Raw genomic sequence first — 51,088 nt, 5'->3', positions numbered from 1 at the left:
ACGGCCAAGGAAGACCTGGCCATCTTCATGAACGCCGCGTCCGGCCAGTTCTTTGCCGGCGAAAGCGGCACCGAGCTGCTGTTCCGGATGATCCGCACCGCCTGCGTCAACGCCCCCAAGGGCGCCAGGGTGATCGGCTCCTCGATTGAGCACCCGGCCACCCGCAGCGCCGCCCGCCGCTGGGCCGGGATTGCCGGACTGGACTATGTGAACGTCGCCCACAGCAACGAAACCGGCCTGGTCACGGCGGCAGACTACGCCGCGCTGATGACCCCGGATGTGGCGGTGGCCACCATCCTGCATGCCTCGCCGGTCACCGGCATGGGCATGGATGTGGCGGCGATTTCCAAGGCGATCCGCGCGGTGGCGCCGGACTGCCTGATCATCGTCGACGGCATCCAGCACGCCGCCCACGGCCAGCTGGATCTGGCGGCCTACGATGTCGACGGCTATGCGGTCTCGCCCTACAAGGTGTTCTCGCGCCACGGCTACGGCATCGCCTGGATCTCGGACCGCCTCAGCGCCTTGCCGCATGACATGCTGATCGGGGCGCCCGCCACCGGCTGGGAGTTCGGCACCCGCGACACCGGCTCTTACGCCACCCTGTCGGATGTGGTCGGCTACTTCGAATGGCTCGGCGGCGAGGTCTCCTCCGAGACCTCCAGGCGCGGCAGGATCGAAGCCGCAGGCCGCGCCATCCACGCCTATGAGACCCATCTGACCAATACCGCGATCAACGGCACCGGCAACCTGCCGGGGCTGCGCGACATGGCGCATGTCACCATCCTGGCCGGTGCAGACAACCCGGCCCGCGAAGGCCTGGTCTCCATCGTGGTGGACGGCATCGCCTCGGAAGAGGCGGTGGCGGCCCTCAACGCCCAGGGCATCCGCACCCATACCCGCAAGGCCGACCATTACTCCGGCAACGTGCTGGACCCGCTGGGCCTGCCCGATTGCATCCGGATCTCCTTCTGCCACTACAACACCGAGGCCGAAATCGCCAGGATGCTCGCGGCAGTGAAAGAACTCGCCCCCAGCGCATAAGCCGCAGCAAACCGCAGCCAATCCCCGCCCCGAAAACCTCCCCGCAAAAAAGACAGCCCCATTTTGGGGCCGTCCGCTTGACCAGGGTCAAACCAGGCCAAGATCCGAATCCTTGCCACCGCGGATCACGAAATGGGCAAAGGGGCGGTCTTTCAGAAAGCGGGTGCCTTCCAGCTGCACCATGACCGAGGCGGCGCCCAGGAGAAGGCCGGTGTTGGACCCGCGCCCGCCGGCAATCATCGCCATGAAGGCATTAGCCGTGACAAAGGTGCCGAACTGGGGCGGGTCGATATAGCTGAAGTAGAAGCTGTGCAGGCTTCCTGCGGCTCCGATGATCGCACCGCCGGCAGCAAAAGCCCGGACGCGGAAGCCGAGCGTGGTTTTGCACAGGGTGGCGGTGACCAGATCATCTTCGCGAAGGGCCCGCAGGACCCGGCCAAAGGGGGAGATCGTCAGCATCTGGGCAAAAGCGAAACAGGCCGCCAGGACCGCAAGGGAGAGGCCCAGGAACAGCAGTTCATACTGCAGGCCGGACGCCAGCTCCGACAGCGGCCACGGAATGCCCGGCAGGCCGTTGGCGCCGCCCGTCAGCCAGGTTTCGTTCAGCAGGAACAGCCGGACAGCCTCGGCAAAGGCGAGGGTGGCAATTGCCAGGTAATCCTCCCGCAGCCGGGCTGAGACCAGGGCCACAAGGATGCTGAGCGCCACCGTGGCCAGTATTGCAAGCGCGGCACCGATCAGCGCAGGTACTCCGGCCAGGGCACTGAGGCCCGAGACATAGGCAGCCACGGCAAAGAACCCGAAGATGCCAAAGTTCACCATCCCCGCCTGGCCCCATTGCAGCTTCAGCGCTAGGCCGATCAGGGCCGATATGATTACGAAGATAAGGATTGCCGTCAGGTAGCCGATCATCTGGTGATCCTCGCTTTGCCAAGAAGTCCGTGCTGGCGCTGCAGCAGCACCAGCGCAATGATGAGGAAGGAGACCGCCTGCCGGTAGGTGGTGGGCAGCACCAGAGTGGCAAGTTCTTCGGCCTCCCCAATCAGCAGCGCACCGATGACGGCGCCCAGCGGGTTGCCGATGCCGCCGAGGATCACGGCTGCAAAGACCGGCAGCACGTAGTACCAGCCCATCAGCGGATCGATCACCCTATCCATGCCAATCAGCACGCCGGCAAAGGCGGTCAGAACGCCCGCGATGGCCCAGACCATGGCGATCACATAGTTGCGGCTGATGCCGCGCACATCGCCAGGTCCGGATTGTCCGCCACCGCCCGCATGGCAGGGCCCAGGGGCGTGCGCATCAGGATGAACCAGACCGCCGCCATCGCCAGCAGTGACACCGCCACGACGGCGATCTGCTCGTTGTTGACCCGCAGCCCCATCCAGCGGTGCGGCCGGGCGACGGCTATGTCAAAGCCGCGGATGTCCGAGCCCCACAGGAAACGCACCTGGTTTTCCAGAACGAAGTAGACGCCCATGGAGGCTACCAGCAGCGTCACATGGTCCGCGCTGCGCAAGGGCTTGTAGACCAGCCGGTCTGTGACCAGTGCCGCTGCCGCCAGCCTTGCGGCGCCCAGGACCGCCGCCAGCAGGATCGGCACGCCAGCATCCACGTTAAATACAACGCGATATAGGCGCCGGCCGTAGTCATCGAACCAATTGCGAAATTGGGAAAGTTCAGAACGCCGTAACTCAGCGGCAGCGCAATCGCAGGCAGGGCCACCAGCAGACCCGAGACAACGCCATTCAACAGGATTTGGAGCATCAGCCGCTCTCCTTTGCACCGGCATCCGAGGTGCCCATGTAGAGCGCGTGAATGTCGGGATGGTTCACGAAGTCCTCGGCAGGCATCTGCGCCCGCACCGTGCCCGCGACCAGCACGATGGCGGTTTCTGAGATCACCATCGCCTCCTTGACGTTCTGCTCGGTCATCAGGATCGAGACACCAGCCTGGTTCACGGCCTTTACCGCCTCGAACATCTCGGCAACGTATTTGGGCGACAATCCGGCGCTTGGCTCATCCAGCAGTAAGAGGTTCGGGTCCGGCATCAAGGCGCAGCCGAAGGCTAGCATCTGCCGCTGCCCGCCCGACAGGTTACCCGCCAGATCCGCCTCGCGGTGAGCGAGGTCCGGGAAGATGGCAAAGACCCGGTCGCGGGCCGTGGGCAAGCCCTTGGAGCCGCTGCCGATGAATTCATAGGCCAGCGTCATGTTCTCGCCGATCGACATGTTGCGGAACACATTGTGCTCCTGCGGGACATACCCCAGCCCCGCCCGCGCCTTGGAAGGCGCGTTCAGCCGGGCCACGTCTTTGCCTGCTAGGGTGATTGTGCCGTCGCGCGGTGCCAGCAGGCCGACCAGCGACTTGATCAGAGTGGATTTGCCCGCGCCGTTGGGGCCGACGATGGTCGAAACGGCGCCCTCGGAGACCGAGAAATCCGCACCCTTGATGATATCACCGCCGCAGTGGCCGGCACGCAGGTTCTCAACTGCCAAAAGGGCATTGCCCATCACACCATGCTCCCCAGATAGGCTTCCAGAACACGGGGATCGGTGGTGACCTCCTCGAATATGCCGCGCATCATTTTGCGGCCTTAGATCATCACATAGATGCTGTCGCACAGCGCCTCGATCATCTCCATGTCATGCTCGACAATGGCAAAGGTGACCCCTTCCTCCTTCAGGCTGAGATTGAAGTCGCACAGCACCCCCTCCATCGTCGGCGCCACGCGTGCGGCGGGCTCATCCAGCAGGATCACTTTGGGCGACAGCATCATTGCACGCAGCACTTCCAGCAGCTTTTTCTGCCCGCCGGACAGGCTGCTGGCCGCGTGGTCTGCCAGCCGCCACAGGTCGACCTGTAGCAGCAGGGTGCGGGCCCGCTCGATGGCGGCATCCTCCTCGGCGCGGAAAACAGCGCTGATGCCAGGCCTTCGCCACGCTGGCCGGGCCGCGCCAGAAGCAGATTTTCCAGGATGGTCAGGGCGCCGAGGTCGCGGGAGATCTGGAAAGTCCGCACCAGGCATATTTTGTTGAAAAACTCTGACTTGATCCAAGGGCAACGGGCTGATTCAATTCTCCTATTGAGGGAGGTGACCGACCATGATGGGCCGGAGGCAGGAAGCTCAAGCTGCGCTGTTCTGCGAGTTCCCGCTGGAAGATCATGTTCCTCTAGATCACTTGCTGAGGTCGGTTGATCGGTTCGTCGATTTGGACAGTATCCGGGCTCATCTGGCGGAATTCTACAGCCATACAGGCTGTCCTTCTGTCGATCTAGAGCTGCTGATCCGGATGCTTCTGGTTGGCTATTGCTTCGGCATCCGATCCGAGCGGCGGCTCTGCGAAGAAGTGCATCTGAACCTGGCATACCGCTGGTTTTGCCGTCTCGATCTGATTGACCGCGTGCCGGACCATTCCACCTTTTCCAAGAACCGGCACGGCCGCTTCCGGGAGAGTGAACTGCTGCGGCATTTGTTCGAAACAACCGTTGCGCGCGGCATCGCAGAAGGCCTGGCAAGCGGGCAGCGCATGGCAATTGATGCCAGCCTTATCGAGGCGGATGCCCACAAGCAGAATTCGACACCCAAGGAAGAATGGGACGCCTCCGGCATCGACCCGGCCGATGCCCCTCGCGCCGTTCGCGAGTATCTCGACACGCTGGATGAAGCTGCATTCGGTGCCGCCAGCGAGGTGCAACCGAAGTTCACCTCCCATTCTGATCCGGCCAGCCGATGGACGGCGGCACGTAAAGGCCCTGCTTTCTTCAGCTATTCCGACAACTATCTGATCAACACCGATCATAGGGTTATCGTCGATGTGGAGGCGACGCGATCAATCCGGCAGGCTGAGATTGGATCGACGAAAACCATGCTGAAGCGGGTGAAGGCCAAGTTCGATCTGCACCCTGAACGCCTGATCGCTGACACGGCCTATGGCACCGGGCCAATGTTGGGCTGGCTGGTTGACCGCGGGATCGCACCGCACATTCCTGTCTTTGATAAATCCGGGCGCAACGACGGCACCTTGACCCGCGCCGACTTCGAATGGGATGCCGAGAATGACCAATACATCTGCCCGGAGGGACATGCTCTCAAGCAGTTCCGCCGCAATTATTCGGGCCCGAACCGAGGTCCGTCCGGCAAAGGCACAGCCCGTTATCGCGCATTGAAAGAGATCTGTCAGGCCTGCCCATCCAAGCCCAAGTGCTGCCCGAACGCCGCCGCGCGCAAGATCACCCGCGAAGAACATGAAGATGCCCGGCAGGTCGTCCGGGAAACCGCCAAAACCAAGCAATACGAAGTCTCGATGAAGCTCCGGAAAAAAGTCGAGATGCTCTTCGCCCGCCTCAAACGCATACTTGGTCTTGGGCGGCTCCGATTACGCGGTCCATGCGGCGCAAATGACGAATTCCTCCTCGCCGCCACCGCCCAGAACCTCCGCAAATTGGCCAAGATCTTTCCCGCACCGCAGCAAACGCGCGAAGCCTGATCACAAAGGCGCTCGCCTCGCATCCAACGCCAAACATTCTGCGTGAGCAACACGTTGTTTTTCAACAGAATTAGCCTTGCTCCGCCAGCCGCTGCGGCGGCAGTCCGGTGATGTCGCGGCCGTCCAGAATAACCCTGCCCGCATCCGGGCGGATTGCGCCGCCCACTGTGTTGAACAGTGTTGTCTTGCCTGCGCCATTGGGGCCGACGATGCCAGGTCACCTGGCCCTGGGGAATATCGATTTGCCCGATGTCCAGAGTGTGAAACGCCCCGAAAGTTTCTGCCAGGACTGAAATCCTCAGCACTTCTGCTCCTCCGCGTTCCAGATTTTCCGTGCCGGCCCGTTGGTCGCATAGGGCAGCCAATAGTCCGAAAGCTGTTTCGGGGTATGCCGGATCCGGTGTGTCAGCAGCGCCTGAGCGCAGCGCGCCAGATCGGCGGCATAAGCCGGCTCGCCCGCCAGATTGCGGTGGCAGTGCGGATCGGATTTGAGATCGTACAAAAGCGCAGGCTGAGCCGGAAAATGGATGTAGAGCCAGTCCTGCGTCATAAGCGCTGTGAAACAGCAGTCATCTGGCTGCTAAGGCAGATAGGGCGCCATTTCCGGGGTGAGCCGCAGTTCACGGAAGTCGGTTTCCCACACTGTAAGCCGACGCCAGTCCGCTGGCGCTTCCCCGGATAGGAAGCCGCGCAGCGAGTGGCCGTCGCACTCCGGCTGAGGCTGGCCGAGCGCTTCTGCAATAGTGGGAGGGATGTCGATTGACTCGGTGAAATCTTCGACGCTGGGGCCATGCTGGGCCGGGAAACGCGGATCACGGATCATCAGGGGGATATGAAACAGTCCCGGAAAGGGGCCGCGGCGGCCGTAAATCCAATTGCCGCCCAGCTGGTCCGCATGGTCCGAGGTAAAAGTCACCAGTGTATCGTTCCATTGGCCGGCTGCTTTGAGATCTGCTACCAGGGCTCCGAAACGGGCATCCACTTCGGCTATGTTGCCATAATAGGATGCCCGCATGTTGCGCTCGTCGGCGGCTGTCACGTCTTCGGGTGCGAGGTCAGCCCGGAAGTAACGCCGGGTGCCATAGGCCTTGAGCGAGGCCGCAAGGAAAGGGTGACTGGACGCGGTATCGTCCGGAGTGCCTGCGCGGGGCGGCAAAGACAGCCGGGCTGGGTCAAACATCCGGTTATAGGGTTCCGGCGCAACCATCGGTGGATGCGGGCGCAGGCAGTTCAGGCTCAAGAACCAGGGTTTGCCTTTCCGGGCGCGGATGTATTCCGCCGCGGCGCCGGACAGGAACGCCGTATCGCTCAGGCCAGCCGGATACTGGCATGGGGCCTGCGGCCGGCTGCGGTCGTAGCCGCCTGCGGGAAGGAAAATGCTTTCGGGATCTTCGCCTTGGGGTATTTCCAACCCGTGCTCTGCGAGCCAGGCCCGCCAGGCTGCAAAGCTGTCATGGTAAAAGAAACCCGTCTTGGTCTCGAAACCGGGGCAGACCCAGGGCTGCAGCTGTCCGGTCTGGTCCGGGTCGTTCGGCGTGTCGGTATAGCCAAAGACCGTGGGCTCGCGCCCCGATACCGCAACCAGATGGGCCAGATCGGGTACGCTTGCGGGCAAGGGGGGCTCAATGCTGACCTGGTGGTGGTTCATCAGATAGCGGCCGGTCAGCAGCGATGCCCGCGACGGCCCGCAGGGCGCAGCCTGCGCATGGTGCCGCTGGAACGACACCGCCTCGGCGGCGAATGCGTCCAGATGCGGTGTCTTCACATCCGGATGCCCCCAGCAGGCAATAAATTCCCCGCGCCACTGGTCGGAAATGACCAGCAGCACATTCCTGACCGTCTTCATGATGTTTCCTGGTTAGTCCGCCGTTTCCGCCATCGCCCGGATGGCATGCCTGAAGGCATTCTTGAGCGACGCCATCATTTCATCCTCGAAGTGCGGGCTGTGATAGACCAGAGATTGCACCTTCAATCCACGCAAGGCGCAGAGCACAAGGTTGATGCTGTCGCGGATGGAGGTCTCGTCCCAGCCCTGTGCAGTAAAGGTGCCGTGCAGAATCTCGTAGTAGCTGTTGAAGAGCGCGCGAAGATCTTCTGCAACCGGCTCGGCCAGTTCCGGATCGCTGCGCGCGGCCAGCGTCAGTTCCAGCGAGGGCAGGACCACGTCATCGGCGAACATGTTCTCCCATGCGCCGTCAACAAAGGCGTCCACGTCAAAGGCGCCGTCCTTCAGTCCGCCGACCAGCCCGCGCAGCCGCTCGGGCACTTCCCGCCAAAGATCAATGGCGGCGTCCAGAAGCCATGCATTGCGGGTCGGGTAGTGATGCAGCATCGCCCCGCGCGAAACGCCGGCCTGGCGGCAGATTTCCGGCGTGCCCGCATTGCGGAAGCCTTCTTCCATCAGCGTGAGCAGTGTGGCCCGGCGCAGCCTGGCCCGCATCTCCTCGCTTTTCTGCTGCTGTGTGCGTTTCACCACTTGGTCCATCCGAATCTTTCCCTGACCCGAGCTGCGAAAGCATTTGTTGGGTTTCACCAGAAATTCTTGCAGGCGGCGCAGGCCTTGCACTGCGCATAGTGGCTGAAGCCAATTCCTGGGAGAGCGATCTATGTCAAAACGGAACCTCATCGGCGGCCATTGGGTCAGCGCGGCAGCGTTTTCCGAGAACCGCAATCCGGCTCGCCCTGAAGAAGTGATCGGCCTGTTTGCCCGGGGCAGTGCTGAGGATGCGGAGCAGGCCGTTGCCGCGGCCGCCGAGGCGTTCCCGAGATGGGCCGCAGCCTCTCCTCAGTTCCGGGCCGATACGCTGGACCGGGCAGGCAGTCTCATTCTGGCGCGCAAGGGCGAACTGGGCCGGGTGCTTGCCCGGGAGGAAGGCAAAACGCTGGCCGAGGCAACCGGTGAGGCGGTCCGGGCAGGGCAGCTGTTTAAGTTCTACGCTGGCGAAGCCCTGCGGCTGGCCGGCGAGGCAATTGACTCGATCCGGTCCGGTGTTGATGTGGAAGTCCGCCGTGAACCGCTTGGGGTGATTGGGCTGATCACCCCGTGGAATTTCCCGATTGCGATCCCGGCCTGGAAGGCGGCCCCGGCGCTGGCCTTTGGCAACACAGTCGTGATGAAACCAGCCGACCTGACCCCGGCCTCGGCGCATCTGCTTGCGGAAATCCTGCAGGAGGCCGGCTGCCCGCCAGGTGTGTTCAATCTGGTGATGGGGCCGGGTTCGGTCATCGGCGCCGCTTTGGTTGAGCATCCGGATGTAGCGGCGATTTCCTTTACCGGCTCGGAAAGCGTTGGGCAGGGCATTGCTGAGGGCTGCGCCCGGAGCCGCAAGAAGCTGCAGATGGAGATGGGCGGCAAGAACCCGATGGTGGTGATGGCTGATGCCGATCTCGACGTGGCGGTGCCCGCTTGTATCAACGGGGCTTTCTTCTCGACCGGGCAGCGCTGCACTGCGTCGTCGCGGCTGATTGTCGAGGAGAGCATTCACGACGCCTTTGCGGACAGGATGCATCAGGCGATGAGTGAACTGGTGCTGGGCGATCCGCTGGAGGCGGCAACGCAAATCGGTCCAGTCGCCTCGGAAAGCCAGCTGTGCGGCAACCTGGGGTATGTGGAGCTGGCCCGGCAGGAAGGTGCCGAAGTGCTCGGCGGCGGGCAACTTGACCGGCTGGGGTACTTTCAGGCTCCGGCGCTGTTCCTCAATGCCTCCAACGAGATGCGGGTCAGCCGGGAGGAGATTTTCGGACCCTGTGCCAGCGTAATCAAGGCGCAGGATTTCGAACATGCGGTGGCGCTGGCCAATGACACGGAGTTCGGCCTGAGCTCCGGCATCTGCACCACTTCGCTGCGCTACGCGCGCGAGTTCAAGCGGCGTTCTGAGGCGGGCATGGTGATGGTCAACCTGCCGACCGCTGGGGTGGATTACCACGTGCCCTTTGGCGGCCGCAAAGGCTCTTCGGTGGGCTCCCGCGAACAGGGGCGTTACGCGGCGGAGTTCTACACGTCGGTCAAGACCGCCTATACGTTTGCGGTCTGAGCCATGGCGCTGACAGAGGAACTTGCCGCGCTGCTGGGGCCCAAGGGCTGGCTGACCGAAGGGCTGGAGGCCTGGCAAACGGATTGGCTGAAGATGCAGTCCCATGCGCCCCTGGGGGTGGCGCGGCCTGAGAACACCGAACAGGTTGCAGAGGTGATGCGGCTGGCTCATGCGGCCGGTGTGCCGGTGACACCGCAGGGCGGCAACACCAGCCTCTGCGCCGGGGCGGTGCCGGGGGTGCCAGGGCATATCATCCTGTCGCTTTCGCGGATGAACCGGATCGGCTCCGTGGACCCCTTGGCCTTTACCGTCACGGTGGAGGCCGGCGCGGTGCTAGCTGCGGTGCATGAGGCCGTTGCGGCGCGTGACTTGATTTTCCCGATGCATCTCGGTGCCGAAGGCAGCGCCCAGATCGGCGGGCTGATCGCCACAAATGCCGGCGGCAGCCATGCGCTGCGCTATGGCATGATGCAGGATTTGGTGCTGGGGCTGGAGGTGGTGCTGCCCGATGGCGGTGTCTGGAACGGGCTGCGGCCGCTGATCAAGGATAACGCCGGGTACCAGCTGCGGCGCCTGTTTTGCGGCTCGGAGGGCACTTTGGGCGTGGTCACCCGCGCTGCGCTGCGGCTGTTTCCGGCACCGGTGTCGCGGGCGACCGCGCTACTGGCGGTGGCGGATTTCGAAACCTTGGTTCGGCTGGGTGCGCAGTTGCGCCAGGAACTGGGCGAGTTCATGTCTGCGCTGGAGTTCTTCAGCGGCACCGGGCTGGAGCTGGCTCTGCGCAATGTTCCTGGGTTGGAGTATCCGCTGGACACCCGCGGCGGTGCCTATGTCCTGGTCGAGCTTTCCACGGCGGCGCGCTGTGTGGACTTAGGCGCAATGCTGGAAATTGCGCTGGGCGAGGCCTTTGAAGCCGGGCTGATCCAGGATGGAGCCGTGGCGGCCAATGATGCGCAGCGCGCGGCAATGTGGCGGCTGCGCGAGGAGATGCCGGAAGGGCAGCGGCTTGAAGGCGCGCAGCTCAAGCATGACATCGCGGTGCCGGTGGCTGAGCTGGGTGAATTCATCAAACGCATGGCGCCGCAGCTGGACGCGATTCTTCCTGGTGTGCGGATTAACCCGTTCGGCCATCTGGGCGACGGCAACATCCACTATAACCTGAGCCCGCCGGAAGGCGCGGCGGGTTTCGGTGAAGCCAAAGCAGCTCTTTCGCAATTGATTTATAAGGAGGCCGAGGCCGTCGGCGGAAGTTTTGCGGCTGAACACGGGCTTGGCCGGTCAAAAGTTTTCTTTGCGGATCAACTGAGAAGCCCCGAGGAACGCAATCTGATGCGGTGTCTCAAACAAGCGGCCGATCCGCAAGGGCTGCTCAATCCCGGCGTGCTGACCGGGCCTCGGAACCCGCAAGAATAACTTACCAAAGCGCGGGATTTCTTGCTGTTTTGGTCGGCCTTGCGCCGGCCAGACTTTTGCCAGGCCGGGGCAGGGGCATCTGCCAGCCCGGCAAGGGGACCCCTAGGGAGGAAAGTACATGTCCTTTATGACCAATGTGAAAACGATTGCCGCCGCCGCTGCGCTGGCTGTAGCCGGGCTGGCGCAGCCGGCGGCAGCGCAGGAGAAGGAAAGCCTGTGGTCCGACGCGCTGGAGCGCGGCACCCTGCGGGTGGGCGTGGCCGAAGCGCCGCCGCATCTGGTGCGCGATCCGAAGACTGGCGAATGGTCCGGTTTCTTCCTGGACGTGATGGAAGGCTACGGCGATGCTATCGGCGTCGAAATCGAAGTGGTTGAGACCACCTGGGGCAACATGGTTGCCGGCCTGCAGGCCGGCAAGTGGGACATTTCCTCGGCGCTGAACCGCAACCCGCAGCGCGCCATGGCGATCAACTTCTCGCAGCCGATCTGGAACTACGAAATCGGTCTGCTGCATGACACCCGCAACCCCAAGATCAGCGCCGACATGACCTCGCTGGCGGATTTCGACAAGGAAGGCATCACCATCGCGGTGATGCAGGGCGCCGCGGGCGACCTGTCGATCACACCGCAGGTGAAACACGCCAAGATCATCCGCCTGGATGGCGCCAATGAAGGCCGTCTGGCGATCATCTCCAAGCGCGCGGATGTGTTTGCCACCGACAGCGACATTCACCGCGTCACCATTCTGCAGAACCCTGAGTGGGCGGCGCAGATACTGCCGCAGCCGGCCATCGCCAAGCAGGGCGTGGCCTATGGCCTGCGCAAGAACGTGGCGCTGGACGATATCCAGGTGCTCGACATCTACCTGGAAGAGCAGATCGCAACCGGCGCCACCCAGCGGCTCTATGACGCCAATATCGCACGCCTGACTGCCGAGTAATACCGGTTTTCCGTGCCGCCCCGGCTGGGCCTGGGGCGGCATTTGCAAGCCGGGACGAACAGGGGAGGGCAGCATGGCCTTTGTGGAGATTGACGGGCTGGTCAAACGCTATGGATCGCTTTCGATCTTTGAAGGCTTTGACCTGCATATGGAAAACGCCGACCGGCTGGTGCTGATCGGCCCCTCCGGCTGCGGCAAGTCCACGCTTCTGCGCTGCATGATGGGGCTGGAGGATATCGCGGGCGGAACCATCCGTCTGGGCGGAGATGACTACATCCAAGGTGCCACAGACGGCCGGATGACGCTGGACAGGCGGGTGCAGAAGGAAGTGGGGATGGTGTTCCAGCACTACACGCTGTTCCCGCATCTGTCGGTGCTTGGAAACCTCTGCCTGGCGCCGGTGCGGTCGCGCGGTGTGAAGAAATCCGAAGCGCGGGACAAGGCGATGGGCCTGCTGGAACGTTTCGGTCTGGCGGAGCGGGCCAATTTCTACCCCAGCCAGCTCTCCGGCGGCCAGAAGCAGCGGGTCGCCATTGCCCGTGCCCTGATGCTGGACCCCAAACTGATGCTGTTTGACGAGGTGACCTCGGCGCTGGACCCGGAACTGGTGGTCGAGGTGGAGAACACCATGATGGAGCTGGCCGAGGGTGGCATGCCGATGATGATTGTCACCCACGACATGCATTTTGCCCGCAGCATCGCCACCAAAGTGGTGTTCCAGGAGCGCGGCAAAGTGATTGAGGCCGCCGCGCCGGACGACCTTTTCGGCAACCCCCAGCAGGAGCGCACCCGGGATTTCCTGCGCAACGTGCTGCATATCGAGGGGTGAGGGGATGAACTACGAATTTGACTGGTTCTATGTGAAGAAGGGTTTCCCGCAGCTGATCGAAGGCCTGTGGCTGACACTGGAACTGACGCTCTGGGCCAATGTGATCGGGCTTGTTCTGGGCTTCCTCGTTGCCATCGGCATGCTCTCGAAAATCAAAGCCATCGTATGGCCGCTGACCGCCTATATCGAGTTCTTCCGCTGCACCCCGGCGCTGATCCAGCTGGTCTGGTTCTTTTTCTGCATCCCGATTCTGTTCAATGTGTGGTGGAGTGCCGAATTCATGGGCATCTTGGCGCTGGGGCTGAATCTGGCGGCCTTCAACGCCGAAGCCTACCGCGCTGCGATCCAGGCGATCCCGCACGCACATACCGACGCCAGCACAGCCCTGGGGCTGAATGTGTTCCAGCGGATCATCCATGTGATCCTGCCGCAAGCGCTGATCCTGTCGCTGCCGGTCTTGATCACCAATGGCATCGGCATCTTTCAGCAGTCGGCGCTGGTGGCGCTGATTTCGGTCGAGGATCTGATGTACCAGGGCCGCTACATCTCGACCCAGACTTTCCGCCCGATCGAGACCCTCACCACCGTGGCGCTGATCTATTTCGCGGTGTCCTTCCCGGTGTCGCAGGCCGTCACCCTGATCGAGCGGCGCACCAAGCGCCTGCTGGCGAACTGAGGAGGCTCTGATGGACTTCGATTTTTCCTTTCTGGCGGAATACTCCGGCGTCCTTTGGCGCGGGTTGCTGACCACCTTGCAATTTGTCGGCATTGCCGTGGTGCTGGGGCTGGTCTGGGGCTTTGTTCTCAGCCTGGGGCGCACCTCGTCAAACAAGGGGCTCTACTGGCTCGCCACTCTCTACGTGGAGTTCTTCCGCGGCACGCCCGTACTGGTGCAGCTGTTCTGGATCTTCTTCTGCCTGCCGCTGTTCCTCGGCGTTGAGCTCAGCGGCTTCATCTCGGCGGTGATTGCCCTGTCGCTCTACAGCGGCGCGATCACCTCCGAGAGCTTCCGGGCGGCGCTCAAATCCATCGATGCCAGCCAATTCGATGCCTGCATAGCACTTGGCCTGCCGCAGGGCGTGCAAACGGTGTTTGTGATCCTGCCGCAAGCTATGCTGCGGGCGATCCCGAACCTGCTGTCAAACGTGGTGTCCCTGTTCAAGGAAAGCGCGCTGGTGTCGGCGGTGGGCATGGCGGACCTGATGTATGTCGGCCAGAATATTGCCAATAACGTCGCTCGGCCCATTGAAATCCTGACCGCGATTGCGCTGATCTATTTCGCCATCGGCTTCCCGCTGACCCGCGCCGTCAGCCTGGTCGAGGGCCGCCTGCTGAAGGTTGTGAAAGCATGACACAGAAGAAACCCCTTGCCCTTGTCACCGGTGCCACCAGCGGCATTGGCAAGGCGATTACATTTTCCCTGGCTGGTGCAGGCTATGAGGTCATTGCCTTGGGCCGCAGCGCCGCCACGCTGGAAAAGATGCAAAGCACCGCAGGCGTGCGCCCATTGGCGCTGGACTTGACCGACCGCGAGGCGCTGGCCACCGTGCTGGACGGCGAAGAGATTGATGTGCTGGTCAACAATGCAGGCATCATTCCTCCGGTTGCGGGGTTCGCCGATATGGCGCAGTCCGACATTGACGCGACGCTGGAAGTGAACCTGAGCGCCGCCATCGCCGTCACCCGGCTGGTGCTGCCGGGGATGATGGCGCGCAAACGCGGGCACCTGTTCTTTACCGGCTCCACTGCCGGCCAGGCGCCGTTTCCCAATATGGCGGTCTATGGCGCTTCCAAGGCGGCGATCTCCAGCTTTGCCGCCGCCTTGCGCTGCGATCTGTCCGGTTCGAACGTGCGGGTGAGTGAGATTGTCGCGGGCCGGGTCGAAACCGCCCTCTACCGCGATGTGCTGAGCGATCAGGCACGGGCGGGCATGTACCAGGCATTTGACGCGGTGCAGCCCGAAGACGTGGCCGCGATGCTGCTGTCTGTGCTGCAGATGCCTGCCCATGTGGACGTGACCCGCTTTGATATTCTGCCCACCGCCCAGTTTGTCGGCGGCGGGGGCTTTGCCAAAAAGGAAGACTGAAATGGACGGATTGTCTGTTGTGATCGTCGGCGGCGGCGCCGGGCTGGGCCTGCTGCTGGCGGAAATGGCGGTTGAGGGCGGCGCGGCTGGCCTGGGTATCATCGACATCAACGCCGAGGCAGCTGAGGCCGCACTGGCATCGGCCAAGGCGGCAGGTCTGAAAACAGCCTTTGCCGCTTGCGACATCCGCACCTCAGAGGCGGCTCATACAGCCTTCGCCCAAGTCGCCGAAAGCTTGGGCCGGGTCGATACGGTGATCAACTCCGCCGCTATCTACCCGCGCAAACCGATGCTTGAGATCACCGACGCCGACTGGGACACCTCCAACGCGGTGAACATCAAGGGCACCTTCCACATGTGCGTCGCCGCCATCAAACAGTTCCGGGCGCAGGAAACCGGCGGTGTGGTCAAGGGGAGGATCGTCAACATCACCTCGGTCGATGCCTTCAAGGCGCATCCGCAAAACGCACATTACGCCGCCACCAAGGCTGCGGTGGTCAGCCTCACCAAAAGCTTTGCCCATGAGGTCGCGCCCGACAACATCCTGGTGAACTCGGTCGCGCCTGCAGGCATGGCGACGGAGAAGGCGCGCGAGGCCGGTTTCCTTGGTGAACTTGCTGCCGCCAGCCCCCTCGGCCGCGGCGGCAAGCCGCGCGAGATGGCGGAATGGGTGATGATGGCAGGCGGCCCCAGGAACACCTACATGACCGGCGAGAATATCATCGTCTCCGGCGGCTATATTTACGCATAAGGGACGGCTGATGATCTACAAATCACGGTTGAAAAGCCAAAGCTGGGCCGGTGAGACCATCGGTATCCTGGTGCTCGACTGCTATTACCCCTTCCTGCCGGGCAACGTCGCCAACGCCACCACCTATGACTTCCCGGTGCGCTACGCGGTGGTCGAAGGCGCCACCGCCGACCGGCTGCTTTATGAAGCCGACCCCACCCTGATCGACCCCTTCATCGCCGCCGCCCGCAAGCTGCAGGACGAGGGTGTGAGGGCGATCACTGGCGCCTGCGGCTTCATGGCCTTGTTCCAGAAAGAGATCGCGGCAGCCGTGGACATCCCGGTCTTTGCGTCCAGCCTGCTGCAGGTGCCTTTTGTGCATCAGATTACTGGCAAGCGAGTTGGCATCATCACTGCTGACAGCACCTGCCTGAAGCCTGCGCATTTCTCCGGCACCGGCATCTCCGAGGACATCCCTTTGGCGATCGGCGGCATGGAGACCGAGGAGGCCTTCATGCAAGGCATCATCGCCAACATCGGCGAGCTGGATGACGACGGCATCCGTAACGGCGTGGTTGAGGTGGCGCAGCAGCTGCAGGCCGAACATGACGACCTGGGCGCGATCCTGCTCGAATGCTCGGACCTGCCGCCCTATGCCCATGCGGTGCAGGCGGCCACCGGCCTGCCGGTCTTCGATTTCATCACCATGATCAACTATGTGCACGAAACTCTTGCGCGCAGACCCTACTATGGCTTGATCTGATCCGGCGGGGTGCAGAATTTCTTGAGCTTAGCAAGATTTTCTGCACCGACACATGCCCCCGCGGCGGCTAGCCTCACCCTAGAAACCGACATTCTGACAGGTCCGAACATGCAACAGAGAAACGGCGGCCGGCTGCTGGTAGACTGCTTGAAGGCCTTGGGCGCGACCCAAAGCTTTGGCGTCCCGGGCGAGAGCTATCTGGCGGTGCTGGATGCACTGCACGACACCCGCGGCGAGCTGGATTTCACCCTCTGCCGCAACGAGGGCGGCGCCTCTTTCATGGCGGCGGCCTATGGCAAGCTGACCGGCAGCCCCGGCATCTGTTTTGTGACCCGCGGGCCAGGTGCCACCAATGCTTCAATCGGGGTGCATACAGCGATGCAGGACAGCGCGCCGATGATCCTGTTCGTGGGTCAGGTCGGCACCGATATGAAAGGCCGCGAGGCGTTTCAGGAAGTCGACTACCGCGCCGCTTTCGGTACCGTAGCCAAATGGGCCACTGAGATTGACGATGTGGAGCGCATCCCCGAGATCATGATGCGCGCCTGGACAACCGCCGTCTCCGGCCGTCCTGGTCCTGTTGTTGTTGCTTTGCCTGAAGACATGCTAACCGATACCACGGCCGTTCCCGCTCTCACCGGCCCCGTATCCGTGCAGGAGGCCGCCCCTGCGCCCGCCGCTGCGGGGGCGGTCCTCGATACGCTGGCCGCAGCCGAGCGCCCGCTGATCCTGATGGGCGGTGGCGGATGGACCGCTGACGGCAGCCAATCGCTGCAAGGGTTCGCCGAAGCCTCGGATATCCCGGTGCTGGCGGCGTTCCGCTTCCAGGATCTCTATGACAACCACAGCGCCACTTATGCAGGCGATGCTGGCGTTGGCATGACCCCGGCTACCAAGGCGCTGATCAAAGATGCCGACGTCATCCTGGCCATCAACGTGCGGTTTGGCGAGATGACCACCGATGGCTACACTCTGCTGAATGTTCCGTGCCCCGCGCAGAAGCTGATCCACGTCCATGCCTCCGACCGCGAATTGGGCAAGGTCTATCAGCCCGATCTGGCGATCCACGCAGGCCCCAATGCCTTTGCGGCCGCCTTAGATGGGCAAAGCGTCTCCGGTCCCTGGGCCGATTGGCGGGCCAAGGCGCGGGCTGATTATGAGGCGTCGTTTGGACTGCCGGATCTGCCCAGCCCTGTCGACATGGGCAAGGTCACCGACTACCTGCGCGAGCGCTTGCCGGAAGACGCCGTGCTGACCAACGGCGCGGGAAATTTCACTGTCTGGCCCAACAAGTTCTTCAAGTTTGGCCCCGGTCAGCGCCTGCTGGCGCCGCAGTCCGGTGCCATGGGCTATGGCTTGCCCGCGGCCGTGGCGGCCAAGGTCGCCTGCCCGGATCGCACAGTGGTCTGCTTCGCCGGCGATGGCGATTTCCAGATGAATTGCCAGGAGCTGGGCACCGCTATGCAAGCAGGCGCGCAGCCGATCGTGCTGATCCTGAACAATGGCGTCTACGGCACCATCCGTATGCACCAGGAACGCACCTATCCCGACCGCGTGTCCGGCACCTCGCTGGAGAACCCGGATTTCGTGATGCTGGCCAAATCCTATGGCTACCACGCCGAATTGGTGGAGCAGACTGAAGACTTTGCCGCCGCCTTTGAGCGCGCGATGGCGTCGGACACCGGCGCGGTGCTGGAACTGGTGATCTCATCCGAAGCGCTGACCCCGCGCCAGACCCTCAGCCAGATGCGCGCGGCCGCAAAAGGAGGCCAGTGATGCGCACTCAGGACATCCGCCTTGGCGCCGATATCGGCGGCACTTTCACCGACATCGCGCTGGACATGCGCGGCGAGATCTTCTCGGCCAAGGTGCTGACCAACTACACCGCGCCTGAGCAGGCCATTCTGGACGGGATCGCCATCGTTACCGAACAGGCGGGGATCGGGTTTGGTGATCTGGATATCATCATCCACGGTACCACCCTGGCCACCAACGCCCTGATCGAGCGGCGCGGTGCCAAGACCGCGCTGGTCACCACCGAGGGTTTCCGCGACGTGATCGAGATGCGGACCGAGAACCGGTTCGAGCAATACGATCTGAACCTGAAGCTGCCCGCGCCCCTGATCCCGCGGCAGGACCGCTTCCCGGTGAAAGGCCGGATCGACGCGCAGGGTAATGAGCTGCAAGCGCTGGACGAGGCCCGGCTGGAGGAGCTGGCCGGGGAAATCCGCGAGGGCGGGTTCGGAGCGGTCGCCATCGGTTTCATCCATTCCTACCAGAACCCCGCCCATGAAGCACGGGCCCGCGATATCCTGGCAGCCAAACTGCCCGGCATTCCGATCTCGATCAGCGCCGAGGTCAGCCCGCAGATGCGCGAGTTCGAGCGCTTCAATACCGTCTGCGCCAATGCCTATGTGCGGCCGCAGATGGAGGACTACCTGACCCGCCTGCAATCCCGCCTGAAAGAGCAGGGCGCGGGCTGCCCGGTGTTCATGATCCACTCCGGCGGCGGGCTGATCTCGGTGGAGACCGCCATCGAGTTCCCGGTGCGGCTGGTGGAGTCCGGCCCTGCAGGCGGGGCAATCTTTGCTGCCGATGTGGCGGCGCGCTTCGGTCTGGAAAAGGTAGTCAGCTATGACATGGGCGGGACTACCGCCAAGATTTGTCTGATCGAGGATTACGAGCCGCAGACCGCCCGCACCTTTGAAGTCGCCCGCACCTACCGCTTCTGCAAGGGGTCGGGCATGCCGATTTCGATCCCGGTGATCGAGATGATCGAGATCGGGGCAGGCGGCGGCTCCATCGCCTGGGTCGACGCCATGGGCCGCATTCAGACGGGGCCGGAAAGCGCCGCGTCCGAGCCCGGACCCGCCTGTTACCAGCGCGGCGGCGAGCGGCCTGCGATTACCGATGCGGATGTATTGCTGGGCAAGATCGACCCGGACAATTTCGCAGGCGGTGCTATCAAGCTCAGTAAAGACGCCTCGGCCACGGCCATCGCTAAGGACGTCGGTGACAAGCTGTCGCTGGACCCGCTCGAAGCAGCCTTTGGCATCTGCGAGGTGGTGGACGAGAACATGGCCAACGCTGCCCGTGTGCATGCGGTGGAGAATGGCAAGAACATCTCGGACAATGTGATGATCGCCTTTGGCGGTGCTGCCCCGCTGCACGCCGCGCGCCTGTGCGAGAAGCTGGGTGTTTCCCAATGCTTGATTCCGCCTGGGGCAGGGGTGGGATCCGCCATCGGTTTCCTCAAGGCGCCGTTTGGGTATGAAGCTCTGGCCTCCCGCCTAGTACGCCTGTCGGAATTTGACGTCGAAGCGGTGAACACCATGCTGGCTGAACTGCGCGAAACCGCCGAAGGCTTTGTACGCGCGGGCACTGATGGGGTGATCAAACGCGAGATCATTGCCTTCATGCGCTACCAGGGCCAGGGCTGGGAGATTCCGGTGGCAATCCCCGACCGGGTGCTGACGGGTGAAGATGCAGAGCTGATCCGTGACCGCTTCCGCGAGAACTATGCCCGTTTCTTTGGCCGCGCGATTGACGGGCTGGGCGGGCTGGAGATCGAGATCGTGACCTGGTCGATGAAAGCCAGCGACGAGCGCCCGGCGCCGACGCCGCAGGATCTGCTGAACGGTGGTCAAACGACAGATGGTGGCAGCACCCGCGCGGTGTTTGATCCCAGTTCGGACGGCATGCTGGACAGCCGCATTGTTGAACGCAGCATGCTCTCCGCGGGTGAGCGCGTGACTGGCCCGGCGGTGATTGTGGAGCGCGAAACCTCGACTGTCGTCACTGCGCCCTTTGATGCGGTGATGCAGGGTGACGGCACCATCCTTTTGACCCGGAAGGAGAGTTAAGCCATGGCAGGCACCTCAGAAATCCGCATGCAGGTGATGTGGAACCGGTTGATCTCGGTGGTCGAGGAACAGGCGCTGACCCTCTTACGCACGGCCTTCTCCACCTCGGTCCGCGAGGCGGGCGACTTGTCGGCCGGCGTCTTCAACCCCGAAGGGCTGATGCTGGCGCAGGCGGTCACCGGCACGCCGGGCCACGTCAACACCATGGCCGAAGCAGTGCTGCATTTCCTGGCGGAAATCCCGCGCGAGGAGATGTTTGAAGGCGACTGCTATGTGACCAATGACCCGTGGAAGGGCACCGGCCACCTGCACGACATCACCATGGTCGCGCCCTCCTTCAAGGACGGCAAGCTGGTGGCCTTTTTTGCCTGCACCGCCCATGTGGTGGACGTCGGCGGGCGCGGGTTCGGGGCCGACGGCAAATCGGTCTACGAAGAAGGCATCCTGATCCCGATCATGAAGTTCGCCGATCGCGGCAAGGTGAACCGGGACCTGATTAATATCCTGCGCAACAACGTGCGCGAGCCGAACCAGGTGGTGGGGGATTTCTACTCGCTGGCGGCCTGCAACGAGGTCGGCCACCGCCGTCTGATCGACATGATGGCTGAAACCGGTATGGACAGCCTGGGTGATCTCGGGGATTTCATCTTCTCCCGCTCCCGCGCGGCCACTTTGGAGCGTATAGCGGGCTTGCCTAAGGGCAGCTGGCAGAACGACATGACCGTCGACGGCTATGACGAGCCGGTGAAGCTGGCCACAACGCTCTCGGTCAAGGATGGCGAAGTGAATGTCGATTTCACCGGCACCGATGGCATCAGCAAATGGGGCATCAATTGCCCGCTGATCTATTCCAAAGCCTATGCCTGTTACGCTGTGAAATGCGTAGTGGCGCCGGAAATCCCGAACAACTCCGCTTCGCTGGAGCCGTTCACGGTCTCCTCGCCGGTGAACATCCTGAACGCCGAACGCCCGGCGCCGGTCAGCTTGCGGCACGTGATGGGCCATATGGTGCCTGACCTGGTGCTGGGTGCCTTGGCCAAGGCCCTGCCGGGCCAGATCATGGCCGAGGGCGCGGCAGCACTGTGGAACATCCATATCTCTGCCCGCCCTGCGGCGGGGCAGGAGGGGCGCCGCGCCGAGGTGCTGATGTTCAACTCCGGCGGCACTGGCGCACGGCCGGGTTTGGACGGGCTGTCGGCCACCGCCTTCCCGTCGGGTGTTCATACCATGCCGATTGAGGCAACCGAGCACACCGGCCCGATCGTGGTCTGGCGCAAGGAACTGCGCCCTGACAGCGGCGGCGAGGGCCGCCTGCGCGGCGGCCTGGGGCAAGTGATCGAAATCGCACCTGCCGAAGGCCACGAGTTCGACTTTTCTGCAATGTTCGACCGGGTGAACCACCCGGCCCGAGGCCGCGACGGCGGCGGCGAAGGCGCGCCCGGTGTGGTGGCCTTGGATGACGGCACCCAGCTGCGCCCCAAGGGTTGGCAGCATGTGCCCGCAGGTAAACGACTGATTTTGAAAGCCCCCGGCGGCGGCGGCTTTGGCCCTGCTGAGGAGCGCAGCGGCGAAGACCGCGCCGCGGACTTGCTGGCCGGATATGTGACGGAAGACAAATGACCATGCTGGCAAAACGTATGTCTGTAGTGAAACCCTCGCCCTCGATGGCGGTCAGCCAGGCGGCCAAGGCACTGGCGGCGCAAGGGGTGGAGGTTGCTGATCTCGGTCTCGGCGAGCCGGACTTCAGCACCCCGGACCACATCATTGCAGCGGCCCATACTGCCGCGACGGAGGGCAACACCCGCTACACCGCCACCGGCGGTGCCCCTGCCACCAAACAGGCGGTGATCGAAAAGTTCCACCGCGAGAATGGGTTGGACTTCATGGCGGACGAGATTGTTGTCGCCAACGGCGCCAAGCAGATCATCTTCAACGCTCTGATGGCGACGCTGGAGGAGGGCGACGAGGTGATCCTGGCGGCGCCGTATTTCGTGTCCTACCCGGATATGGCGCTGATGCTGGGCGGTAAGCCCGTTGTGGTCGAATGTACCCGCGCCGATCGGTTCAAATTGACGCCCGGGGCACTGCAAGCCGCGATCACGCCCAGGTCGAAATGGCTGATCCTCAACATGCCTGGCAACCCCTCCGGCGCGGTCTATTCCGAGGGTGAGCTGCAGGCGCTTGGCGCGGTGCTGGCCGATCACCCGAACCTGCTGATCCTGTCGGATGAAATCTACGAGCACATCCTGTTCGACGGGCTGCAGTTCAACTCGTTCGGCAAGGCCTGCCCCGGCCTGCGCGACCGCACTCTGATCGTCAACGGCGTCTCCAAGGCCTATGCAATGACCGGCTGGCGCATCGGCTACGGCGCGGGGCCTGCCGGGCTGATCAGAGGCATGACCACGGTGCAGAGCCAATCCACCACCAATGCCTGCTCCATTGCCCAGGCCGCCACAGTCGCCGCTCTGACCGGGCCGCAGGGTGAAGTGGCGCGTTTCCGCGAGGCCTTTGAACGCCGCCGGGACCTCGTGGTGGAGGGCATCAATTCTATCGAAGGGCTGGAGCTGGATGCCCCGCAGGGTGCTTTCTACGCCTACATCGACTGCACTGGGATCATGGGGAAAACCACGCCCTACGGCGTCGTCTTGGAGGATGACACCCAGGTCACCCGATACCTGTTGGACGAAGCCCGCGTGGCCGCGGTGCCTGGCAGCGCTTATGGGCTATCGCCGTTCTTCCGCCTGTCCACCGCAACGTCCGGCGATGTTTTGTCTGCCGCCATCAACCGCATTGCTGATGCGGTGGCCAGGCTGGCCTAAGGAGTGATTTCATGAAGCCATTCAACCGTATCCTGATCACCGGCGCCGCAGGCCGTTTGGGCTCCGAGCTGCGCAAAGGCCTGGCGCATTTGGCCGAGCATGTGCGCATCTCCGACCGAGTGGAGATGGCGGATGTGCAGCCGCACGAAGAAGCCGTCGTCTGCGAGCTTGGCGATTACGAGGCTGTCATGGCGCTCACCCAAGATGTCGACGCCATCGTGCATTTCGGCGGCGCACCGCTGGAGGTGGAGTTTGAAACCATCCTCGACAGCAACATCCGCGGCTCTTACCACATCTATGAAGGCGCAAGGAAACACGGCGCCAAGCGGGTGATCTATGCATCGTCGGTGCACGCTATCGGTTATCACGAATTGGAGGCGCATATCGACGCCGATAGCCCGGTGCGCCCGGACAGCCTCTATGGTGTGTCCAAAAATTTTGTCGAAAGCCTAAGCCGCCTCTACTGGGACAAGTTTGGCATCGAAAGCCTGTGCCTGCGCATCTTCTCCTCTTTCCCGGAGCCCGCCGACCGGCGGATGCTGTGGAGCTGGCTGTCGTTCCGCGACTGCGTGCAATACGTCGAACGTGGCCTGACCGCACCGCGGCTGGGCCACACCATCGGCCACGGTATCTCGGACAACCGCCTGAAAGTAGTGGACGACAGCAAGGCGGGCCACCTTGGCTACCACCCCCAGGACAGCGCCGAGCCTTTCCGCGAGGCAATGGAAGCCAAGACGGAAACTCCCGGCCCGAACGCGCCCGGTGTCAAATATATTGGCGGCTGGTTCTGCGAACTGGGCCACCCGGAAGACGAGGTCCAGTGATGCGTGACACTTACGATGTGGTGATCGTCGGCGGCGCGGTGATCGGCTCGGCGGTGGCCTATTTCCTGACCGCAAATCCGGATTTCGACGGCTCGGTGCTGATCATCGAGCGCGATCCGACATTTGCCCAGGCCTCGACCTCGCTCAGTTCGTCCTCGATCCGCAATCAGTTCTCCAATCCGGTGAATGTGAAAATCGGCCAGTTCGGCACCAAGTTCATCCGCGAGTTTGCCGAAACCATGGCAGTGGACGGCGACAAGCCGGATCTGGGCTTTCACGAGGGCGGTTATTTGTTCCTGGCCTCGACGGACGAGCAGGTGCAGATCCTGCGGGAGAATCACGAGGTGCAAAAGTCGCTTGGCGCCGATGTTGTGCTGTGGCAGCCGGAACAGATCAGAGAGGCTTTCCCGCACTTGCGTGTGGATGACCTGCAACTGGCAAGCTACGGCCAGTCGGGCGAGGGCTGGTTCTCCAACACCGGCCTGATGAACGGCTTCCGTAAAAAGGCCCGGGCGCAAGGCGCCGACTACCTGATTGACGAAGTGGTAAATATCGCCCGCGAAGGCGACCGGATCACCGGCGTTACCCTGAAGTCCGGGCAGTCCATTGCCTGCGGCACGCTGGTCAATGCTTCCGGCCCCCGCGCGGCGCAGACCGCTGCTATGGCCGGTCTGGAAATCCCAGTCGAGCCGCGCAAACGCTCGCTGTTTGTCTTTGACTGCGCCAAGACCCCCGAAGGCACCGCTACCGTGAACTACGGGTGCCTGCCGCTGATGATCGACCCCTCCGGCAGTTTCTGCCGCCCTGAAGGCAAGTATTTCCTCTCCGGCACCGTACCCTCTGAAGACCCGGCCGTGGACTGGGATGATTTCGAGCCGCGGCACGAGGAATTCGAACGCATCTGGATGGATCTGGCCGAGCGCTCGCCCGCGTTTGAGGCGATCAAGCTGGTGAACTTCTGGGCCGGACACTATGCCTTCAACACGCTGGATCACAACGTGATCGCCGGGCCCCATAACGAAGTGCGGAACTTCATCTTTGCCAACGGCTTCTCCGGCCATGGCCTGCAACAGTCCCCGGCGGTGGGGCGCGGGGTTGCGGAATGGATCACCTATGGCGCATTCCGTGCACTCGACCTCAGCGAAATCGGCTATGATCGGGTTGTCCGTAACGAACCTTTCCTGGAAAAAGCAGTGATCTGATCCGCTTACGCAGAGTGCCATGAACCAAAGCCGCCTAAAACTGCCGCCGCTGAATGCCCTCAAGGCCTTCCATGCAGCGGCGCGCCACAGCTCGATCCGCAGTGCTGCAGATGAGTTGCTGGTGACGCCGCAGGCGGTCAGTCAGCAGATCAAGCTGTTAGAGGACACGCTGCAGGTCACTCTGTTCGAACGCCGCGGCCGCTCGATTGAGCCGACCGAGGCGGCGGTCCTGCTGGCCCGCTATGTCGAGGCCGGGTTCGAGGAGTTGGCCGAAGGCGTGCGCCGGGTCACCAACCGCAAGTACAAGGACCGGATCACCCTCAACGTCTCGCCCTATTTCGCCACCCGCTATCTGTTGCCGCGGCTGGAGATGTTCCGCGAATTCGTGCCGCAAAGCGACTTGCGGATGACAACAATGGTCGACACGCCCGACTTCACCCGCGACGACATCGATGTTGCGGTGCAATGGGGCTATGGCGGCTGGGGTGATCTGGACACCACGCTTCTGCTCAAGGATCACAAGGTGATCTGCTGCACTCAGGAGGTCGCGGCGCGGATCAAGGCACCGGCAGACCTGTTGAACGAGACCCTGCTGCATCCGGTGCTGCAGAATTCCCTGTGGCAGGACATTCTGCGGTTCTTTGGGGTGGAAGCCGCCGAAGACGCCTCGGAAATCGCCTTTCACGATGCTGCCACCATGCGCCGGGCGACGCTGTCGGGCATGGGCGTCGGTCTGATCTCGCGCGCCGATGCCGATCGGGATATCCGGGCCGGCGACCTTGTGGCGCCGCTGGGAATGGAGACTTTGCTGGCAATGCCGCCGGAGCAGATCCCCGGCTTTTATCTGGTGCTGCCGCGGGCGCACCGGCGGGTCACCGGGGTCGGCAATTTTTGTGACTGGGTCACTGATCAGGACTGGGAGGAGACACCCGCATGAGTGATGGAACAGCTGCCTTGGTGACCGGTGCTGCTTCGGGTATCGGAGCGGCGCTGGCTTTGCGGCTGGCACAGCCCGGCGCGCGGCTGACACTGCACACCCGCCGCTCAGCGGACCGGCTGCAGGCGGTGGCGGAGCAGGCCCGCGCCAAGGGGGCGGAGGTTGGAACCGTCCTCGGAGACCTCGCGGAAGCCGGAGCGGGCAGAGCAGCGGTGAAAGCTCATCAGGAGCGGTTTGGCGTGCTGGATGCGCTGGTCGCCAATGCGGGCTTTCCGCTTTTGATTCCGCTGGAGGATATGACGCCTGCAGACATTGCCTATGCCTTTCAAGGTAACAGTCAAAGCTTCTTTGAGCTTGCTCAGGCCGGCCAGCCGCTGCTGTCGGAGTCCGGCCAGGGCAGGATTGTCGGTGTCAGCAGTTTCACTGCGCATGTCTTCCGTACCGACATGCCGCAATTCCCCGCTTCCGCCGCGTCCAAGGGTGCCGTGGAAACCGCAGTGCGCAGCCTGTCGCTGGCGCTGGCCAAGGACGGTATCACGGTCAACTGCGTGGTTCCCGGCTATATCCGCAAGGATGCGGGCACGGCTGACGGGATTGATGACGCTGCCTTGCAGCAGATTGAGACCCGCATACCCTTGTCCCGCCTAGGATTACCGGAAGACGTTGCCGGCACCATTGCGTTCCTATTAGGCCCGGATGCAGCCTACATTACGGGGCAGATCATCCATGTGAACGGCGGGTTGATCTGAACCGGCCTGCCATTGCACAGTGCGGCCCACTTGCCGCCGGCCCTGGGTGAAAGGGAAATGGCGTTTGGTGCAGCTGGCGGGGCAGCGGCACACCTGGGCGCGCAGGGCGCCAACGAGCGGCCTTACTGTTTAGAAAACCGCGGCGGGCACGTGGCAGACAGACCGCCGATCCGGGTGGGACTGGTCCCGGCTGCCAACAAGCTTGCTTGTGCCAAGCTCCACTGCGCGACCAGCTCAGAAATCCTCCCATTTGACCACGCCTTCGGTACCCGTGGCCGCGGGCGGGTGATCTGAAGGTTCATCAGCCGGGTTCTCCCAGGTTCCGGGCCCCTGGCCTCCGGGCGAACTGTCTGCTGGGCTGTGCTTTCCAGCAGTCTCCCGCGCGGTTTCCGAGCCTTTTGCGGCATCTGACTGCGTCTGGATCGTGAAATGCGAAACCAGTTCCGCCAGCTTTCCCGCGTCGGAGTTCAGCATATGCCCCGCAGCGGTGGCCTGCTCGACCATGGCCGCATTCTGCTGCGTGACCTGGTCCAGCTGAGTGACACCGGAATTTATCTCGTTCAATCCGGTCGACTGCCGCGCAGCGCCTTCGGCGATGCCGGAGACCAGCTGCGAAATATGGGTGACCTGCTCGACGATGCTCTGCAGCGCGCCGCCGGCCTTGCCGACCAGATCGACGCCGCGCTCCACCTGCTTGGAGCTGTCGCCGATCAGCGTCTTGATCTCCATCGCCGCATCGGAGGAGCGCTGTGCCAAAGCGCGCACTTCGCTGGCGACCACTGCAAAGCCCTTGCCGGCTTCGCCCGCCCGCGCCGCCTCGACGCCGGCATTGAGCGCCAGCAGGTTGGTCTGGAAGGCGATGTCGTCGATCACGCTGATGATCTGGCTGATATGGTTCGAGCTCTGCTCGATCTCGGTCATCGCCGAGACCGCGCTTTGCACCACTACGTCGCTGGACTGGGCCTCGGTACGGGCTTCTTCCATGGTGGCCTCGACGCTGCGGGCGCCTTCAGCAGCCTCGGTAACCGAAGCAGTCAGCTCATCCAGTGCTGCGGCGGTCTGTTCCAGAGTGGCCGCCTGGCTTTCGGTCCGGTGCGAGAGATCGTCCGAAGCCTGGCTGATCTCGGCCGCGCCATTGCGAATGCTTGCTGCGGCCTCCACCACTTGCTGCACGGTTTCGTTCAAGGTCTCCAGGGTCAGGTTGTAATCGTGCCGGAGCTGTTCATGGTCTTTGGGGAACGCCTCTGTGATCGGCTGGGAAAAGTCCCCGGCCGACAGCCGCACCAGGCCGGCGCTCAGGCTTTCAACGACGAACTGCTGCTGCCGTTGCAGCTCGTCCCTGCGCTCTTCTGCCAGCCGTGCCTGCTTCAGATCGGCCTGCATCGAGACCAGGGTTTTGCCGATTTTGCCGATTTCATCGCGCCTGGACGCGGCGTCGATATGGACGTTCAAGTCGCCGGAGGAGACAGCCTCCATATTGGCGCAGATGCGGTCAATCGGCCTGGTGACAGAACGGGCAAACAACCAGCCTAGGAAAGAGACCAGAGCTGCGCAGGACAAGGAGACCAGCAGCATGATCTGGCGCTGGCGGACCGCTGGAGCCAGGATTTCCTCGCGGTCCAGCTCTGCAACCACTGCCCAACTGATGCCGCGGAAGCTGACCGGTCCGGTGACCGCCGCCACGGTCCGGCCATCTGCCTTTTCTACAGCCGGGTGGAATATCTCTGCATGATCTCCGTGGCGGGCGGAGCCTGCGTCCTGTGCTGGTGCGGAGAATGCAGTCTCGATGTAGGGAAGATGAGGCAGTTCTTCGAGCACACCGTGCCCGTCTTCCAGCCGCGATGGCGTGCGCGCCTTATAGTCCTCGCCGATCAGGTAAACGTCGAGCGTGGAGAGATCGCCTTCGAAGTTAGTGGTGATCCTCGCGATCTCATCAATGGCAATTTGAAGGGCGAAAACCCCGGCGTACTGCCCCTTTTCGTCAATGATGCGTGTCGCGGCAAAAGCGGCGGGCGCATCAGCGCTGGGTCCGTAGGTTTCTATGTCTGAAAAATAGACACGTCCGGCCTCGCCGGCCGCCGCCAGCCGAAAGGCCTTGGCCAGTCCGGTCTCGCGGAACGGGCCGGAGACCATATTGGTGGCATAGTCCGCTTCTTTGGTGACAGAGAAAATCACGTCGCCGTCAGGGTTGATCAGGAAAACATCATAGAACCCCATCCGTTCCATGATCTTCTGGAAAGCCGGGTGGTTGCGGTCAAAGTGAATGTCATAGGGCGAGGCCGCGGAGGCGAACATCGACAGGTTCTGCACTTCGGACTGGCCCGCTCCGCTTCGGGTTTGCCATGTTACACCAAGGTCCTTCATGGCTTTGGCTGTCGAGGGTACCGAGGCAATGGTCAAAATCGCAGCATCAATGCCTTCGAGATAGGACTGCAATGCCAGCTCCCGGTCGCGCACGAGCGATTGCATAAAGACTTCAGCATCGTGCAGTACACCGCGCCGGAAGTAATTCGTGCTGACCGCAATCAGAATGACGGTCATGACAAGCGCAGTGCTGACAATCAGCAGCGGCAGCTTCTGGGCGAGCTTCAGAGATTTGAAAAGCGTCAACTTAACCTCCTGCGGAATGGCCTCCGGCGGGCCGCGCCAACGGGGTATCCGTGGGTGCACGTCCTGCCCGATACAACGTCAGATGGATTTTTGATCGGTTAACACGCCTGCGCTTTTTCGATAGATTTTTGATTGTTTCTTTGCCGCCGCGCCCAAAGTGCCGGCAGGTGCGTGCAGCCGCCGCCCGTACGGGTGCCTTCTTCTTAACCATTTAGGCACGGGCAAAAGGCCCCCGGCGGCATTGGCCTGGCAGGGCATCCGGCGGTCCAAGCTGCCGTTTCCGGGCCTGGGAGAGGGGGCGAATCGGTGCTGCGGTTGCCGGACCAACCGGCTTCTGCGCCGGGGCTTCCGCAAAATCTGCCTGATTTTAGGTGATTTTCCAGAAAATGCCCGCGACCGTTCCGGTTTCTCTGGCAATGCGAGGGCTTTTTTTGCCATGGTTAAGCATCAATAACCGGGGGGTTAGAGAATTGTTAACGCTGCCACATTCTGTCCATAGATTCGTCTCTGCCTGGCAATATTGGGCCTCATTCCAGCCGCACGCCTGAATAACGATGCTTTTGTGGGAAGCTGGAGTGGGTAATGAGACTTCTTATTGCTGCGATTGCGGCGTGCCTTGCATGGGGCATGCCGATAGGCGCGGCCGCGGATGATGCGCGGTCAGGCGTCAAATCAATAAAGGGGTGGGAGGCCGTCGGGCGGCTGAACATCTCTAACAAGAACATGTGTACCGGTGCGCTAGTGGCACCGGATTTGGTGCTGACGGCTGCGCATTGCCTGTTTGATCCCCGGACCGGGGCGCGGGTTGATCCGGCCACGATCTGGTTCGAAGCCGGGTTGTCGGGGCGGCAGGCAGTTGCCTTGCGGCAAGTGGTGAAGGCGGTGATGCACCCGCAGTACCGGTACCGCCCGGCCGGCACGCATCAGGTCGGCAGTGATCTTGCCGTACTGAAGTTGGACCGGCCGATCAGTCCAAGCCGGATTAAGCCCTTAACCATGTCGAACGGTGCCGAGCGCGGCGATGTCCTGGGCGTTCTGTCCTACACCCGGCGCCATGCCACCCGGCAGCGCTTGAAAGACTCTTGCAGCGTTCTAGCGCGGCAGAGCCGGACCGTGGTGATGTCCTGTCTGGTGGAATTCGGAGCTTCGGGCTCGCCGGTTCTGGAGATGCGCCCGGGCTTGCCGCCGCGGCTGGTGTCGGTGATCTCGGCCAAGGCTGCAATGGGCAACCGGCGGGTATCGATCGGAACGGCCCTGGACGCTTCGCTGCGTGATCTGTTGCGCCGGGCAGGCTAGCCTTGCAGCGTGCTGCCGGCCGGCGCTTCGCCTGCTGCTGACCGGCAGCGGGTCCCTTTGGGGACTACGGCTCGCGCAGCGCCTCGCGGGATTTGTACAAGGGCTTAAGCAGATATTGCAGAACGGTTTTTGCACCGGTTTGCAATTCTGCGGTTGCGCGCATGCCCGGGCGGATTTCAATTGACTGCTGGCGTTCGGTGAACCCGGATTTGTCCACCCGCACCGTCACCCGGTAATAGGGTTCGGCGCGCGGGTTTCGTTCGTCTTCAAAGGTGTCAGCGGAGACGAAATCCACCTTGCCGCGCAGGGAGCCATAGATGGTGTAATCATAGGCGGAGAGCTTGATCGTGGCGTCCTGGCCGGGCTGGACGCTGGCAATGTCCTCAGGCTTCACCTGCGCTTCAACAAACAGCTCCTCGCCCAGCGGGATGATCTCCAGGATCTCCTCGCCGGGCCGGATCACGCCGCCGATGGTGGTGACGGCCAGGCTGTTGACGATGCCGGCCATGGGGGAGGTAATGATGGTGCGGTTCAGCTGGTCCACCGCCAGCCGCTGCTCCTGGCGCAAAGTGGTCAGCTCGCGCAGGGTCTGGGAATATTCTTCGGCCTGTTCCAGTTCGGCCTGGGTGCCGATCTCGTTGTATTTGGCGCGGGCATCGGTGGCGGCCTTGCGGGCCTTGTTCACCTCGATCAGCGCCACGATCTTCTGCTTGTAGAGCCGTTCCATGTTGGCCAGCTCGCCGTTCAGCTGGTCGAGGATCTGGCGGGCGCTGTCGCGGCGGCTGGTAAAGTCGGTCTGCCGGGCAGTGAGCAGTCCGCGCTCGGAGGCCAGGATGCCGGGAGAGCGCTGCGCCAGCATCTCCGGCACGGCGAATTCAAAGGCGCCCTTCATCTGCGCTTCCAGCCGGTGGCGCTTGATCTCCAGCGCGTCGATCTGGTTCTGCAGCTCATCCGCGGCGGTGCGGAACTTGGTATCCTGCAGCTTGGCCAGCACCTGGCCCGCGCTCACTACATCGCCCTGGCGCACGTGCAGCTCGGCCAGAATGCCACCCTCAAGGTTCTGCACGATCTGGGCGCGGGAGGAGGAAACCACCTGTCCCTCGCCGCGCACAATTTCGTCGATGGATGCAAAGGCCGCCCAGATCAGGAAGGTCAGCACCGCCGCCAGCGCCAGGTAGATGATGCGGCTGGCGCTGCGCGGTGTTTCGGCGGTGCCGTAGGGGTCATGCAAGGCCATGGTCATTTGCCGTCTCCTGCTGCCAGATGCGCCAGAACCTGGTCACGCGGCCCGTCAACCACCATCCGGCCCGACTGCAGGATCAGGGTGCGGTTGGTCAGCGACAGGATCGGCATCCGGTGGGTGGCGATCACAGCGGTGCGGCCCTCAAGCCAGCTTTCCAGGCGGCTGACCAGGGTGCGTTCCAGGGTCTGGTCCAAGGCGGCGGTGGGCTCGTCCAGCAGCACGACCGAGGGGTTCTGCAGCCACAGCCGCGCCCAGCCGATCGACTGGCGCTGGCCGATCGACAGCCCGTGGCCGCCATCGCTGATCTCCAGGTCCAGCCCCTTGTGGTGGCTGCGCACATGGGCGCCGAGGCCAGCGAATTCCAGCGCCTCCATCAGCCGTTCGTCGTCGCGCTCCAGCTGGTTTAGGTTCAGGTTGTCGCGCAAGGAGCCGGCAAACAGCCGTACGTCCTGGCTGAGGTAGCCGATGCCCGCGCGCAGATCGCGCGGATCGATCTGGGCCATATCGGTACCGTCCAGCATGATGCGGCCGCGGTCCGGCGCGTAGAGGCCCGACAGAAGTTTCAGCAAAGTGGACTTGCCAGAGCCGTTGACGCCCAGCACGGCAACCTTCTGGCCTGGAGTGATGGCCACGCCCTGCACATCCACGGTCGGGGCGGCGTCATCGTCATAGCGGAACATGATCTCGCGCAGCTCAAACCGGCCTTCCAGCTTCTGGCGGCGCAGGTAGGTGCGTTCCTGTTCCTTCTCCTGCGGCGCCTGCGCGATGGCGTCCAGCCCCTCGAGTGCCGCCTTGACGTTGCTCCAGCGTGCCAGGGTCGCGGCAAACTGGGTCAGCGGTGCGAGCGTCCGGCTGGTCAGAATGCCGGTGGCGATGATGGTGCCGACCGTGAACTCGCCGGCAAACACCAGCAGCGTGCCCAGCACAACGGCAGTGATATAGGTCGCCTGCTGCACGCCCTGCGACCAGTAGGTGAGGGCGCTGGACAGTTTGCGCTGCTCGGTCGCGGAGTGTGAGGACAGCGTGTTCAGCTCGTCCCACAGCCGCAGTACCCGTTCCTCGCCGCGCTGGGTTTTCACAGTGTCGAGCTCGGTTACCACCTCATGCAGCAGACGGCCGGCCTTGGCATTCGCGCCCTGCGTCTGCCGGGTCAGAGCGATCATCTTCTTCTGCATGAAGTATGCAGGCAGCAGCATCAGGATGCCGCCGGCCACAATCACCCAGACCACTGGCCCAGCAATCGAGGCGACCAGCAGCAGGAAGACGGCGATAAAGGGAATATCCGCGAGCGTGGAAATAGTTGAGGAGGTAAAGAACTCCCGCACCGAGCTGAAATCCCGCATGGCAGCAAACAGGCCCGAGGGCGGCAAAGGTTTCTTGTCCGAACGCATGCCGATCAGGCGGCGCATCAGATTGTGCTGAACCGAGAGTTCGATCTGGCGTCCGGAAGCATCAGTGAGGCGCGCACGGGCCAGCTTCAGCATCGCCTCCAGCGCAATTGCCAGGAAGGCGCCGACGGCCAGCACCCACAGCGTCGCATGAGATTGGTGCGGCACCACCCGGTCGTAGACCTGCAGGGAGAACAGCGCCACCGAGACTGCAAGGATATTGGCCACCAGCGAGCCCAGCATGATCTCGCCAACTTGGCGGCGGTACTTGGGAAACTCGCTCCAGAACCAGTGGCCCGGATCGATCTGCGGTGTGTGCTTGGCCGCCATCTGCTTGAGCGACGGGCGGGCCGACAGCACGGTGCCGGTGAAGTAGGGGGCGAACTCGCCAACGGGAACCTCGGTGCGGTTATCTGCACAGGAGGTGTCGTAAATGGTCAGCACGTCCTCGGTCTGGCTCAGAACCAGCACGCATTGGCCGCCGGACATGACCGCCAAAGCCGGCCACAGGGCCGGGTTCAGTGTTTGCTTTTCGAGGATCTTCGGCTGCAGCCCGGCGGTATGCACCGCTTTGGCCAGGGAATGCAGCGACAGGTCACCCGGGGTTTCGCTCCACAGGAAGGCGGCAATGTCGCTGACCGGCACTTCGCTGCCCTTCAGGGCGGCCAAGGTGGCAATCAGGCTGGCGCGGTGCTGGATCCGCGCGGCAGCGCCCTCCAGCAGCGAGCCGACTTCGGGCTGCGGCTCCTGCTGTTTCGGCTTTGCCGCGGCCTCGGGTTCCGGCCGCGGAGCAGGGGAGGGGGTGTTGGCCGCTGGTTTCACCTCTGGCAGGGCGCCGGGGGTGCTGGAAACGGGCACAGCCCGCAGCACCGGTTTCTTGCCGGAGGCGGGCTTTGAGCGGGGCGGGGGTTGGGTCGTGTCGGTCAAATCTTGTCCCCATCGGCCAGAAGCCCCAGGTCGCGCGCCAGCTGCAGCTGGATCAGCACCACCTCGTATTTCGCGTCGATATAGGCCTGCTCGCGGCGCACCAGCTCCTCGTAGACCTGGATCACTTCCATCACCGGCCGCTGCCCGGCCTCAAACTGTTTCTGGAACAATCGGTAAGTCTCGCGGCTGCGGTTCACCAGGGCTGCGGTTTCACCCTCCTGGCGCCGGTAGGAGGCGATCTGCTGCACCTGACGGCTGTAGGTGCGCCGCGCGGCTTCCTCAGCCTCGCCGACCTGGCGGGTGGCAGCCTCCTTGGAGGCCTCCAGCGCTTGAATGGCGGCAGGCGTGCCGAGCCCCAGCGGCTGGCCGGTATTCAGCGTCAAGCCGGAACCGGAACCGTCTGTGGTCAGGTTGTGGGCCGCCGAAAGCTGCGGCAGCAGCCCGGCACGGCCGGACTTGGCCTGCGCGATAGTGCGGTTGGCTTCGGCACCGGCCTTGAGCACGGACAGAAACTGCACCTGTTCCGGCGGGGTGCCGATGTCCAGATGCGAGGGTTTCTGCGGAAAGGCCCGGCCGGTCATTGCCTGCAGCTCGGCGCGGGCGGTAGCGGCCGCATCCTGGGCGGTTGCGGTGGATGTGCGGATGCCGCTGATCTTGCTGTCCACCACATTGAGGTCGGCGCGGTCGGACACCCCGCCATCGACACGGCCCTGCACGATGCGGCGGAATTCCTGCATCCGGTGAAGCGCACGGTTTCCATAGGCAGCCTGTTCGTCGCCGCGGAGCGCTGCTGCATAAAGGCCAACCGCAGATTCCACCCGGGTGTTCATGTCCTGCGAGAGGTTGACAGCCGCAACCTCGACATCCGCGGCAGCGAATTCCCGCTCCGCCTTGCGGCGGCCGTTATCAAACAGAACCTGCTCGATCAGCAGCCCGGCAACCACATCGCCCAGATCGGTCAGGCTGACCGAAGGCCCCAAAGTCGGAAGCCAGTTCTTGGACGCTGCCTCGGCGCGCAGCTTGGCGCCAATCAGCTCGGCTTCAGCGGCGCGGGCCGATGCGGCAATGGCGGCCTCGGCCACTTCGCCATAGGCACTGCCGGGGGCGAGCAGCGAACGGCGCTCCATCAGGTCCTGGATGACCTCTGACGTGTTTTCGCCGGTTTGGGTGAAATTGCTGCGCGGGGCATCATCGGCACCGCCGGGCAGCGGTGCCTGGGCGCAGGCCGACAGGCTGCACATCACTGCGATGGCGCAAAGAAAGCGTCCCGGTTGCATCCTGCCCTTTGCCCTTTTGTTCAAGGCTTTTCAAAGTCTTGGGCCCGCCAGTCAGAAGCCGCCGGGCCGGTAGATCAGATCACGGTGTTGATTTCATCATCAACGATCACCGTGGTGCCGTCGTCGCCGAGAGTGTAGACGTTGTAAGTTTCGCCATCGATGGTCTCGGTGCCGACCTTGGTCGCGCCGGTGATGGTGAGCGTGTCGTCCGACTCGCCGTGCACCGTCAGGGTGTCGGAGTTGCCCGACAGCGCGTTGATATCCGCCTCGGTCAGGGTCAGGTCGACGGCGTCTGCATGCACCAGGTTCAGCTCGTCGATGTTGAACTGCGACAGGCCTGCATGGTCCAGCACATCGGCGCCTGCGCCATCTTCGAGAACCACCATGGTGCCGGAGCTGTTGCCGGCATCATCCACGCGGTTAACCACCAGGTGCGATCCGTCCGGCACATCGTTGTCAAAGTCGAACAGGGTCCGGCCGCCGGTCAGGGCGGTTTCCGTGCCGGTGATGTCCGAGACGCCGCCTGCGGCCGTCAGCTCATGCGCCGTATCGCCGGCCTCGAAGTCTTCGCTGAAGAAGCCGCTGACGCCGGTGCCGGTGCTGATGACGTCACCGATGTCCGGGGCGTCATACTCGGTGTCGACGCTGAAGTCCTGGGTAATGGTCCGGGTGTTGCCAGCCGCATCGGTTGCCTGAATTTCCGCGGTCGTGTCATAAGTGCCTTCGCGCAGGTCGCCCGGTTCAAAGGCCGCGCTCCAGCTGCCATCGTCTGCCACAGCTGCCGTGCGGGTGACGCCGCCGACGGTGACGCGTACTTCCGAGCCCGGCTCCACAGTGCCAGTCAAGGTCAGGCCGGCGCCGCGCTCGGCCAGGTTCACCACGCCGTCGCCGGCCGCGGCATCCGCGGACAGCGGCGAGACTTCGGTGTCAATCGCCAGCGTGTCATTGATTTCCGCGGTATTGCCGGCCGCATCGGTGGCAGTCACCACCACATCGGCATCATAGCTGCCCTCGGGAATGTCCGCGGCTGCAAAATCCACGCTCCAGTTTCCGGAAGCGTCCACCGTAGCGGTTTCAGTTGCACTGCCCAGCTGCACCACAACGGTTGAGCCCGGCTCCACCGTGCCGGTCAGGGTCACCCCGTCGCTGCGTTCGGTCAGGTTGACGACATCGTCGCCTTCGACGCCGGAATCGAGGGTCAGCGGGTCGACCAGCGTGTCGACATGCAGATCGGCAGTGGCGGTTGCCGTGTTCCCGGCTGTGTCGGTCGGGGTGACGCTGACCGTGGTGTCATATTCGCCGGCGGGCAGCGCGCCCGCCTCGAAAACCGCGGCCCAGGTGCCGTCATCGCCGACCGTCGCTTCGCGGGTGACGCCTTCGACTGTCACGCTGACCGCAGCGCCCGGCTCGCCGGTGCCGGTCAGGGTCAGCCCTGCATTGGCCTCCGAATTGTTGACAATGTCGTCGCCGCCCGCCTGGTTCGCGTCAATGGCAACCTCGGTTGCAGTGTCCACCCGCAAGGTGCCGTCCACGGTCTCGGTATTGCCGTTGGCGTCGGTTGCGGTGACGCTGACCGGGGCGTCGTATTCGCCTGCCGCGATTTCCGAAGCGGCAAAGTCCACGCTCCAGGTGCCGTCTTCGCCTGCGGTGACGGAACGGGTGATGCCCTGGAAAGTGACTTCGACCGTGGCGCCGGCGTCAGCAGTGCCCGTCAGTGTCACACCGGCCGCAGCTTCCGCCGCGTTGATCATGTCGTCGCCGCCTGCCTGGCCGCTGTCCAGCCCAGCGTTCACCGTGGTGTCGATCCGGACAGTGCTTGTTTCGACAGTGGTGTTGCCGTGGGCATCAGCGCTGGTGATTTTCACCTCGCTGTCATAATCGCCGTCGGTGATCTTGGCCGCGCCGTAGTTCACCGACCAGGTGCCGTCCTCGCCAACCGTTGTGGTGCGGGTCGCGCCCTGGAACTCCACCAGGATCGAGGCGCCGGCTTCGCCGGTGCCGGACAGGACCACCCCGTCCGACGCCTCTGCGGCGTTGATGATGTCGTCGCCTTCGACCGTGTCCAGCGCCACCGGCGGGGCCACGGTGTCCACAGCCAGCGTATCGGTTGTGGTCGAGCTGTTGCCGAAGTCATCGGTCGTGGTGATGGTGATTTCGGTCTCGTATTCGCCTTCGCGGATCTCTTCCGGTGCAAAGGTGACCGACCAGGTGCCGTCTTCTGCCACGGTTGTGGTCTGGGTGGCGCCGTCGATTTCAAGAGACACCGTTGCGCCGGGCTCGCCAGTGCCGGTGATCACCGGGCCTGCGGCCTGCTCCTCGCCATTGACGGTATCGCCGGTCGAGACCGCGCCGCTGGTGATCTCGGCTTCCGGCGGGGTGGTGTCGATTACCACATCGGGGCCGTCCAGCTCGAATTCTTCGTCATCGGGGTCGACGACACGCACCACGGAAGAGTAATCGCCGTCTTCCGGCAGGCTGTCGACCGGGAAGGTGACCGACCATTTGCCGTCATCATCCACTGTGGTCGTTTCGGTGGAGGTGCCGATGGTGACCGTGACCTCGGAGCCGGGGGCGCCGGTGCCGGTGATCTCAACAGGCGTCGTGGTGGAGCCGGAGATCGGAAAGGTCGCATCGGGGTTGTCCACCGTCGGCTCGACATTGCCGTTGCCGCCATCCCCGCCGTTGCCGCCGCCGCCGCCGGCAACTACTGCAGCGCCAACAACGCCGGCTGCAGCGCCGGCCGCGCCCAGGCCTCCGAACAGCGGCGCCGCCAGCGGCGCAACCACCGGCTCAATCCGGTCAACGTCCAGAAACACCAGCTCGTCGTAGGCGCTCCATTTTCCAGCAAGTTCAAGCGGTTCGTAGGTGGCAAACAGCATGCCGCCCGCCTTGTCCTCCAGAACCACTTCAATGAACTCGCCTTCCTCGCTGAGGAACAGGTTTTTACCGCCGGTTGCGTTGAAGGAATAGTAGTTTTCCAGCACCAGTTCCTGGCCGTTAGCCAAGGTGATGTGCAGATCGCTGCCGCGGCGGGCATAGCTTTCGACATCTGCCGGGCTGAGATTGAGGGAGAGGTCCTTTACAGGGCCGGCATCAATGCTCGCCGGGGTGCCCTCGGAGAAATTTCCATGCTGCGTTGTGCCCGCCATATCGCGGGTAATATATGCGACCGTGCTCATTGTTTACCGCTCATCTGTGTTAGCGGCGCGGCCTGAAATTGGCCTGCGCAGCGTGGTTCCGTTTGCCTGTACTTTTGCCCAGCGGCCGTCTTTTGCGGCCATTTTGAGGCCATACTGTGACGATTTTTTCTGTGCTGTCCAGAGCATGCAGGCCGGACTTGAAGCGAATTTTGCAGCAACCGTGTCCTGACTGCCGCAGATTTTTTAAGCTTTTTCACGCCGCTGTGATGATTCAATCTGCAGCCGGCAAGGGGCGGGTGGTGCCTTATTTTTGCCAGGAACTCTGCGGCAAGGCTGAAAAGGCGCGTGCTTCGGCGGGCTTTGGGAGTTGTGCGGGCGAGGCGCGGCAGCGCCCTTCAATCTGTGGTGGCGGGTTGCGTGGAAGCCCTTGAAATGCCGCGCTGCAGAAGCTGCGTGCTGCAGTGCTGATCGCCGCGATGTGATGAGAATTTCCCATAAAAGTTTCTGGCAATTAATTAAAAGTACACCACTTTCAGATAGTAAGAAGTTCGTAATTGGTGTAAGCTCGAGAGTAAGTAACACGACGCCGATAGCCCTGGTATCCGGGCGCAGGCCGCCGCCAAGAGCGGCCAGCCGGACGTATGACGCCAGCAGCGGCGCCGAGCAGAAATCAGAACTCAACACTGACGCGGACACCTATGCCCACGTGCTGGGCCCTGTGTCTGTGCGCGAACTTAAAACGCCAGGAGGAACGGCGCCAAGTAAACCCAGGAGGCTTGATCCAAGATGAAAGACATTGCCGAACTTTTTGCAGAGCAGTACGGCGAGACGCGCGAGCAGGAGATGCCGCTGCAGGACTATTTGAACGCCTGCCGTGACGATCCCAGCCTGTACGCAAACGTCGCCGAGAGGATGCTGAAGGCCATTGGCGAAGAAGAGCTGGTGGACACGTCCAAGGACGCGCGGCTCGGGCCGATCTTTCAGAACCGCACGATCAAGCGCTACAGCGCTTTCCACGACTTCTACGGCATGGAAGACACTATCGAGCGCATCGTCGGCTATTTCCGCCACGCCGCGCAAGGGTTGGAGGAGCGCAAGCAGATCCTCTACCTTCTGGGTCCGGTCGGCGGCGGCAAATCCTCGCTGGCGGAACGTCTGAAGCGCCTGGTCGAGGATCAGCCGATCTATGTGCTGAAGGCTGGCGACCAGATCTCGCCGATCTTCGAAAGCCCGCTGGGTCTGTTTGATCCGGTCCGCATGGGCAAGGTGCTGGAAGAGGAATACGGCATTGCCCAGCACCGGCTGCCGGGGCTGATGTCGCCCTGGGCGGTGCAGCGGCTGGATGAATTTGACGGCGATATCAACAAGTTCTCGGTTGTGCGCCTGTATCCGTCGCGGCTGCGCCGGATCTGTGTTTCCAAGGTGGAGCCGGGCGATGAGAACAACCAGGATATCTCGACCCTGGTCGGCAAGGTCGACATCCGCCAGCTGGAGCATTTCAGCCAGGACAACCCGGATGCCTACAGCTTCTCCGGCGGCCTGAACCGCTCGACCCAGGGGATCCTGGAATTTGTCGAGATGTTCAAGGCGCCGATCAAAATGCTGCACCCGCTGCTGACGGCGACCCAGGAAGGCAACTATATGGGCACCGAAAGCTTCGGTGCGATCCCATTCAACGGCCTGATCCTGGCGCACTCGAACGAGAGCGAATGGCAGAGCTTCAAGAACAACAAGAACAACGAGGCCTTCATCGACAGGGTGTCGATCGTCAAGGTGCCCTACTGCTTGCGCGTCTCGGACGAGTCGATGATCTACGACAAACTGATCGAGAACAGCGAGCTGCGCAACGCGCCCTGCGCGCCGGAGACGCTGAAGATCCTCAGCCGCTTCTCGGTGCTGACCCGCCTGAAGCCGCATGAGAATTCGAACCTCTACTCGAAGATGCGGGTCTATGACGGCGAGAGCCTGAAGGACACCGACCCCAAGGCCAAGACGGTGCAGGAATATCAGGACCGTGCCGGCGTGGACGAGGGGATGAACGGCATTTCCACCCGCTTTGCCTTCAAGGTGCTGTCGACCACCTTCAACTTCGACACGGACGAGGTCGCGGCGGACCCGGTGCATCTGATGTATGTGCTGGAGCAGATGATCAAACGCGAGCAGTTCCCCCAGGAGACGGAGCAGAAGTATCTTGAGTTCATCAAGACCGAACTGGCACCGCGCTACGAGGAGTTCATCGGCAACGAGATCCAGAAGGCGTACCTCGAAAGCTATACCGAGTACGGCCAGAACGTCTTTGACCGTTATATCTCCTATGCTGACGCCTGGATCGAGGAGCAGGACTACAAGGATCCGGACACCGGCCAGCTTTACAACCGCGAGGTGCTGGATGCCGAGCTCTCCAAGATCGAGAAGCCGGTGGGCATCGCCAATCCCAAGGACTTCCGCAACGAGGTTGTGAAGTTTGCCCTGCGCCACCGTGCGAACACCGGCAAGAACCCGGCCTGGAACTCCTATGAGAAGCTGCGCGATGTGATCGAGAAGCACATGTTCAGCCAGGTCGAGGAACTGCTGCCGGTGATCTCCTTCGGGTCCAAGAAGGACAGCAAGACCGAAGGCAAGCACCAGGAGTTCGTCGAGCGGATGCGCGGCCACGGCTATACCGACCGCCAGGTGCGGCGTCTGGTCGAATGGTACATGCGCGTCAACAAGGCGGGCTAAAGAGGAGCGCTGTGCAACATGCATCATTTCATCGACAGGCGCGCCAATCCGAAGGGCAAAAGCCTCGGGAACCGGCAACGGTTCCTGCGGCGGGCCCGGGAGAATATTAAGGAGCGCGTCGATCAGTCGGTCCGGGGGAAGTCGATCCAAAGCGGCAGCGGCGTCCCGGACGAAGGCGAAAAGGTCACCATACCTTCAAAAGGTCTGAAAGAGCCGCGGTTCTTTCACTCCTCAAAAGGCGGCACCCGCCGCCATGTGCTGCCCGGCAACAAGGATTTTGTTGTCGGCGACACCATCAAACGGCCGCAGGGCGGCGCAGGCGAGGGCGGCCGCAAGGCCTCCGAAGACGGGGATGGCGAGGACGAGTTTTCCTTCACCCTGACCCAGGAGGAATACCTGGAAATCCTGTTCGAAGGGCTGGAACTGCCGGACCTGGTCGAAAAGGCAACGGTGGAAACCGAGACCATTGGCACCCGCCGCGCGGGCCTCACCACGGCGGGCACGCCCAACAACCTCAACCTGGTGCGCACCATGCGCAATTCTCTGGGCCGCCGCATTGCGCTGCAGCGCCCCACGACAAAAACCCAGAAGGAGCTTGAAGAGCAAATCGCCGAGCTGGAGGCGCTGGACGAGCGCACCGCGCCGCAGGAGGCTTTCCTGGATGAGCTGAAGAAACGGCTGGAAGGCATCATCCGCAAGCGCAAGGTGGTTGGTTACATCGATCCGCTGGATCTGCGCTACGACACCTTTGTGCCCGAGAAGATCCGCAACTCCCGCGCCGTTGTGTTCTGCCTGATGGATGTGTCCGGTTCCATGCAGGAGCGCGAGAAGGATCTGGCGAAACGCTTCTTCCTGCTGCTGCACCTGTTCCTGGAGCGCTGCTACGAGCACACAGAATTGGTGTTCGTGCGCCATACTCACCACGCCCAGGAAGTCGATGAGGAAACCTTCTTCTATGCCCGCGAAACCGGCGGCACCATCGTGTCGACCGCGCTGGAAAAGATGAAGGAAATCATCGAAGAGCGCTATCCGCCGGATGAGTGGAACATCTACGGCGCCCAGGCCTCGGATGGCGAAAACTTCGGCAATGACTCGGTCAGGTGCAAAAACCTGCTTCTGAATGATCTGCTGCCGGTGAGCCAGTTCTACGCTTATGTGGAGATCGTGGACGAAGCGGCCGAGATGCTGCTGAACAACCCGGAAGCAGGCGAAGACCTGTGGCAAAACTACCGCGAGGTGAAAGAGCAGGCGCAGCATTTCGAAATGCAGCGGGTTTCGCAGCCCGGCCATATCTATCCGATCTTCCGGGAGTTCTTCCTTCCCAAGGTGAAAGGGGCGCAGAATGCAGGCAGCTGAAAAGGCGCGCGAGCCGCTGTTCGACGGGCCGGAATGGACCTTTGAACTTATGGAGAAAGCGCGCGACGCGATCGAGGAGATCGCGCTGGGCGACCTCGGGCTGGACGTTTATCCCAACCAGATCGAAATCATTTCGGCCGAGCAGATGCTGGATGCCTATTCCTGCGTCGGCCTGCCGCTGATGTATCAGCACTGGTCCTTCGGCAAGCATTTCGCCCGGGACGAGGCGCTCTATCGAACTGGCCGCCAGGGGCTGGCCTATGAAATCGTCATCAATTCCAACCCCTGCATCAGTTACAACATGGAAGAAAACACCATGGCGATGCAGACACTGGTGATGGCGCATGCGGCCTTTGGCCATAACCATTTCTTCAAGAACAACTATCTGTTCCAGCAATGGACAGACGCGGCCGGCATTCACGACTATCTGGCCTTTGCCAAGAACTACATCGCTGCCTGCGAAGAGCGCTATGGCCTCAGCGCCGTCGAGGAGGTGCTGGACGCCGCCCATGCGATGCAGTCCCAGGGTGTGTTCCGCTATGGCCGCCCGCCCAAGCCAACTACTGAAGAGCTGGTGGCGATGCAGAAGGTGCGTGAAGGCTACGAAAGCGGCCAGAGCGTGCTGGACATCTGGACTGACTCGACACTGGGCCGTGACAAACTGGAAGAGGTAGAGGACGCCTCTTACAGCGCGCGCCGCAAGATGATGAACCTTCCGCAGGAAAACATCCTCTATTTCCTGGAGAAACACAGCCCGGTTCTGGACGCCTGGCAATGCGAGCTTCTTCGCATCGTGCGGATGCTGGCTCAGTATCTGTACCCGCAGAAACAGACCAAAGTGATGAACGAGGGCTGCGCGACCTTCGTGCACTATTACATCATCAACAAGCTCTATGAGCAGGGTCAGATCACCCAAGGGGCCTATATGGAAATGCTGCACAGCCACACAAATGTGGTGATGCAGCCGGAGTATGACGACCCGCGGTTCTCAGGGCTGAACCCTTATGCGCTGGGCTTTGCGATGATGCAGGACATCCGCCGCATCTGCCAGGACCCGACGGATGAGGATCGCGAATGGTTCCCGGACTTTGCCGGTGACCCTGACTGGCGCAAGGTGCTGCGCGAGGCCTGGGCAAATTACCGCGATGAAAGCTTTATCCAGCAGTTCCTGTCGCCGAACCTGATCCGCAAGTTCAAGCTGTTCACCCTGACAAATGACGCGGATCTGCCCAATCTGGTGGTGAGCCAGATCCACAACCGGGCGGGCTACAAGGCGATCCGCCGCGATTTGGCCAAACAGTATGATCTGGCCTATCTGGAGCCGGATATTCAGGTGACCGATGCCGACCTGCGTGGCGATCGCGAACTGAAGCTGACGCACACTGTGCGGGACGGCATCCATCTGGACGAAGAGGATCAGGAAGAGGTGCTGAAACACCTGCGCTGCCTCTGGGGCTATGGCGTCAGCCTGGACGCGGTGGAGACCGCCAGCGAAAGCTGATCATGAGGGCAGTTAACGATTCTGCGAACTGGCAGCCGGCAACTAAAAACGCAGGCCCTAAGGCCTGCGTTTCTTCGTTTCGAACCGTTGGCGGCTTTAGAATTCCACCACGGCGCGGATCGATTTGCCTTCGTGCATCAGATCAAAGCCCTCGTTGATCTGATCCAGCGTCAGCTTGTGGGTGATCATCGGGTCGATCTCGATCTTGCCGTCCATGTACCAGTCGACGATCTTCGGCACGTCGGTGCGCCCCGAGGCGCCGCCGAAGGCGGTGCCGCGCCAGGACCGGCCGGTGACCAGCTGGAACGGACGGGTCGAGATCTCGGCCCCGGCAGGCGCCACGCCGATGATGATCGATTCACCCCAGCCCTTGTGCGCGCATTCCAGCGCCGTGCGCATCACGTTCACATTGCCGGTGGCATCAAAGGTATAGTCCGCGCCGCCGCCGGTCAGCTCCACCAGATGCGCCACCAGATCGCCCTCGACCTCGGCCGGGTTGACGAAATCGGTCATGCCGAAGTGCTTGGCCATCTCCACCTTGCCCGGGTTCAGGTCAACGCCGACAATCTGGTCGGCACCGGCCAGCCGCAGGCCCTGGATCACGTTCAGCCCGATGCCGCCGAGGCCGAAGACCACCGCGCGCGAGCCGATTTCCACCTTGGCGGTGTTGATCACCGCGCCGATGCCGGTGGTGACGCCGCAGCCGATGTAGCAGACCTTGTCAAACGGCGCGTCCTCACGGATTTTCGCCAGCGCGATTTCCGGCACCACGGTGTGGTTGGCGAAGGTCGAGCAGCCCATGTAGTGGTGGATCGGGGTGCCGTCCTCCATCGAGAACCGGGTGGTGCCGTCGGGCAGCAGGCCCTGGCCTTGGGTCGAGCGGATCGCCTGGCAGAGGTTGGTTTTCGGGTTCAGGCAGTAGTCGCACTCGCGGCATTCCGGGGTGTAGAGCGGGATCACGTGGTCGCCCGGTTTCAGCGAGGTCACGCCTTCGCCGACCTCGATCACGACGCCGGCGCCCTCATGGCCCAGGATCGCCGGAAAGATGCCTTCGGGGTCGTCGCCCGAGCGGGTGAATTCGTCCGTATGGCACAGGCCGGTCGCCTTGATTTCCACCAGAACCTCACCCGCTTTCGGGCCTTCCAGGTTCACGTCCATAATCTCCAGCGGCTTGCCGGGAGCCACGGCAACGGCGGCACGGGTCTTGATCATCGCGCGTTTCCTTTTCTTGTCGTCTTTCAGGCGTTGCGGTTACAGATCGCGGTCGGCGCCTAGCATCCGGCCCATGTAGCCCAGGAAGTCCCAGATAGTGCCCTCCAGATCATCCGGCGCCAGTGGCCCGTTCTGGAAATAGCGCGTGTTCTGAGCTACTTGCAGGGTTTCCAGCTTCTCCCGGTCCTCCGCGTTGAAGGACTTGCAGAGATCCACATAGGCGGTGACCTCCGGATCCTGCGGATCGGTCTTGAAGCCCGCAACCCCCCAGCGGATCGCCACCTTGTCCGCACCGGCAGGGCGCAGACACAGATACAGCGTGTAATTCGCCGCCACCGCCACCACAAAGCTGGGGAAGATGTTGAACAGCACGGTGTTGCGCTGCTCATCTTCGGTCATGTCCTCGTGGAAGGGCCCGCGCGGCGGAAATTCCGGGTCGTAATAAGACCGGTAGGCGGTCCAGCGCGGCTCGCCCGGCACCTTGCGGCACAGCTGTGTCGGCGTCATCGGCTGCAGCGTCTTGGGGTGGGTGGCAAAGAGGTGATAGCCCTCCATGAAGTTCTCGGTCAGGTTTTTCCAGTTGGTGTTCCAGACCCCTTCATCGGTGAACAGCAGGTTGCGCTGCTCGTTGTGATAGTTGTGCAGGATGCCGTCCAGCACCTCTAGCTGCGTCGCCAGAGGCTCGGCGGTGCCGTCCAAATTGACAAAGATGAAATTGCTCCAGATTTCGGTTTTGAATTGCGGCAGGCGGCAGCCCTTCATTTCGAAATTCTTGGCGTTCTTCATCAGCGGCGCCGTCTTTAGCGCCCCGTCGGTGGCATAGGTCCAGGCGTGGTACTGGCAGACAAAGCTGCGGCGTTTGCCCGAGGCTTCGGTCTCGACCAGGTTGCCGCGGTGACGGCACACGTTGGACAGCACATGCACCTCGCCGTCATGGCCGCGGGTCACCAGCAGCTGCTCGCCCGCCACCTCGGTGGTAAAGAAATCGCCCGGTTCCTGCACTTCGCCTGTGTGGCCGACGCAGACCCATTCACGCCTGAAAATATGCTCCTTCTCCAGTTCGTGAAAATCGCCTGAAGTGTAAAATCCGGGCGGCATCGTGCGCGCCTGGCTCCGGTCCAGTTTCTTCAGCTCGGTCAATTCCTGGCGCAGCGCGTCTGCGGTGATCGCTTGGGTGACGGGCATCTGATTCCTTCAGCCTCCTAATCTGTGATCACAGATTGATTACATGCTTCCGGTTCAGCCGCCAAGAGAAAAAGTCAGCTGGCAGGAAATCAGCGCCGAAGATGGCCATGAACAAACCCAGGCCTGCAGGTTGCCAGTTGCACGGCCTGTAAATCCCAGAATTGAGCTTATTTACCATAACTCTCATTACATGCGACCTGCGCGGGGGGGGGCGGAGCGCATTACCCCGAACTGCTCAAAAGCTGCCTTACATCGGGCGATTAACGAAACATGGCGCTGGAACCCTGCCTGCCGAATGGCGATGGCAGGCATAGCGCGACCGCACGAAAGTTGTTCCGCAGGCATTCCAGCCGGGCAATACTTTCCAGGCTGACACCAGCGCGAACCGGGCTGCCGCGCCGGGAAGGCCAATAATACCAGGCCATAACAAGGCGCGCACGCCAGGAAACTGCAGTCCTCAGGCGTTTTGTCTGCGCAACGCTGCCGCAAGCTGGCGGCAGCCCCGATGTCCTGGAGCACTTCTGCACGGCAGACTTCTCAGCGTGTACAGAGCAGTTTTCCCACTCGGGAGTTTTATTATTCCGAAGCGCGCCATTCAGCCGGAATGCTGCCTTCATAGCAGGCGATCCGCATTGCGCCGGGTTCGAACCCTGCAATTACGTAACCATCGAAAAAGCATCCGGTGCCGACCGAAATCTCCACCCCATCGTGCGTGCATTTCATCTTGAAGTCGTCACCCGCACGCGCCTCGACTGCTAGGCGCTGCCCGGGGCGCATCTTCCTGCTATTGCGTTCCGAAAGAAACTCCGCGCTTGCTGCGCCCTCCGGGCACGTGTTGCTTGCACCATTCAGATTGCCGGGCGGCAATTGCACACCGCTGGCAGCGGCAGGCCGAGCAACCGCCATCAGCAGGCAGACAACGGCGGCAAAAGCGGCAATGCGGAGATATCCTTGGCACATTTGATTTCACTTCCCAATCGTTTCCAGTTTGTCAGGCCAGTACCATTGTAGCCGCGGCAGTTTTCCGGAATGCGTCCAGACACCGGAAACTTGTATCAATTGTACCAGCCCGCACTCACCGCAGGTCTCAGAAAGTTCTCGTCGCCAGGGCCACATCCGCTTCCAGCCCGGCCTTCAGCGCCGGCGCATTCGTTAGAAAACAAGCGGGTTAAACCCTGCCCGCGGACCCGGATGCTGCTTGCTCAGCACCGGCAAGGATAAGGCAGTGCCCCGTGTTTTAACAACTGCCCAACCCGGTGGAACAGCGGCAGCGGTGCCGGAATTCCCTCCGCTCCACGGCCGCCCGGCAGCAGTTCGCACGGGCCGATTCTGTCCGGCCAATAATAATTGACAGATTTTGTAAATCATCTTAACCGCCGCGCTCGAAGGAGTTTCGGATGTTTTTTGATCTGGCCAGACTGCGCGCCCGCGGAGCCCGCCCCTGCCTGAGCTGGGGCGCCGGGGAAATGCTGACCTATGCCGGCCTGGCCGACGCCGCCGGGCAATTCGGCAAGCTTCTGCCCCAGGACCGGCAGCTGATCGCAGTTGAGGCCGCGGCCGATCCCGAAGCCATCATCGCCTATCTCGGCGCCTTGGCTGCAGGCCACGCGGTGATGCCTCTACCGGCCGGCGACGCCGCCACAGCAGCCAAACTTGAGGAGCGCTTCCGCCCCGCTGCCAGCTTCCGCTGCCTGGACGGTTGCTGGCAGCTGCTGGCCCATTCCCACGCGGCGGCAGCCATTCACCCGGACCTCACCCTGCTGCTGCAAACCTCGGGCAGCACTGGCCACGGCCGCGGCGTGCGCCTATCGGCCCAGGCCCTGGACAGCAACGCCCTGGCCATCGCGGACTACCTTGAGATCCAGCCCAAGGACCGGGCCGCACTGATCCTGCCGCTGCATTACTCCTACGGGCTTTCGGTTCTGCACTCCCACCTTGCTGCCGGCGCCAGCCTCTGGCTGGCCCCCGGTTCGGTGCTGGATGCCGGGTTTGCGGATGCGCTGGAGGCCTCCGGCGCCACCAGCCTAGCGGGCGTGCCGCATCACTTCCGCTTGCTGGAAAGCGCCGGCCTCACCGATGCGCTGCCCGGGCGGATCAAGACCCTCACCGTGGCCGGCGGCGCCATGGAGCCCGCCCAGGTCAGCGCCTGGTCTGCCCGGATGCAAACCCGCGGAGGGCGCTTCTATATGATGTATGGCCAGACCGAGGCGACCGCCCGGATCAGCTACCTGCCGCCTGAATTGGCGCAGGACAATCCCGGCGCCGCAGGCCGCGCCATTCCCGGCGGCCGCCTGCTGCTGCGCAATGCCGCTGGCCAGGAAGTAACCACCGCCCAAGGCGAAGGCGAGCTGATTTACCGGGGCCCCAACGTAATGATGGGCTATGCCGAGAGCCATGCCGATCTGACCCGGGGCGCGGAACTGGAAGAGCTTGCCACCGGCGACCTGGCCCGGCGCGATGCAAACGGCCTTTACCACATCACCGGCCGGCTCTCCCGCATGTCCAAAATCGCAGGCCTGCGCATCGGCCATGACGCCATCGAGCGCGCGCTTGCCGCACAGGGGCTCGAGGCCGCGGTCTGGGGCGATGACAGCCGTATCTCAATCGCCGTCTGCGGACCGGACACTGGCGTCGCGGATCTGGCTGCCCGGCTGACCGGTGTCGGCCAGCAGCATTTTACCGTGCTGCGCCGGAAATCCCTGCCGCGCCGCGCCAATGGCAAGATCGACTATCCGGCACTGAAAGCGCAATCAGCCAGGCGCAAGCCTGCCAAGGACGTGCTGGCCATCTACCAGGCCGCCTTTGCGCCCCAATCCGTGGGCCGCAACGACAGTTTTGCCTCTCTGGGCGGCGACTCGCTGCGCCATGTCGAGCTGTCCCTGGCGCTGGACGAAGCCTTGGGCGGCGCCCCGGCCGGCTGGGAAGAGATGCCTATCAAGGATCTAGAGCAATCCGCCCCCGCTCCGGCCGCCAGCCTGCCCTTCGATCTTGCAGCCCGTGTGCTGGCAATACTCGCCGTGGTGGTCGCGCATCAGACCTTCTGGCCGGTCTTTGGCGGCGCCGCGGCCATGGTGATCCTGATGGGAATGAGCGTCGCGGGTTTCCGCTGGGAAGCACTGCAATCCGGCGATATGCGCAGCTTTTTCAAACCCGTGGCAGCGGTGCTGATCCCCTATTACCTGATCCTTGCCGCCTATGCCGCGGCCTGGGAGCAGGTGCCCTGGGTCTCGGTTTTCCTGGCCGGCAACTTTGCCCTGACCATCCCCGAAACCCATCTGATGCTGCCGTATTTGTACTGGTTCATCGAAGCCTACCTGCAGATGACGCTGCTGGCCGCCCTGCCCTTTGCGCTGCCGCCGGTACGGCGGTGGCTGGCGGACCAGGGCGCTTTCCGCGCAGGGTTCTGCTTCCTGGGGTCTGCCGTCGCGCTGCGCCTCGGCGTTCCCGAGGTTTGGAACATGGGCAGCCGCGCGCAGTTCACAGTGCCTTGGGTGTTCTACCTGTTTGCGCTTGGCTGGTGCATCACCGCCGCAAGCACGCTGGCGCAACGGCTGCTGGTACTTGCCGCGGCCTGTGTGATCATGCCGATGGCGGCCTATCTCGGCGGCAACTGGTACGGCGGCTGGATCAAATACATGTGGCTGCTTGCCCTTATAGCCGGGCTGCTGTTCATCCCGCGCCTGCCGGTGCCCCGCATCGCTGTGCGGCCGCTGATGCGGCTGGCCCAGGCGGCCTTCCACATCTACCTGCTGCACCGGTTTGTGCCAGAGCTGCTGATGCCTATGGCCGGGATGGAAGGCCGCAGCGGGCTGAATGATGCGCTGGCGGTCTTCGGCGGCATCGCCCTGGGGCTGGCCGCCGCCGCCCTGCAGCGCCAGCTGGTGCAGGCCTGGGCAAGCACCCGCAGCCGCCGCCGGATCTCCCTGGCGCAGGCCTGATCCAAAGGGAGAAAGCGCCCTCCCCTGACGCGGTCGGGCGCTGCCCGGCCCATGGCCGGGCCCGGCGCTCTGTTACGCCCTAGCGCAGCGCCGCTACCGCAGCCGCTATCCGCGTCAGCGCTTCGCGCAGCTCCGCCTCAGAGGTGGCATAGGAAATCCGGAAGTAGGGCGATATGCCAAAAGCCCGGCCCGGCACCACTGCCACATGGTGGTGCTCCAGCAGGTAGGCACAGAAATCCGCATCCGTTTCCAGCACCCCGCCCTGGGGTGTGCGCCTGCCCAAAACGCCTGCGCAATTGGCGAATGTGTAGAACGCCCCCTCCGGCACCGGGCAGGTGATGCCCTCCATGCCATTGAGCGCCTCCACCACCAGATCGCGCCGCGCCTGGAAACTGGCCCGCCGCTCCGCCAGCACCTCCTGTGGGCCGTTCAAAGCCGCCGCCGCTGCCGCCTGCGACACCGATGACGGATGCGAGGTCGACTGCGACTGCACCACTTTCATCGCGTCAATCAGATCCTTCGGCCCGCCGGCATAGCCCAGCCGCCAGCCGGTCATTGCATAGGCCTTGGA

General features: G+C 62.9%; 43 protein-coding genes. 24 read left to right on the top strand and 19 right to left on the bottom strand.

Features of this window, described 5'->3' with window-relative positions:
- The coding region (locus RA19_RS14690) for an aminotransferase class V-fold PLP-dependent enzyme (RefSeq protein ID WP_039163889.1) at positions 1-1,044 on the top strand (1,044 nt) is incomplete at its 5' end.
- Positions 1,045-1,131: 87 nt separating this feature from the next.
- Here the strand turns inward: RA19_RS14690 and RA19_RS14685 are convergent.
- The 6 genes from RA19_RS14685 to RA19_RS14670 all read right to left on the bottom strand — a co-directional run bounded on the left by RA19_RS14685 (position 1,132) and on the right by RA19_RS14670 (position 4,072).
- On the bottom strand, positions 1,132-1,956 hold the full coding sequence (locus tag RA19_RS14685) for a branched-chain amino acid ABC transporter permease (RefSeq protein WP_052261805.1): 825 nt from the start codon (positions 1,954-1,956) through the stop codon (positions 1,132-1,134).
- Positions 1,953-2,288, bottom strand: coding sequence for a branched-chain amino acid ABC transporter permease (locus tag RA19_RS27215; protein ID WP_052261804.1), 336 nt, complete (start codon positions 2,286-2,288; stop codon positions 1,953-1,955). The genes RA19_RS14685 and RA19_RS27215 overlap by 4 nt, the downstream gene beginning before the upstream one ends.
- On the bottom strand, positions 2,261-2,647 hold the full coding sequence (locus RA19_RS27210; protein ID WP_206540279.1) for an ABC transporter permease subunit: 387 nt from the start codon (positions 2,645-2,647) through the stop codon (positions 2,261-2,263). Before RA19_RS27210 ends, RA19_RS27215 begins: the two co-directional genes overlap by 28 nt.
- Positions 2,648-2,810: 163 nt before the next feature.
- A complete protein-coding gene (locus RA19_RS14675; RefSeq protein ID WP_039163873.1) occupies positions 2,811-3,557 on the bottom strand; it encodes an ABC transporter ATP-binding protein in 747 nt (248 codons plus the stop codon).
- On the bottom strand, positions 3,557-3,628 hold the full coding sequence (locus tag RA19_RS27770) for an ABC transporter ATP-binding protein C-terminal domain-containing protein (protein WP_446720286.1): 72 nt from the start codon (positions 3,626-3,628) through the stop codon (positions 3,557-3,559). Before RA19_RS27770 ends, RA19_RS14675 begins: the two co-directional genes overlap by 1 nt.
- Positions 3,629-3,640: 12 nt before the next feature.
- A complete protein-coding gene (locus tag RA19_RS14670; RefSeq protein WP_052261802.1) occupies positions 3,641-4,072 on the bottom strand; it encodes an ATP-binding cassette domain-containing protein in 432 nt (143 codons plus the stop codon).
- 76 nt (positions 4,073-4,148) lie between these two features.
- Between RA19_RS14670 and RA19_RS14665 the strand changes: the two genes are divergently transcribed.
- On the top strand, positions 4,149-5,534 hold the full coding sequence (locus RA19_RS14665) for an IS1182 family transposase (protein ID WP_039163871.1): 1,386 nt from the start codon (positions 4,149-4,151) through the stop codon (positions 5,532-5,534).
- Between the two features lie 70 nt (positions 5,535-5,604).
- Here the strand turns inward: RA19_RS14665 and RA19_RS27765 are convergent, their stop codons facing one another.
- The 4 genes from RA19_RS27765 to RA19_RS25835 form a co-directional block, all read right to left on the bottom strand.
- Positions 5,605-5,745 (bottom strand): ATP-binding cassette domain-containing protein, encoded by a 141-nt coding sequence (locus tag RA19_RS27765; protein ID WP_446720285.1) that lies wholly within the window; start codon positions 5,743-5,745, stop codon positions 5,605-5,607.
- An 87-nt stretch (positions 5,746-5,832) separates the two neighbouring features.
- Positions 5,833-6,084: a hypothetical protein gene (locus RA19_RS25840; protein ID WP_052261801.1), complete on the bottom strand. Its 252-nt coding sequence runs from the start codon at positions 6,082-6,084 to the stop codon at positions 5,833-5,835.
- Positions 6,085-6,114: 30 nt separating this feature from the next.
- Positions 6,115-7,380, bottom strand: coding sequence for a sulfatase-like hydrolase/transferase (locus RA19_RS14660; protein ID WP_052261800.1), 1,266 nt, complete (start codon positions 7,378-7,380; stop codon positions 6,115-6,117).
- 12 nt (positions 7,381-7,392) lie between these two features.
- The gene (locus tag RA19_RS25835; protein WP_206540278.1) at positions 7,393-8,007 is read right to left on the bottom strand and encodes a TetR/AcrR family transcriptional regulator; all 615 of its coding nucleotides are present in this window, start codon (positions 8,005-8,007) and stop codon (positions 7,393-7,395) included.
- A 133-nt stretch (positions 8,008-8,140) separates the two neighbouring features.
- On the opposite strand from RA19_RS25835, the gene RA19_RS14650 reads away from it, so the two are divergent.
- From RA19_RS14650 to RA19_RS14570, 17 genes are all read left to right on the top strand, one after another.
- Positions 8,141-9,568 carry an aldehyde dehydrogenase family protein gene (locus tag RA19_RS14650; RefSeq protein ID WP_039163869.1) on the top strand — a complete coding sequence of 476 codons (1,428 nt, stop codon included), beginning with the start codon at positions 8,141-8,143 and terminating at the stop codon, positions 9,566-9,568.
- A 3-nt stretch (positions 9,569-9,571) separates the two neighbouring features.
- A complete protein-coding gene (locus RA19_RS14645; protein ID WP_039163867.1) occupies positions 9,572-10,981 on the top strand; it encodes an FAD-binding oxidoreductase in 1,410 nt (469 codons plus the stop codon).
- A gap of 118 nt (positions 10,982-11,099) precedes the next feature.
- The gene (locus RA19_RS14640; protein WP_052261798.1) at positions 11,100-11,921 is read left to right on the top strand and encodes a transporter substrate-binding domain-containing protein; all 822 of its coding nucleotides are present in this window, start codon (positions 11,100-11,102) and stop codon (positions 11,919-11,921) included.
- Positions 11,922-11,994: 73 nt separating this feature from the next.
- Complete coding sequence (locus RA19_RS14635; protein WP_039163865.1) at positions 11,995-12,750, top strand: amino acid ABC transporter ATP-binding protein; 756 nt, start codon at positions 11,995-11,997, stop codon at positions 12,748-12,750.
- A 4-nt stretch (positions 12,751-12,754) separates the two neighbouring features.
- Positions 12,755-13,426, top strand: coding sequence for an amino acid ABC transporter permease (locus RA19_RS14630; RefSeq protein ID WP_039163862.1), 672 nt, complete (start codon positions 12,755-12,757; stop codon positions 13,424-13,426).
- 10 nt (positions 13,427-13,436) lie between these two features.
- Positions 13,437-14,102, top strand: coding sequence for an amino acid ABC transporter permease (locus tag RA19_RS14625; RefSeq protein ID WP_039163860.1), 666 nt, complete (start codon positions 13,437-13,439; stop codon positions 14,100-14,102).
- Positions 14,099-14,836: an SDR family oxidoreductase gene (locus tag RA19_RS14620; protein WP_039163858.1), complete on the top strand. Its 738-nt coding sequence runs from the start codon at positions 14,099-14,101 to the stop codon at positions 14,834-14,836. The genes RA19_RS14625 and RA19_RS14620 overlap by 4 nt, the downstream gene beginning before the upstream one ends.
- Before the next feature lies 1 nt (position 14,837).
- On the top strand, positions 14,838-15,587 hold the full coding sequence (locus tag RA19_RS14615) for an SDR family NAD(P)-dependent oxidoreductase (RefSeq protein WP_039163856.1): 750 nt from the start codon (positions 14,838-14,840) through the stop codon (positions 15,585-15,587).
- Positions 15,588-15,597: 10 nt separating this feature from the next.
- Positions 15,598-16,329: an aspartate/glutamate racemase family protein gene (locus RA19_RS14610; protein WP_039163855.1), complete on the top strand. Its 732-nt coding sequence runs from the start codon at positions 15,598-15,600 to the stop codon at positions 16,327-16,329.
- Between the two features lie 108 nt (positions 16,330-16,437).
- Positions 16,438-18,105, top strand: a complete 1,668-nt coding sequence (locus RA19_RS14605; RefSeq protein ID WP_039163854.1) for a thiamine pyrophosphate-binding protein — start codon at positions 16,438-16,440, stop codon at positions 18,103-18,105.
- Positions 18,105-20,192, top strand: coding sequence for a hydantoinase/oxoprolinase family protein (locus tag RA19_RS14600; RefSeq protein ID WP_039163847.1), 2,088 nt, complete (start codon positions 18,105-18,107; stop codon positions 20,190-20,192). The genes RA19_RS14605 and RA19_RS14600 overlap by 1 nt, the downstream gene beginning before the upstream one ends.
- Positions 20,193-20,195: 3 nt before the next feature.
- Positions 20,196-21,812: a hydantoinase B/oxoprolinase family protein gene (locus RA19_RS14595; RefSeq protein WP_039163845.1), complete on the top strand. Its 1,617-nt coding sequence runs from the start codon at positions 20,196-20,198 to the stop codon at positions 21,810-21,812.
- Positions 21,809-23,011, top strand: coding sequence for a pyridoxal phosphate-dependent aminotransferase (locus RA19_RS14590; protein ID WP_039163843.1), 1,203 nt, complete (start codon positions 21,809-21,811; stop codon positions 23,009-23,011). Before RA19_RS14595 ends, RA19_RS14590 begins: the two co-directional genes overlap by 4 nt.
- A gap of 11 nt (positions 23,012-23,022) precedes the next feature.
- Entirely contained in the window at positions 23,023-23,835 is an 813-nt protein-coding gene (locus tag RA19_RS14585; RefSeq protein ID WP_039163842.1) for an NAD-dependent epimerase/dehydratase family protein, read from the top strand.
- Positions 23,835-25,037 carry an NAD(P)/FAD-dependent oxidoreductase gene (locus RA19_RS14580; RefSeq protein ID WP_039163841.1) on the top strand — a complete coding sequence of 401 codons (1,203 nt, stop codon included), beginning with the start codon at positions 23,835-23,837 and terminating at the stop codon, positions 25,035-25,037. The genes RA19_RS14585 and RA19_RS14580 overlap by 1 nt, the downstream gene beginning before the upstream one ends.
- A 19-nt stretch (positions 25,038-25,056) precedes the next feature.
- Positions 25,057-25,974: a LysR substrate-binding domain-containing protein gene (locus tag RA19_RS14575; RefSeq protein WP_039163840.1), complete on the top strand. Its 918-nt coding sequence runs from the start codon at positions 25,057-25,059 to the stop codon at positions 25,972-25,974.
- Entirely contained in the window at positions 25,971-26,723 is a 753-nt protein-coding gene (locus RA19_RS14570; protein ID WP_039163839.1) for an SDR family NAD(P)-dependent oxidoreductase, read from the top strand. The genes RA19_RS14575 and RA19_RS14570 overlap by 4 nt, the downstream gene beginning before the upstream one ends.
- A gap of 234 nt (positions 26,724-26,957) precedes the next feature.
- On the opposite strand, the gene RA19_RS14565 is transcribed toward RA19_RS14570, so the two are convergent.
- Positions 26,958-29,333, bottom strand: a complete 2,376-nt coding sequence (locus RA19_RS14565) for a methyl-accepting chemotaxis protein (RefSeq protein ID WP_082020542.1) — start codon at positions 29,331-29,333, stop codon at positions 26,958-26,960.
- A gap of 582 nt (positions 29,334-29,915) precedes the next feature.
- Here RA19_RS14565 and RA19_RS14555 point away from each other — a divergent pair.
- Positions 29,916-30,629 (top strand): trypsin-like serine peptidase, encoded by a 714-nt coding sequence (locus RA19_RS14555; protein WP_082020541.1) that lies wholly within the window; start codon positions 29,916-29,918, stop codon positions 30,627-30,629.
- Positions 30,630-30,693: 64 nt separating this feature from the next.
- Here RA19_RS14555 and RA19_RS14550 read toward each other — a convergent pair whose 3' ends face one another.
- The 4 genes from RA19_RS14550 to RA19_RS14535 form a co-directional block, all read right to left on the bottom strand.
- On the bottom strand, positions 30,694-31,872 hold the full coding sequence (locus RA19_RS14550) for an HlyD family type I secretion periplasmic adaptor subunit (RefSeq protein ID WP_039163835.1): 1,179 nt from the start codon (positions 31,870-31,872) through the stop codon (positions 30,694-30,696).
- Positions 31,869-34,187, bottom strand: a complete 2,319-nt coding sequence (locus tag RA19_RS14545) for an ATP-binding cassette domain-containing protein (protein ID WP_039163832.1) — start codon at positions 34,185-34,187, stop codon at positions 31,869-31,871. Before RA19_RS14545 ends, RA19_RS14550 begins: the two co-directional genes overlap by 4 nt.
- Positions 34,184-35,464, bottom strand: a complete 1,281-nt coding sequence (locus tag RA19_RS14540) for a TolC family protein (protein ID WP_039163831.1) — start codon at positions 35,462-35,464, stop codon at positions 34,184-34,186. The genes RA19_RS14545 and RA19_RS14540 overlap by 4 nt, the downstream gene beginning before the upstream one ends.
- Positions 35,465-35,538: 74 nt before the next feature.
- On the bottom strand, positions 35,539-38,643 hold the full coding sequence (locus tag RA19_RS14535) for an Ig-like domain-containing protein (protein WP_039163829.1): 3,105 nt from the start codon (positions 38,641-38,643) through the stop codon (positions 35,539-35,541).
- Between the two features lie 747 nt (positions 38,644-39,390).
- Here RA19_RS14535 and RA19_RS14530 point away from each other — a divergent pair.
- The 3 genes from RA19_RS14530 to RA19_RS14520 are packed head-to-tail and all read left to right on the top strand — an operon-like array spanning position 39,391 to position 44,182.
- The gene (locus RA19_RS14530; RefSeq protein ID WP_039132064.1) at positions 39,391-41,325 is read left to right on the top strand and encodes a PrkA family serine protein kinase; all 1,935 of its coding nucleotides are present in this window, start codon (positions 39,391-39,393) and stop codon (positions 41,323-41,325) included.
- A gap of 18 nt (positions 41,326-41,343) precedes the next feature.
- A complete protein-coding gene (locus RA19_RS14525) occupies positions 41,344-42,681 on the top strand; it encodes a YeaH/YhbH family protein (protein WP_039163828.1) in 1,338 nt (445 codons plus the stop codon).
- Complete coding sequence (locus RA19_RS14520; protein WP_039163826.1) at positions 42,668-44,182, top strand: SpoVR family protein; 1,515 nt, start codon at positions 42,668-42,670, stop codon at positions 44,180-44,182. The genes RA19_RS14525 and RA19_RS14520 overlap by 14 nt, the downstream gene beginning before the upstream one ends.
- Before the next feature lie 96 nt (positions 44,183-44,278).
- Here RA19_RS14520 and RA19_RS14515 read toward each other — a convergent pair whose 3' ends face one another.
- From RA19_RS14515 to RA19_RS14505, 3 genes are all read right to left on the bottom strand, one after another.
- The gene (locus tag RA19_RS14515; protein WP_039163879.1) at positions 44,279-45,391 is read right to left on the bottom strand and encodes an S-(hydroxymethyl)glutathione dehydrogenase/class III alcohol dehydrogenase; all 1,113 of its coding nucleotides are present in this window, start codon (positions 45,389-45,391) and stop codon (positions 44,279-44,281) included.
- A 42-nt stretch (positions 45,392-45,433) separates the two neighbouring features.
- The gene (locus RA19_RS14510; protein ID WP_052261797.1) at positions 45,434-46,579 is read right to left on the bottom strand and encodes an aromatic ring-hydroxylating oxygenase subunit alpha; all 1,146 of its coding nucleotides are present in this window, start codon (positions 46,577-46,579) and stop codon (positions 45,434-45,436) included.
- 576 nt (positions 46,580-47,155) lie between these two features.
- The gene (locus tag RA19_RS14505; protein WP_152615779.1) at positions 47,156-47,485 is read right to left on the bottom strand and encodes a hypothetical protein; all 330 of its coding nucleotides are present in this window, start codon (positions 47,483-47,485) and stop codon (positions 47,156-47,158) included.
- A 491-nt stretch (positions 47,486-47,976) separates the two neighbouring features.
- Here RA19_RS14505 and RA19_RS14500 point away from each other — a divergent pair, with 491 nt between their 5' ends.
- Positions 47,977-50,517: an AMP-binding protein gene (locus RA19_RS14500; RefSeq protein WP_039163822.1), complete on the top strand. Its 2,541-nt coding sequence runs from the start codon at positions 47,977-47,979 to the stop codon at positions 50,515-50,517.
- A gap of 79 nt (positions 50,518-50,596) precedes the next feature.
- Here RA19_RS14500 and RA19_RS14495 read toward each other — a convergent pair.
- The coding region (locus tag RA19_RS14495; RefSeq protein ID WP_039163819.1) for an aminotransferase class I/II-fold pyridoxal phosphate-dependent enzyme at positions 50,597-51,088 on the bottom strand (492 nt) is incomplete at its 5' end.

Source organism: Leisingera sp. ANG-M1 (assembly GCF_000813745.1).
Classification (GTDB): domain Bacteria; phylum Pseudomonadota; class Alphaproteobacteria; order Rhodobacterales; family Rhodobacteraceae; genus Leisingera.
The sequence above is the reverse complement of the archived record's forward strand: the minus strand, read 5'-3'. Positions and strand labels throughout refer to the sequence as shown.

Coding starts and splice junctions, on each gene's coding strand:
- RA19_RS14685 (WP_052261805.1), bottom strand. CDS start 1,956: ATGATCGGCTACCTGACGGCAATCCTTATCTTCGTAATCATATCGGCC.
- RA19_RS14675 (WP_039163873.1), bottom strand. CDS start 3,557: ATGGGCAATGCCCTTTTGGCAGTTGAGAACCTGCGTGCCGGCCACTGC.
- RA19_RS14670 (WP_052261802.1), bottom strand. CDS start 4,072: ATGCCTGGTGCGGACTTTCCAGATCTCCCGCGACCTCGGCGCCCTGAC.
- RA19_RS14665 (WP_039163871.1), top strand. CDS start 4,149: ATGATGGGCCGGAGGCAGGAAGCTCAAGCTGCGCTGTTCTGCGAGTTC.
- RA19_RS25840 (WP_052261801.1), bottom strand. CDS start 6,084: ATGACGCAGGACTGGCTCTACATCCATTTTCCGGCTCAGCCTGCGCTT.
- RA19_RS14660 (WP_052261800.1), bottom strand. CDS start 7,380: ATGAAGACGGTCAGGAATGTGCTGCTGGTCATTTCCGACCAGTGGCGC.
- RA19_RS14650 (WP_039163869.1), top strand. CDS start 8,141: ATGTCAAAACGGAACCTCATCGGCGGCCATTGGGTCAGCGCGGCAGCG.
- RA19_RS14645 (WP_039163867.1), top strand. CDS start 9,572: ATGGCGCTGACAGAGGAACTTGCCGCGCTGCTGGGGCCCAAGGGCTGG.
- RA19_RS14640 (WP_052261798.1), top strand. CDS start 11,100: ATGTCCTTTATGACCAATGTGAAAACGATTGCCGCCGCCGCTGCGCTG.
- RA19_RS14635 (WP_039163865.1), top strand. CDS start 11,995: ATGGCCTTTGTGGAGATTGACGGGCTGGTCAAACGCTATGGATCGCTT.
- RA19_RS14630 (WP_039163862.1), top strand. CDS start 12,755: ATGAACTACGAATTTGACTGGTTCTATGTGAAGAAGGGTTTCCCGCAG.
- RA19_RS14625 (WP_039163860.1), top strand. CDS start 13,437: ATGGACTTCGATTTTTCCTTTCTGGCGGAATACTCCGGCGTCCTTTGG.
- RA19_RS14620 (WP_039163858.1), top strand. CDS start 14,099: ATGACACAGAAGAAACCCCTTGCCCTTGTCACCGGTGCCACCAGCGGC.
- RA19_RS14615 (WP_039163856.1), top strand. CDS start 14,838: ATGGACGGATTGTCTGTTGTGATCGTCGGCGGCGGCGCCGGGCTGGGC.
- RA19_RS14610 (WP_039163855.1), top strand. CDS start 15,598: ATGATCTACAAATCACGGTTGAAAAGCCAAAGCTGGGCCGGTGAGACC.
- RA19_RS14605 (WP_039163854.1), top strand. CDS start 16,438: ATGCAACAGAGAAACGGCGGCCGGCTGCTGGTAGACTGCTTGAAGGCC.
- RA19_RS14600 (WP_039163847.1), top strand. CDS start 18,105: ATGCGCACTCAGGACATCCGCCTTGGCGCCGATATCGGCGGCACTTTC.
- RA19_RS14595 (WP_039163845.1), top strand. CDS start 20,196: ATGGCAGGCACCTCAGAAATCCGCATGCAGGTGATGTGGAACCGGTTG.
- RA19_RS14590 (WP_039163843.1), top strand. CDS start 21,809: ATGACCATGCTGGCAAAACGTATGTCTGTAGTGAAACCCTCGCCCTCG.
- RA19_RS14585 (WP_039163842.1), top strand. CDS start 23,023: ATGAAGCCATTCAACCGTATCCTGATCACCGGCGCCGCAGGCCGTTTG.
- RA19_RS14580 (WP_039163841.1), top strand. CDS start 23,835: ATGCGTGACACTTACGATGTGGTGATCGTCGGCGGCGCGGTGATCGGC.
- RA19_RS14575 (WP_039163840.1), top strand. CDS start 25,057: ATGAACCAAAGCCGCCTAAAACTGCCGCCGCTGAATGCCCTCAAGGCC.
- RA19_RS14570 (WP_039163839.1), top strand. CDS start 25,971: ATGAGTGATGGAACAGCTGCCTTGGTGACCGGTGCTGCTTCGGGTATC.
- RA19_RS14555 (WP_082020541.1), top strand. CDS start 29,916: ATGAGACTTCTTATTGCTGCGATTGCGGCGTGCCTTGCATGGGGCATG.
- RA19_RS14550 (WP_039163835.1), bottom strand. CDS start 31,872: ATGACCATGGCCTTGCATGACCCCTACGGCACCGCCGAAACACCGCGC.
- RA19_RS14540 (WP_039163831.1), bottom strand. CDS start 35,464: ATGCAACCGGGACGCTTTCTTTGCGCCATCGCAGTGATGTGCAGCCTG.
- RA19_RS14535 (WP_039163829.1), bottom strand. CDS start 38,643: ATGAGCACGGTCGCATATATTACCCGCGATATGGCGGGCACAACGCAG.
- RA19_RS14530 (WP_039132064.1), top strand. CDS start 39,391: ATGAAAGACATTGCCGAACTTTTTGCAGAGCAGTACGGCGAGACGCGC.
- RA19_RS14525 (WP_039163828.1), top strand. CDS start 41,344: ATGCATCATTTCATCGACAGGCGCGCCAATCCGAAGGGCAAAAGCCTC.
- RA19_RS14520 (WP_039163826.1), top strand. CDS start 42,668: ATGCAGGCAGCTGAAAAGGCGCGCGAGCCGCTGTTCGACGGGCCGGAA.
- RA19_RS14510 (WP_052261797.1), bottom strand. CDS start 46,579: ATGCCCGTCACCCAAGCGATCACCGCAGACGCGCTGCGCCAGGAATTG.
- RA19_RS14505 (WP_152615779.1), bottom strand. CDS start 47,485: ATGGCGGTTGCTCGGCCTGCCGCTGCCAGCGGTGTGCAATTGCCGCCC.
- RA19_RS14500 (WP_039163822.1), top strand. CDS start 47,977: ATGTTTTTTGATCTGGCCAGACTGCGCGCCCGCGGAGCCCGCCCCTGC.